Source organism: Erythrobacter sp. SDW2 (assembly GCF_021431965.1).
Lineage (GTDB): Bacteria > Pseudomonadota > Alphaproteobacteria > Sphingomonadales > Sphingomonadaceae > Parerythrobacter.
Genome location: NZ_CP090370.1, coordinates 1,300,031 through 1,354,217 on the forward strand (window position 1 = coordinate 1,300,031; position 54,187 = coordinate 1,354,217).

Annotated in this window: 58 protein-coding genes and 1 tRNA gene (2 of these 59 cut by a window edge); 34 read left to right on the plus strand and 25 right to left on the minus strand. The window is 64.6% G+C overall.

What is annotated here, in order from left to right; translation table 11 throughout:
• Positions 1-86 carry the start of a malonic semialdehyde reductase gene (locus tag LY632_RS06335; protein WP_234092954.1) on the minus strand. Its footprint begins 523 nt before the window's first position, so only the first 86 of its 609 coding nucleotides appear in the window; its start codon is at positions 84-86; its stop codon lies off the left edge, out of view.
• Positions 87-109: 23 nt separating this feature from the next.
• Positions 110-688, minus strand: a complete 579-nt coding sequence (locus tag LY632_RS06340) for a NifU family protein (RefSeq protein ID WP_234092955.1) — start codon at positions 686-688, stop codon at positions 110-112.
• Positions 689-767: 79 nt separating this feature from the next.
• On the opposite strand from LY632_RS06340, the gene LY632_RS06345 reads away from it, so the two are divergent.
• The 6 genes from LY632_RS06345 (at position 768) to LY632_RS06370 (ending at position 9,263) form a co-directional block, all read left to right on the plus strand.
• Complete coding sequence (locus tag LY632_RS06345) at positions 768-3,782, plus strand: pitrilysin family protein (protein ID WP_234092956.1); 3,015 nt, start codon at positions 768-770, stop codon at positions 3,780-3,782.
• A 106-nt stretch (positions 3,783-3,888) separates the two neighbouring features.
• Positions 3,889-5,262 carry a class II 3-deoxy-7-phosphoheptulonate synthase gene (locus LY632_RS06350; protein WP_234092957.1) on the plus strand — a complete coding sequence of 458 codons (1,374 nt, stop codon included), beginning with the start codon at positions 3,889-3,891 and terminating at the stop codon, positions 5,260-5,262.
• Between the two features lie 108 nt (positions 5,263-5,370).
• The gene (gene egtB / locus LY632_RS06355; protein WP_370636563.1) at positions 5,371-6,603 is read left to right on the plus strand and encodes an ergothioneine biosynthesis protein EgtB; all 1,233 of its coding nucleotides are present in this window, start codon (positions 5,371-5,373) and stop codon (positions 6,601-6,603) included.
• Positions 6,603-7,592 carry an L-histidine N(alpha)-methyltransferase gene (egtD, locus tag LY632_RS06360; RefSeq protein ID WP_234092958.1) on the plus strand — a complete coding sequence of 330 codons (990 nt, stop codon included), beginning with the start codon at positions 6,603-6,605 and terminating at the stop codon, positions 7,590-7,592. The genes egtB and egtD overlap by 1 nt, the downstream gene beginning before the upstream one ends.
• 9 nt (positions 7,593-7,601) lie before the next feature.
• Positions 7,602-8,540, plus strand: a complete 939-nt coding sequence (locus tag LY632_RS06365) for an NAD(P)/FAD-dependent oxidoreductase (RefSeq protein ID WP_234092959.1) — start codon at positions 7,602-7,604, stop codon at positions 8,538-8,540.
• A gap of 39 nt (positions 8,541-8,579) precedes the next feature.
• Positions 8,580-9,263: a TIGR02281 family clan AA aspartic protease gene (locus LY632_RS06370; RefSeq protein ID WP_234092960.1), complete on the plus strand. Its 684-nt coding sequence runs from the start codon at positions 8,580-8,582 to the stop codon at positions 9,261-9,263.
• Between the two features lie 185 nt (positions 9,264-9,448).
• On the opposite strand, the gene LY632_RS06375 is transcribed toward LY632_RS06370, so the two are convergent.
• The 3 genes from LY632_RS06375 to yghU form a co-directional block, all read right to left on the minus strand.
• A tRNA-Gln gene (locus LY632_RS06375) sits at positions 9,449-9,523 on the minus strand.
• Between the two features lie 68 nt (positions 9,524-9,591).
• Complete coding sequence (locus LY632_RS06380) at positions 9,592-10,977, minus strand: MFS transporter (protein ID WP_234092961.1); 1,386 nt, start codon at positions 10,975-10,977, stop codon at positions 9,592-9,594.
• Between the two features lie 33 nt (positions 10,978-11,010).
• Positions 11,011-11,865 (minus strand): glutathione-dependent disulfide-bond oxidoreductase, encoded by an 855-nt coding sequence (yghU, locus tag LY632_RS06385; protein WP_234092962.1) that lies wholly within the window; start codon positions 11,863-11,865, stop codon positions 11,011-11,013.
• Positions 11,866-12,074: 209 nt separating this feature from the next.
• On the opposite strand from yghU, the gene LY632_RS06390 reads away from it, so the two are divergent.
• From LY632_RS06390 to LY632_RS06410, 5 genes are all read left to right on the plus strand, one after another.
• Positions 12,075-13,088: a DNA topoisomerase IB gene (locus LY632_RS06390; RefSeq protein ID WP_234092963.1), complete on the plus strand. Its 1,014-nt coding sequence runs from the start codon at positions 12,075-12,077 to the stop codon at positions 13,086-13,088.
• Between the two features lie 24 nt (positions 13,089-13,112).
• Positions 13,113-15,428 (plus strand): NAD(+) synthase, encoded by a 2,316-nt coding sequence (locus LY632_RS06395; protein WP_370636564.1) that lies wholly within the window; start codon positions 13,113-13,115, stop codon positions 15,426-15,428.
• On the plus strand, positions 15,428-16,132 hold the full coding sequence (locus LY632_RS06400) for a hypothetical protein (RefSeq protein WP_234092964.1): 705 nt from the start codon (positions 15,428-15,430) through the stop codon (positions 16,130-16,132). The genes LY632_RS06395 and LY632_RS06400 overlap by 1 nt, the downstream gene beginning before the upstream one ends.
• A gap of 110 nt (positions 16,133-16,242) precedes the next feature.
• Positions 16,243-16,509, plus strand: coding sequence for a hypothetical protein (locus tag LY632_RS06405; protein ID WP_234092965.1), 267 nt, complete (start codon positions 16,243-16,245; stop codon positions 16,507-16,509).
• Between the two features lie 102 nt (positions 16,510-16,611).
• Positions 16,612-17,499: a DMT family transporter gene (locus LY632_RS06410; RefSeq protein ID WP_234092966.1), complete on the plus strand. Its 888-nt coding sequence runs from the start codon at positions 16,612-16,614 to the stop codon at positions 17,497-17,499.
• A 21-nt stretch (positions 17,500-17,520) separates the two neighbouring features.
• Here LY632_RS06410 and LY632_RS06415 read toward each other — a convergent pair whose 3' ends face one another.
• Both LY632_RS06415 and LY632_RS06420 read right to left on the minus strand, forming a co-directional pair.
• Positions 17,521-18,114: an FMN-dependent NADH-azoreductase gene (locus LY632_RS06415; protein ID WP_234092967.1), complete on the minus strand. Its 594-nt coding sequence runs from the start codon at positions 18,112-18,114 to the stop codon at positions 17,521-17,523.
• A gap of 140 nt (positions 18,115-18,254) precedes the next feature.
• Positions 18,255-18,956, minus strand: a complete 702-nt coding sequence (locus tag LY632_RS06420) for a pirin family protein (RefSeq protein WP_234092968.1) — start codon at positions 18,954-18,956, stop codon at positions 18,255-18,257.
• A gap of 108 nt (positions 18,957-19,064) precedes the next feature.
• Between LY632_RS06420 and LY632_RS06425 the strand changes: the two genes are divergently transcribed.
• Positions 19,065-19,967, plus strand: a complete 903-nt coding sequence (locus LY632_RS06425) for a LysR family transcriptional regulator (protein WP_234092969.1) — start codon at positions 19,065-19,067, stop codon at positions 19,965-19,967.
• Here the strand turns inward: LY632_RS06425 and LY632_RS06430 are convergent.
• From LY632_RS06430 to LY632_RS06445, 4 genes are all read right to left on the minus strand, one after another.
• Entirely contained in the window at positions 19,964-20,605 is a 642-nt protein-coding gene (locus tag LY632_RS06430) for a glutathione S-transferase (protein WP_234092970.1), read from the minus strand. The genes LY632_RS06425 and LY632_RS06430 overlap by 4 nt on opposite strands.
• Positions 20,602-21,546, minus strand: a complete 945-nt coding sequence (locus tag LY632_RS06435) for a rhodanese-related sulfurtransferase (protein ID WP_234092971.1) — start codon at positions 21,544-21,546, stop codon at positions 20,602-20,604. The genes LY632_RS06430 and LY632_RS06435 overlap by 4 nt, the downstream gene beginning before the upstream one ends.
• A gap of 5 nt (positions 21,547-21,551) precedes the next feature.
• Complete coding sequence (locus LY632_RS06440; protein WP_234092972.1) at positions 21,552-22,628, minus strand: branched-chain amino acid aminotransferase; 1,077 nt, start codon at positions 22,626-22,628, stop codon at positions 21,552-21,554.
• Between the two features lie 563 nt (positions 22,629-23,191).
• Positions 23,192-23,743, minus strand: coding sequence for a hypothetical protein (locus LY632_RS06445; RefSeq protein WP_234092973.1), 552 nt, complete (start codon positions 23,741-23,743; stop codon positions 23,192-23,194).
• A gap of 34 nt (positions 23,744-23,777) precedes the next feature.
• Here LY632_RS06445 and LY632_RS06450 point away from each other — a divergent pair, with 34 nt between their 5' ends.
• The 7 genes from LY632_RS06450 to LY632_RS06480 all read left to right on the plus strand — a co-directional run bounded on the left by LY632_RS06450 (position 23,778) and on the right by LY632_RS06480 (position 28,564).
• A complete protein-coding gene (locus tag LY632_RS06450; RefSeq protein WP_234092974.1) occupies positions 23,778-24,518 on the plus strand; it encodes a TlyA family RNA methyltransferase in 741 nt (246 codons plus the stop codon).
• A gap of 99 nt (positions 24,519-24,617) precedes the next feature.
• Complete coding sequence (locus tag LY632_RS06455; RefSeq protein ID WP_234092975.1) at positions 24,618-25,175, plus strand: TspO/MBR family protein; 558 nt, start codon at positions 24,618-24,620, stop codon at positions 25,173-25,175.
• Positions 25,176-25,215: 40 nt separating this feature from the next.
• Entirely contained in the window at positions 25,216-25,461 is a 246-nt protein-coding gene (locus LY632_RS06460) for an accessory factor UbiK family protein (RefSeq protein WP_234092976.1), read from the plus strand.
• A 69-nt stretch (positions 25,462-25,530) separates the two neighbouring features.
• Positions 25,531-25,767, plus strand: a complete 237-nt coding sequence (locus tag LY632_RS06465; RefSeq protein WP_234092977.1) for a hypothetical protein — start codon at positions 25,531-25,533, stop codon at positions 25,765-25,767.
• A gap of 22 nt (positions 25,768-25,789) precedes the next feature.
• A complete protein-coding gene (locus LY632_RS06470; protein ID WP_234092978.1) occupies positions 25,790-26,386 on the plus strand; it encodes a DNA repair protein RecO in 597 nt (198 codons plus the stop codon).
• Between the two features lie 18 nt (positions 26,387-26,404).
• On the plus strand, positions 26,405-27,463 hold the full coding sequence (gene leuB, locus LY632_RS06475) for a 3-isopropylmalate dehydrogenase (RefSeq protein WP_234092979.1): 1,059 nt from the start codon (positions 26,405-26,407) through the stop codon (positions 27,461-27,463).
• A 12-nt stretch (positions 27,464-27,475) separates the two neighbouring features.
• Positions 27,476-28,564 carry a glycosyltransferase family 2 protein gene (locus tag LY632_RS06480; protein ID WP_234092980.1) on the plus strand — a complete coding sequence of 363 codons (1,089 nt, stop codon included), beginning with the start codon at positions 27,476-27,478 and terminating at the stop codon, positions 28,562-28,564.
• Positions 28,565-28,696: 132 nt separating this feature from the next.
• Here LY632_RS06480 and LY632_RS06485 read toward each other — a convergent pair whose 3' ends face one another.
• Complete coding sequence (locus LY632_RS06485) at positions 28,697-29,971, minus strand: phospholipid carrier-dependent glycosyltransferase (RefSeq protein WP_234092981.1); 1,275 nt, start codon at positions 29,969-29,971, stop codon at positions 28,697-28,699.
• A 174-nt stretch (positions 29,972-30,145) separates the two neighbouring features.
• On the opposite strand from LY632_RS06485, the gene LY632_RS06490 reads away from it, so the two are divergent.
• On the plus strand, positions 30,146-30,364 hold the full coding sequence (locus LY632_RS06490; RefSeq protein WP_234092982.1) for a hypothetical protein: 219 nt from the start codon (positions 30,146-30,148) through the stop codon (positions 30,362-30,364).
• A gap of 67 nt (positions 30,365-30,431) precedes the next feature.
• Here the strand turns inward: LY632_RS06490 and LY632_RS06495 are convergent, their stop codons facing one another.
• Complete coding sequence (locus LY632_RS06495; protein ID WP_234092983.1) at positions 30,432-30,848, minus strand: hypothetical protein; 417 nt, start codon at positions 30,846-30,848, stop codon at positions 30,432-30,434.
• A gap of 282 nt (positions 30,849-31,130) precedes the next feature.
• Between LY632_RS06495 and LY632_RS06500 the strand changes: the two genes are divergently transcribed.
• Complete coding sequence (locus LY632_RS06500) at positions 31,131-31,349, plus strand: hypothetical protein (RefSeq protein ID WP_234092984.1); 219 nt, start codon at positions 31,131-31,133, stop codon at positions 31,347-31,349.
• Positions 31,350-31,449: 100 nt separating this feature from the next.
• Here the strand turns inward: LY632_RS06500 and LY632_RS06505 are convergent, their stop codons facing one another.
• Positions 31,450-32,082, minus strand: coding sequence for a hypothetical protein (locus tag LY632_RS06505; RefSeq protein WP_234092985.1), 633 nt, complete (start codon positions 32,080-32,082; stop codon positions 31,450-31,452).
• 184 nt (positions 32,083-32,266) lie between these two features.
• Between LY632_RS06505 and LY632_RS06510 the strand changes: the two genes are divergently transcribed.
• Positions 32,267-33,472 (plus strand): PLP-dependent aspartate aminotransferase family protein, encoded by a 1,206-nt coding sequence (locus LY632_RS06510; RefSeq protein ID WP_234092986.1) that lies wholly within the window; start codon positions 32,267-32,269, stop codon positions 33,470-33,472.
• Here the strand turns inward: LY632_RS06510 and LY632_RS06515 are convergent.
• Positions 33,467-33,952: an MgtC/SapB family protein gene (locus tag LY632_RS06515; RefSeq protein ID WP_234092987.1), complete on the minus strand. Its 486-nt coding sequence runs from the start codon at positions 33,950-33,952 to the stop codon at positions 33,467-33,469. The two genes, LY632_RS06510 and LY632_RS06515, sit on opposite strands and share 6 nt — an antisense overlap.
• Positions 33,953-34,015: 63 nt before the next feature.
• Between LY632_RS06515 and LY632_RS06520 the strand changes: the two genes are divergently transcribed.
• On the plus strand, positions 34,016-34,612 hold the full coding sequence (locus LY632_RS06520; RefSeq protein ID WP_234092988.1) for a 2-hydroxychromene-2-carboxylate isomerase: 597 nt from the start codon (positions 34,016-34,018) through the stop codon (positions 34,610-34,612).
• Here LY632_RS06520 and LY632_RS06525 read toward each other — a convergent pair.
• The 5 genes from LY632_RS06525 to LY632_RS06545 all read right to left on the minus strand — a co-directional run bounded on the left by LY632_RS06525 (position 34,609) and on the right by LY632_RS06545 (position 38,651).
• The gene (locus LY632_RS06525; protein WP_234092989.1) at positions 34,609-34,881 is read right to left on the minus strand and encodes a TadE/TadG family type IV pilus assembly protein; all 273 of its coding nucleotides are present in this window, start codon (positions 34,879-34,881) and stop codon (positions 34,609-34,611) included. The genes LY632_RS06520 and LY632_RS06525 overlap by 4 nt on opposite strands.
• Before the next feature lie 239 nt (positions 34,882-35,120).
• The gene (locus tag LY632_RS06530) at positions 35,121-35,543 is read right to left on the minus strand and encodes a hypothetical protein (RefSeq protein ID WP_234092990.1); all 423 of its coding nucleotides are present in this window, start codon (positions 35,541-35,543) and stop codon (positions 35,121-35,123) included.
• Positions 35,544-35,554: 11 nt separating this feature from the next.
• Positions 35,555-36,247, minus strand: coding sequence for a TadE/TadG family type IV pilus assembly protein (locus LY632_RS06535; RefSeq protein WP_234092991.1), 693 nt, complete (start codon positions 36,245-36,247; stop codon positions 35,555-35,557).
• The gene (locus LY632_RS06540; protein ID WP_234092992.1) at positions 36,244-36,846 is read right to left on the minus strand and encodes a TadE/TadG family type IV pilus assembly protein; all 603 of its coding nucleotides are present in this window, start codon (positions 36,844-36,846) and stop codon (positions 36,244-36,246) included. The genes LY632_RS06535 and LY632_RS06540 overlap by 4 nt, the downstream gene beginning before the upstream one ends.
• Positions 36,846-38,651 carry a TadE/TadG family type IV pilus assembly protein gene (locus tag LY632_RS06545; RefSeq protein WP_234092993.1) on the minus strand — a complete coding sequence of 602 codons (1,806 nt, stop codon included), beginning with the start codon at positions 38,649-38,651 and terminating at the stop codon, positions 36,846-36,848. The genes LY632_RS06540 and LY632_RS06545 overlap by 1 nt, the downstream gene beginning before the upstream one ends.
• A gap of 185 nt (positions 38,652-38,836) precedes the next feature.
• On the opposite strand from LY632_RS06545, the gene LY632_RS06550 reads away from it, so the two are divergent.
• Genes LY632_RS06550 through LY632_RS06560 form a run of 3 tightly spaced genes read left to right on the plus strand, consistent with a single transcriptional unit; the run spans position 38,837 to position 42,258 of the window.
• Positions 38,837-40,948: a S9 family peptidase gene (locus tag LY632_RS06550; RefSeq protein ID WP_234092994.1), complete on the plus strand. Its 2,112-nt coding sequence runs from the start codon at positions 38,837-38,839 to the stop codon at positions 40,946-40,948.
• A 54-nt stretch (positions 40,949-41,002) separates the two neighbouring features.
• A complete protein-coding gene (apaG, locus tag LY632_RS06555; RefSeq protein ID WP_234092995.1) occupies positions 41,003-41,404 on the plus strand; it encodes a Co2+/Mg2+ efflux protein ApaG in 402 nt (133 codons plus the stop codon).
• A 59-nt stretch (positions 41,405-41,463) separates the two neighbouring features.
• Positions 41,464-42,258, plus strand: a complete 795-nt coding sequence (locus LY632_RS06560) for a LysR family transcriptional regulator (RefSeq protein WP_234092996.1) — start codon at positions 41,464-41,466, stop codon at positions 42,256-42,258.
• 283 nt (positions 42,259-42,541) lie between these two features.
• Here LY632_RS06560 and LY632_RS06565 read toward each other — a convergent pair whose 3' ends face one another.
• From LY632_RS06565 to LY632_RS06585, 5 genes are all read right to left on the minus strand, one after another.
• Complete coding sequence (locus LY632_RS06565; RefSeq protein ID WP_234092997.1) at positions 42,542-43,204, minus strand: hypothetical protein; 663 nt, start codon at positions 43,202-43,204, stop codon at positions 42,542-42,544.
• A gap of 40 nt (positions 43,205-43,244) precedes the next feature.
• Positions 43,245-43,736 (minus strand): RES family NAD+ phosphorylase, encoded by a 492-nt coding sequence (locus tag LY632_RS06570; protein WP_370636565.1) that lies wholly within the window; start codon positions 43,734-43,736, stop codon positions 43,245-43,247.
• A gap of 77 nt (positions 43,737-43,813) precedes the next feature.
• A complete protein-coding gene (locus LY632_RS06575) occupies positions 43,814-44,152 on the minus strand; it encodes a hypothetical protein (protein ID WP_234092998.1) in 339 nt (112 codons plus the stop codon).
• 2 nt (positions 44,153-44,154) lie between these two features.
• A complete protein-coding gene (locus LY632_RS06580) occupies positions 44,155-45,498 on the minus strand; it encodes a hypothetical protein (RefSeq protein WP_234092999.1) in 1,344 nt (447 codons plus the stop codon).
• Positions 45,499-45,573: 75 nt separating this feature from the next.
• Positions 45,574-46,191: a GNAT family N-acetyltransferase gene (locus tag LY632_RS06585; protein ID WP_234093000.1), complete on the minus strand. Its 618-nt coding sequence runs from the start codon at positions 46,189-46,191 to the stop codon at positions 45,574-45,576.
• Positions 46,192-46,843: 652 nt separating this feature from the next.
• On the opposite strand from LY632_RS06585, the gene rpsL reads away from it, so the two are divergent.
• From rpsL to rplD, 8 genes are all read left to right on the plus strand, one after another.
• Positions 46,844-47,215 (plus strand): 30S ribosomal protein S12, encoded by a 372-nt coding sequence (rpsL, locus tag LY632_RS06590; RefSeq protein WP_006831873.1) that lies wholly within the window; start codon positions 46,844-46,846, stop codon positions 47,213-47,215.
• A gap of 179 nt (positions 47,216-47,394) precedes the next feature.
• On the plus strand, positions 47,395-47,865 hold the full coding sequence (rpsG, locus tag LY632_RS06595; protein ID WP_234093001.1) for a 30S ribosomal protein S7: 471 nt from the start codon (positions 47,395-47,397) through the stop codon (positions 47,863-47,865).
• A gap of 128 nt (positions 47,866-47,993) precedes the next feature.
• Complete coding sequence (gene fusA, locus LY632_RS06600) at positions 47,994-50,126, plus strand: elongation factor G (RefSeq protein WP_234093002.1); 2,133 nt, start codon at positions 47,994-47,996, stop codon at positions 50,124-50,126.
• Between the two features lie 92 nt (positions 50,127-50,218).
• Positions 50,219-51,409, plus strand: coding sequence for an elongation factor Tu (gene tuf, locus LY632_RS06605; protein ID WP_234093003.1), 1,191 nt, complete (start codon positions 50,219-50,221; stop codon positions 51,407-51,409).
• A gap of 90 nt (positions 51,410-51,499) precedes the next feature.
• Positions 51,500-52,231: an FkbM family methyltransferase gene (locus LY632_RS06610; protein WP_234093004.1), complete on the plus strand. Its 732-nt coding sequence runs from the start codon at positions 51,500-51,502 to the stop codon at positions 52,229-52,231.
• Positions 52,232-52,473: 242 nt separating this feature from the next.
• A complete protein-coding gene (rpsJ, locus tag LY632_RS06615; protein ID WP_006831877.1) occupies positions 52,474-52,785 on the plus strand; it encodes a 30S ribosomal protein S10 in 312 nt (103 codons plus the stop codon).
• Positions 52,786-53,090: 305 nt separating this feature from the next.
• Positions 53,091-53,897, plus strand: coding sequence for a 50S ribosomal protein L3 (gene rplC / locus LY632_RS06620; RefSeq protein WP_234093005.1), 807 nt, complete (start codon positions 53,091-53,093; stop codon positions 53,895-53,897).
• Positions 53,898-53,900: 3 nt separating this feature from the next.
• Positions 53,901-54,187 carry the start of a 50S ribosomal protein L4 gene (rplD, locus tag LY632_RS06625; RefSeq protein WP_234093006.1) on the plus strand. The gene runs 337 nt beyond the window's last position, so 287 of the gene's 624 nt are visible here — the first part of the coding sequence; its start codon is at positions 53,901-53,903; the stop codon falls past the right edge of the window.

The window sequence follows — 54,187 nt, forward strand, 5'->3', positions numbered from 1 at the left end:
AGCCAGCCGTTGTAAGTCCGGGCTTCGTTGAAGATCTGGTCGAGCGCTGCGTCGGACAGCACAGGGTCGTGAAACTGCTGGGTCATGGAAATCCTCGATTGGTCGGAAATCAGGCTGCGCGGACTTCAACGACTTCGGGGACGTAATGTTTCAGCAGGCCCTCGATCCCCTGCTTGAGCGTCGCGGTGGAGGAGGGGCAGCCCGAACATGCACCCTGCAGTGTCAGATAGACCACGCCATCCTTGAACCCGCGATAGGCGATATCGCCGCCGTCGCCCGCCACCGCCGGGCGGACGCGCGTTTCGAGCAGCTCGTTGATCTGCTCGACAATGTCGGCGTCGGCCGGGTCCGCCTCGAACAACAGCGCATCTTCCGCCGGAACCGAGATCCCGGCTGCGCTGCCGCCTGCGAAAAGCGGTGCTTCGCTGACGAAGTGGTCGAGCAGGACCGAGACGATTTGCGGCTTGAGGCTGGGCCAGTCGACGCCCGGAGCCTTGGAGACGGACACGAAATCCCCGCCGAAGAACACATTGGTCACTTCGCCCGTGTCGAACAGAGCCTGCGCCAGCGGGCTGGCTTCGGCCTCCTCGGGTGTGGTGAATTCGCGCGTCCCGCCCGGCATCACCTGCCGCCCGGGCAGGAACTTGAGCGTGGCGGGGTTCGGGGTCGGTTCGGTCTCTATGAACATGACTAGGATGTAGGGACGGGGCGGCATCGCGGCAAGCTATTCACTGTCCCTTCACCTCAATCGTTCCTATAGCGCCGGTATGAGAATTCTTTCGCGTGTCGCACGGCCGCTTGCTTTCATCCTCCCGCTCGTTTTGGTGGCCGGTACCGTCCAGGCCGAGGAAGCCCCTGCACCCCGGAGCGAGGCGCAGCAGCCCGCCGAGGCCAGGAACGCGCCGCCCCCGGCAATGCCGCGCCCGGCCTCGCTGCAGGGCGACAAGGAAGTGCCCTGGCTCTACAAGGGCTCCAACGTCCCGGTCGACCGCGAATGGAAGTTCGGCGAACTCGACAACGGCCTGCGCTATTCCGTGCGCGAAAACGGTGTTCCGCCGCAGCAGGTTTCGATCCGCATCCGCATCGACGCCGGCTCGCTGCATGAACGCGACGAGGAGCGCGGCTATGCCCACCTGCTCGAACACCTGCTGTTCCGCGAGAGCAAGTACCTGGGGCCGGCACAGGCGATCCCGACCTGGCAAAAGCTGGGTGCGAGCTTTGGCAACGATACCAATGCCATGACCACCCCGACCCAGACGGTCTACCAGCTCGACCTGCCCGAAGCGTCGCCGGAAAAGCTGGAAGAGAGCTTCAAGCTGCTTTCCGGCATGATCCGCGAACCGGTGCTGAGCGATGCCAACGTCAAGGCCGAAGTGCCGATCGTGCTGGCGGAGAAACGGGAAAGCGGAGGGGCGGCCGAGCGTGTGGCCGATGCCAGCCGCGCAACGCTGTTCGCGGGCCAAAGGCTCGCCGACCGTTCCCCGATCGGCACCGAGGCGACACTCAACGCTGCGACCGGCGCGGCCGTAGCGGACTTCCACCGCCGCTGGTATCGCCCGGAAAAGACCGTGATTGCGGTGGCCGGCGATGTCGATCCGTTGGTGCTGGCCAGCCTGATCGAGAAGTATTTCGGCGACTGGAAGGGTGTGGGCAAGGGCGCTGTCGAGCCCGCGTTCGGCGACCCGCGTGCGCCCAGGGGCACAAAGAGGGCCAAGGGCGTGGTGCCGGTCGGCGATACCGCCGTGCTGGTCGAGCCCGACCTGCCGCGCAGCTTCCGCTACGGCATCATGCGTCCATGGCGCCCGGTGCAGGACACGATCGTCTACAACGAGGGCCTGCTGATGGACGGGCTGGCGATGGCGTTGATCAACCGGCGCCTGGAATCGCGGGCGCGGGCTGGGGGCAGCTATCTCTACGCCCAGGTCGAGCAGGAGGATGTCAGCCGTTCGTCCGACGTTACCTGGGTCAGCTTTGCACCGCTCAGCGAGGACTGGCAGACCGCGCTGGCCGATGTGCGCGGCGTGATTGCCGATGCGCTGGCCAATCCGCCGACGCAGGAAGAACTCGACCGCGAAATCGCCGAATTCGAAGTCGCGTTCGTCGCCAGTGTCGAGGAAGCTCCCGTCGCTCCGGGCGCCAAGCTGGCTGACAATATCGTCAACGCGGTCGACATCCGCGAGACCACCGCGTCGCCGCAGACCGTGCTCGACATATTCCGTGGCATGGCCGAACGGGCGACCCCCGAGGCGCTGCTGGCGCGCACGCAGATGCTGTTCAAGGGCGATGTGGTCCGCTCGGTCTACCTGACCCCTGCGACAGGTGAGGCCGATGCCGCGACCATCGCCGCAGCGCTGCGCGCCAAGGTCGAGCCCGATGCCAGCGCCCGTTTGGCAGCCAAGACGATTTCCTTCGAAGACCAGCCGGCGATCGGTACCCCGGGCACGGTGGCGGCCAGCGGTGGCCTGGGCATCCTCGGGATCGAGGCGCTCGCGCTCGACAATGGCGTACGGGTCCAGCTGTGGCCCAACGATGCCGAGCCGGGCCGGGTCGCGGTCAAGGTCCGCTTCGGGACCGGCTATCGCGGCTTCACCGCCGAGACCGCGCCCTATGCCTCGCTGGGATCCATGGCGCTGATCGGTTCCGGCCTCGCCGACCTTGACCAGGAAGACCTCGACCGCATTTCGACCGGGCGCAAGCTGGGGTTCGATTTCACCATTGGCGACGCAAGCTTTACCTTCGATGCGCAGACCCGCAACGAAGACCTGGCCGACCAGCTTTACCTGTTCGCGGCCAAGCTCGGCATGCCGAAGTGGGATCCCAACCCGGTGATCCGTGCGCAGGCAGCCGCGCGCCTGGCCTATGAATCCTATGCCGCCAGCCCGGCCGGGGTCATGACCCGCGACCTCGATTACCTGCTGACCGCGAAGGACCCGCGCTTTGCTACGCCTGACCCGGCCACCATTGCCGGGACCACGCCGGAAGGTTTCCGCGAGGTGTGGGAGCCGCTGTTGAAGCAGGGGCCGGTAGAAGTCATGATATATGGCGAATTCGACCGCGATGCGGCGATCGAAGCGCTCAAGAAAACCTTCGGCGCGCTACCGCCGCGCGATCCGATTCCGGAGACTGCAGCCGGGGCGGTCAAGGCCTTCCCGGCGCCCGGGGAGACGACGGTCCTGACCCATCGCGGCGATGCCAACCAGGCGGCAGCGGTGGTGGCCTGGCCGACAGGTGGCGGGATCGAGGACGTCCGCACCTCGCGCCAGCTCGAAGTGCTCTCGCGCCTGTTCAGCAACCGCCTGTTCGACTCGATACGCGAAAAGTCCGGCGCAAGCTATGCGCCCTTCGTCACCACCGACTGGCCGATCGACATGCCGCAGGGAGGGACCATCACCGCGATGGCGCAGGTCAGCCCGGACATCGTTCCGACCTTCTTTGCCGAAGCCGACGCGATCGCCGCCGACCTTGCTGCCAACCCGCCGAGCCAGGACGAGCTCGACCGTACCATCGAGCCGCTGCGCCAGCTGCTCAACCGGGCTTCGACCGGCAATGGTTTCTGGATGTGGCAACTCGAAGGCGCGACCTATGACGAGCGGCGGGTGAAGGTGGTCCGCAGCCTGCTCGATGACTATACCGTCATCACGCCCGCAGAGGTGCAGGCGCTGGCCCAGCGCTTCCTTGCCGCGCGGCCGGGATACCGCCTGGCGATCATTCCCGAAGGCCAGGAACTGGCCGAGGGCGGCGTGCCGGCATCGCAAGGAATGGAAGCCAACGCGGGCCGCTAGGTCGCTTCACTGAAGCGTTCTTGGGGGCGGCCAAGCTTTAATGTGCTTGGCACGCGGGCGCTCGACACCGTATCGAGGCCAGCCTGCATTGGGAAAGACTGGAAGTATGGCCCGTAACTGGACACCGGACAGCTGGAAGAGCTTCGAGGCACGGCACCTGCCGGCCTATGAGGACACCGCTGCGCTCGCGGCGGCAGAGAAGACGCTGGCCAACTATCCGCCGCTGGTGTTTGCCGGTGAGGCCCGCGCGCTGAAGCGCGACTTGGCCGAAGTGGCCGAGGGCCGAGCGTTCCTGCTCCAGGGCGGCGATTGCGCGGAAAGCTTCGCCGAGTTCCACCCCAACAACATCCGCGACACCTTCCGCGTCATCCTGCAGATGGCGGTGGTGCTGACCTTTGCCGGCAAGCTGCCGGTGGTGAAAGTCGGCCGCATGGCCGGCCAGTTCGCCAAGCCGCGCAGTTCGGACACCGAGACGCAGGACGGCGTGACCCTGCCGAGCTATTTCGGCGACAATGTCAACGGGATCGAGTTCGACCCGGCCATCCGCCGCAACGATCCCGAACGGATGGTGAAGGCCTATTCGCAAGCCGCCGCGACGCTCAACCTGCTGCGGGCCTTTGCCGGCGGTGGCTACGCCAATCTGCGGCAGGTGCACCAGTGGACGCTCGACTTCATGGGCCGCAGCCCGTGGGCCGACAAGTTCGCCGCGCTGTCCGACCGGATCAGCGAAGCGCTCGACTTCATGGAGGCCTGCGGGGTCGATCCGGCCACCGTGCCGCAGCTGCAGGGCACCAGCTTCTACACCAGCCATGAGGGACTCCTGCTCCCCTACGAGCAGGCGCTGACGCGGGAGGATTCGCTCACCGGCGACTGGGTCGACACCAGCGGCCACATGATCTGGATCGGCGACCGCACCCGCTTCGAAGGCAGCGCGCATGTCGAATTCGCGCGCGGTATCATCAACCCGCTGGGCGTGAAATGCGGGCCGAGCCTGGAGCCGGACGTGCTGCTGAAGCTGCTCGATGATCTGAACCCCGCGCGCGAGGCGGGGCGGATCACGCTGATCGCCCGGTTCGGGCATGACAAGGTCGAGGCCGGCCTGCCGCGCCTGCTGCGCGCCGTGACCCGCGAAGGGCATCCGGTGGTGTGGAGCTGCGACCCGATGCACGGCAACGTCATCAAGGCCGAAAGCGGCTACAAGACCCGCCCCTATGACCGGATCAAGGCCGAAGTGCGCGCGTTCTTCGATGTCCACCGCGCCGAAGGCACCCACCCGGGCGGCATCCACCTGGAGATGACCGGGCAGGATGTGACCGAGTGCGTCGGCGGTGCGGTGGCGATTGCCGACGAGGATCTGGGCGACCGGTACCACACCCATTGCGACCCGCGCCTCAATGCTGCGCAATCGATCGAGCTGGCGTTTGCGATTGCCGAAATGCTGCAGCTGGCGGCGAAGGGGCAGCACGCCGACGCGGCCTGATTTCAGCCCAAGTCGTCCTCACCACGGAACCGATCGGGGCCGAAACCTTTCATTTGTAACCGATACCCGTCATCATGCGGAACATCGGTCAGCAACTGGAGGCACATCTTGGCCCATGCCAAGCCGCACGAACCGGCCTTGTCCCACGGCGATCTCGCCGGGCGTTTTCGCGCGGCCCGCGCGCTGACCGAAGCGCTGGCTGCTCCGCTGTCCGAAGCCGATGCAACAATCCAGTCGATGGACGATGCTTCGCCGACGAAATGGCACCTGGCGCATGTGACCTGGTTCTGGGAGACCTTCCTGCTGCGCGACCATGTGGCGGGCTATCGGCTGTTCGACCAGCAATGGCCGTTCCTGTTCAACAGCTATTACGAGGCCGAGGGCAAACGCCATGCCCGCGCGCGGCGGGGAATGATCACCCGCCCGTCGCTGGCCGAGGTGCTGGCCTATCGGGCGCATGTGACCGAAGCGATGGAGCCAATGCTCGGGCGCGAGGAGCTGCGCTGCCTGATCGAACTCGGCATCGCGCATGAGCAGCAGCACCAGGAATTGCTGCTGACCGATATCAAGCATGCGCTTGTCCAGAACCCGTTGGGACCGGCGATGTGGGATGGCACATCGAACTCTTCGCAAGCGCGTGAGCGACATTGGCACGCCCACCCCGGCGGCATCGCTTTGGTCGGGCATGAGGGAGAGAGCTTTGCCTTCGACAACGAGGGCCCGCGCCACCGCGTGCTGCTCGAACCCTTCGCGCTGGCCGGCACGCTTGTGACCAATGCCGAGTGGCAGGCCTTCATCGACGATGGCGGCTACCGCACCGCATCGCTGTGGCTCTCTGACGGCTGGGCGTGGGTACAGGCGAACGGTATCGCTGCCCCCGATTATTGGGATGAGGACAAGCATTTCACACTGAAGGGCTGGCAACCGCGCGAACCCGATGCGCCCGTGACGCATATCTCGTTCTACGAGGCCGATGCCTTCGCCACATGGGCGGGCGCGCGGCTGCCGACCGAGTTCGAATGGGAAGCCATTGCGCAGTCCCATGACCCGGCTGGAGGCAACCAGCTCGATGCCGCCGGTCCAGTCGCGCCCTTGGGCTCCGACAGCCTGTTTGGCGATTGCTGGCAATTCACCCGCAGCGCCTATCTGCCCTATCCCCGCTACCAGCCCCCGGCGGGGGCGGTAGGCGAATACAACGGCAAGTTCATGAGCGGGCAGGTGGTGCTGAAGGGCGCCAGCTGCGCCACGTCGCGCGGCCACTCGCGGGCGAGCTATCGCAATTTCTTCTACCCCCACCAGCGCTGGCAGTTCACCGGCCTGCGCCTCGCCAAGGACGCCTGATGCCTGCTTCCAAGAACGACCTGCGTCTCGTCGATCTCGACGAGGAAGGCGTCGACAAGGCCTTTCGGGCCGATGTGCTTCAGGGCCTGTCGGAAGCCCAGAAGGCGATCCCCGCCCGCTGGCTCTACGACGATGCCGGATCGCAGCTGTTCGAGGACATTACGGGGCTCGGGGAATATTACCCGACCCGCGCCGAGACGGAGATACTGGCATCGCGCGGCGCGGAATTCGCGCAGGCGATCGGACCGGGCCGGGCGGTGGTCGAATTCGGCAGCGGCTCCTCCGTCAAGACGCCCCTGTTGCTGAGCCAGATCGATCCCGCAGCCTATGTCCCGCTCGATATCGCGGGCGACTTCCTGCGTGCTTCCGCGGAGGAACTCGGGGCGAAGTTCCCAGGGCTGCCGGTCTATCCGGTCGAGGCCGACTTCATGCGCCGGGTCGAACTGCCCGAAGCGGTGGCTGACCTGCCCAAGCTCGGCTTCTTCCCGGGTTCGACCATCGGCAACATGGTCGCGCGCACTGCGGTCGATCTCCTTCGCACCATGCGCGAGACCCTGGGCGAGAGCGCCAAGCTGCTGATCGGCATGGACCTGGTGAAGGACCCGGCGGTGCTCGTTGCCGCCTATGACGACGCCTGCGGGGTGACGGCCGAATTCAACCGCAACCTCGCCCGCCGCATCAACCGCGAGCTGGCCGGGACCATTCCGGTGGACGATCTGCGTCACGAAGCCCGCTGGATCGATGATTTCGCCCGGATCGAGATGCACCTGGTGGCGCAGCGCGATATCGCTTTCGAAGTGGCCGGTCGTCGTTTCACCATGGCCGCGGGCGAGAGCATCCATACCGAGAACAGCCACAAGTTCACTCGCCGCAGCGGCAATGCCATCCTGCTGGCGGGCGGCTGGACCCCGGTGCGCCGCTGGCTCGACGGCGAGCAAAGGTTCAGCCTGATCCTGGCAGAGGCTTCCATCCCGCGCAGCGCGCCCTAATAGGGCTGCATGAGCAAGAGCATCGCGATTATCGGCGCCGGCATGGCCGGCCTCGCCTGCGCCATGGAACTGGCGCGCCTCGGTCACCGGCCCATGCTGTTCGACAAGGGGCGCGGCCCCGGCGGTCGCATGGCGACCCGGCGGGTCGAGATCGACGGAGCAGAGACGCGCTTCGACCATGGCGCGCAATATTTCACCGCCCGCGACCCGCGCTTCCTGCATGCGATCGAGGGCTGGCATAGCGCGGGCTATGTCGCCCCTTGGCCCGCGGCAGGCGAAGGCGCCTTTGTCGGCACGCCCGGCATGAACGCTCCGCTCAGGCAGATGGCGCAGTTCTTCAATGTCCAGTGGGGCATGGAAATCGATGCCGTTCTGCACGACATCCATACCTGGCACCTGCGGACCGGGACCACCATCTTCCGTGCCCAGCAGCTTGTGTGCGCAATTCCGGCGGAGCAGGCGGCCAAGCTGCTGGCAAAGGAAGCGCCCGATTTCGCTGCCATCGCGGGCCAGGCGAAGTCGCAGCCGTGCTGGGCGCTGATGGTCCGCTTTGGCGCGAAGCTTGACCTTGCCGATTGCTTCCGGGGCGAGGACATCGCCTGGGCGGCGCGCAATTCGTCCAAACCGGGGCGGGGCGACGGCGAGGACTGGGTCCTCCACGCCTCGCCGGCGTGGTCGGCGCAGCATCTGGAACTGTCGCCGGAGGAGATCGTGCCGCTGCTGCTGGCGGCCTTCTTTGCCGAGACCGGCGCTGCGGCGGAGGAACCTGTCCATGCCGCTGCGCACCGCTGGCGCTACGCCATGGTCGAGCGTGCCGAGGGTTCGCCTGCCCTGTGGGACCCGGCGCTCGAGCTCGGCGTTTGCGGTGACTGGCTGGTGGGACCGCGGGTCGAGTCGGCCTTCCTCAGCGGTCTGGAACTGGCGCAATCGATGGTCGGGAACGCCTAGCCCAAGCCGTTCATGGAATTGCCAAGCGCAAGCGCCTATATGGGCGCTGTGAACACCGATGCCCTGATCGACGCCTTCGCGCATTTCGTTGCCACCACGCCGCGCAGCACGCTGCTTATCGCGGCGCTGTTCGCGCTGGTGATCGGCTGGGTCGGCAGCCTGATGATCCGCAACAAGGTCCCGCTCGGCTGGCTGGTGCGCGGCTCCAGCACCATGGCGATGGTCGGTATTTTGTCCATTGTAGTGTTGCAGTTTGCCCGCTTCGATCCGCGCTTCGACATCGCCATGGCCGATATGGGCCTGGCCGAGCAGGTTGTGGAGGGTCGCGAGACCCGTGTGCCGCTGTCGGCCGACGGGCATTATTGGCTCCGCGCCAGTGTCAACGGCACCGAGGCGCGCTTCATGATCGACACCGGGGCGACGCTGACCACGATTTCCGACAAGACCGCTGCACAGGCCGGGGTGACCCCGCGCGAAGGGCACCCGCCGATTACGCTGAGCACCGCCAACGGTACCATCCAGGCTCCCATCGGAGTGATAGAGGAATTGCGTTTCGGCAATGTCGCCGCGCGTGGGCTCGATACGGTCATCGCGCCCAATATCGGAGACATGAACGTAATCGGGATGAACCTCTTGAGCCGTCTTGCCGAATGGAAGGTGCAGAAAGGCGTGCTCGTTCTGGTGCCGAACAACCCGCAGCCTGAGGTGACTTTCGGGCAATAGGCGGAAGGTGCCAACGCCGGGCACTTTTGACATTCGGATGATGGCGTGCCGGAAGCGAAGCTGGCCATCGGCCAATATGGTGGATTTTCGTGACCCGGAGCGCAGCGTGCATACGGCACGTGAGCACCGGAAGCGCGGAAAGACGCCATTTGCAGGCCGCCAGGGCCGGATGTCGGAAATGCCCGTGGCTGGGGTGGCAGGATTCGAACCTGCGCATGGCGGTACCAAAAACCGCTGCCTTACCGCTTGGCTACACCCCAATGCCGGTGGCCTCGAACGGGCCGTGGGCGCGCTCTATAGCGGGGTTGGCGGGGATGTGAAGGGGGCTTTAGCCGGTAGGCGCGCGGCGCGCGGACAACTCTTCCTCGAGCTGGGCAATTGTCTTGCGGTCCAAGCGGTAGAACAGCATCGCTATCGCCGCCGGGACCAGGGCCGCTGCCGGGATCAAGGCAAAGGCTGCCTCGACGCCCCACAGCGCCGCGGGTGACTGTCCGAGGCCATCTGTCACGTCGAAGCCCGTCAGTCCCATGGCAAAGCCGGGCATGGCCGATCCCAGTCCGACCCCGACCTTGACAGCGAAGATCGAGGCCGAAACGACGAGACCCGTCATCTGCAGCCCGCTCTTCCAGTCGACATACTCGGCGATGTCGGTGAACATCGAGAAGGCGCATACCATCAGCACGCCGAACCCGATGCCGACGAAATACTGCACCAGCGTCTGCGGCCAGACGGCATCGAGCGGCATCAGGTAGAACAGCATGATCGCGGTCAGCTTGAGCAGGCCTGCCGCGATGATCAGGTCCCGTTTCTCGAACCGCTTTTGCAGCTGGTTGCCCAGGATGACCCCGGTAATCTGGCCCAGCGCCAGCGTCGTCAGGAACAGGCCGAGCCGGTCGAGGAACAGGAACACCGGCGTCCCGTCATCGCCCGCGACATATTTGAACCAGAACTTGGCGCTCGCCGCGCGACTGGCGATGGCGAGCACGGCCAGGATCGCCGCCGCGGCCACCGCCAACCACGGTCCGGTTCGCACCAGCACCCGTACATCGCCCCAGACGGTGCCGTTGACCGGGGCAGGGGGGATGCGCTCTTTCGTGGTGGCAAAGCTGGCGTAGATGCAGAGGGCCCCGAGAACCGCGATACACACCATGGTCAGCAGGATGCCGCGGGCCTCGTCCCCGCCGCCCAGTTCGCGCACCAGCGTGGTGCCGAGGACACCGAGCATGATCCCGGCGAGCGAGGAAAAAACCATGCGGAAGGCGGTGACGCTGGCCCGCTCGCTGGCGCTGGGCGAGATGACGCCGAGAAGCCCCGAATATGGGACATTGACCGCGGTATAGGCCAGCATGGCAAGGCCGTAGGTGACATAGGCCCAGGCCAACGCCGGCCCCGGTGCAAGGTCGGGCAAGGCGAAGACCAGAACCCCGGTCGCGCCAAAGGGGATGGCGCCGAACAGCAGGTAGGGGCGATAGCGACCCCAGCGCGTCCGGGTGCGGTCTGCGATCGCGCCCATCATCGGGTCGGTCACCGCGTCGATCAGCTTGGAGATCAGCAGCATCAGCACGATCGCCGCCGGGGCCACTCCGCCCAGCTCGACGAAGTAATAGAACAGGAACACCCCGAAGAAATTGAGATAGAGGCCGGAGGCGAGATCGCCCACGCCGTATCCCAGCTTCTCGGCGAGGCCGATTTTCTCGTGCTGCTGCTTTGCCAAGCGGGCTCCTCTCCCTGTCGGCCCTGTCCCCGCTTAGTAATCCTTGCCTTCGAAATCCGCTGCCGAATGGCGTTCGAGCAGCTTCTTGCTGTCGTCGCCCATCGAACGGTTGACGATCTGGCCACGCCGCACAGCGGGCCGCTCGGCAATCTCGTTGACCCACCGGTTGACGTGCTCGTATTCGTGGACCGAGAGGAACTTGCCGCCGCCATCATAGGCGAGGTTCTTCACGAAGATCGCGAACCACGGATAGGTCGCGATGTCGGCGATGGTGTAATCGTCACCGCCAAGGAAGCGCGTTTCCGCCAGCCGCCGGTTGGCGACATCGAACAGCCGCTTGGTCTCCATCGAATAGCGATCGATGGCATATTCGATCTTGATCGGGGCGTAGGCGTAGAAATGGCCGAAGCCACCGCCGATGAAGGGCGCGCTGCCGACTTGCCAGAAGAGCCAGCTGAGCACTTCGGCGCGAGCGGCGGGTTCGGTCGGCAGGAAAGCGCCGAACTTTTCCGCCAGGTGGACCAGGATCGCGCCCGATTCGAAAATGCGGAACGGGGTCGGCCCGCTGCGGTCTTCCAGCGCGGGAATCTTGGAATTGGGATTGAGATCGACAAAGCCGCTGGTGAATTGCGTGCCTTCGCCGATATTGATGATCCAGGCGTCGTATTCCGCGCCGCTGTGGCCGAGCTCGAGCAGTTCCTCGAACATGATCGTGACCTTGACCCCGTTGGGGGTGCCCAGCGAATAGAGCTGGAACGGATGCTCGCCGACCGGCAGCGCCTTGTCCTCGATCGGCCCGGCGATCGGCCGGTTGATCGCGGCAAAGCGGCCGCCCGATTCCTTGTTCCAGGTCCAGACCTCGGGCGGGGTGTATTCGGCATCGGCCATAATGTGCGGCTCCTCTGTCAGTGTCGTTCCTAATGGGTTGCAATCCGCAATGCCTCAAGGGAAGGTGACAGCAGATTTTCTACTAGGTCTGGTAACGAAGGGGCGCAGGTGCTGGATCTCGCCCTGGCCGGCCTGCGGCAATCGCTCGTCGCACCGGACCACGAAGGAATAGCGCGGAACCACTTCGCTTCTCGCGCAGTTTCGCCTTCATGGCCACTGCCCCCACCAAGCTCGTCTATGTCGATGACAGCCTGCCCGGCATTACCCGCAAACGAGCGGGCAAGGGGTGGGCCTATTACGATCCACAGGGCGGGTTGATCACCGGGTCGGCGGAACGCGCCCGGTTGAACGCTATCGCCTTGCCTCCCGCCTATCGCGACGCCTGGTTCTGCCCGGCGGCCAACGGTCACATCCTCGCCACCGGCTATGATGACAAGGGCCGCAAGCAGTACCGCTACCACCCCGATTTCAGGACCATGAAGGAAAGCGAGAAGTTCGACGCCTGCCTCGCCTTCGGCAAGCTGCTGCCGCTGGTGCGCAAGCGGGTCGAGGAAGACCTGGCCGAGCGCAAGCTGACCCGCGAGCGCGCCATCGCCAGCGTGGTGCGCCTGCTCGATCTCGGCGCGGTGCGGGTCGGCAACGAAGGATACGCCAAGGCCAACGCCAGCTTCGGCGCGACAACCCTGCGCCAGCGCCATGCCGAAGTGACCGCAAAGACCTTGCGGCTGCGCTACAAGGGCAAGGGCGGCAAACTGCAGGACGTGACCGTCACCGACAGCAGCCTCGCCCGCGTGGTGCGGCGGATGCAGGACCTGCCCGGCCAGCACGTGTTCCAGTATGTCGACGAGGACGGCGATCTCCAGCCGGTCGGCTCGGCGGACGTAAACGAATATCTGCGCGAGACCATGGGCGAGGATTTCACCGCGAAGAATTTCCGCACCTGGCATGCCAGCGTTGTCGGCCTGACCTGCCTGTACGAAGCGGACGGGAAGGTGCCGTTGAAGCACATGCTCGATTGCGTCGCCGGCAAGCTGGGCAATACCCCGGCGATCGCGCGCAAGAGCTACATCCATCCGGCCGTTATCGCTTTGGTCGAGAAGCAGGACAGCTGGCGTGAAGATACCGGCCTGCCTCGCGCGACACGGTGGTTGACCCGCGAGGAGAGGGCCCTGCTGGATTTGCTGGAAGAGGCCCCGGCGGCGCAAGAACTGCTTGCAGCCTAGTATCCTTTAAGGATACTGGAGGTCATGCACAAAGCCGGCCAGAAAATCCGCGCCTGGCGCGAAGCCCACAATCCGCCCCTTTCCGCCGAGGAATTCGGCGAACGCTACGGCGAACCCGAGCCTTGGGCCAGCCGCACGGTCTACGGATGGGAGGCGAAGGGCAAGATCGCCCGCCCGCTGGTGCAGAAGCGGCTCGCCGAGCTGGGCATTTGCGAACCGGCGGACTGGGTCGAATCTGTCGGGAATACCGGTGAGGCGCAGAAGGCGTCGAGCGCAGGCGGGGGCTATTACGACGGGGGCTTTTACGACATGCACCGCCATGGCTTCGTGCGGGTGGCGACGAGCACTCCGCAACTGCGCACGGCCGACGTCGCCTACAATCTCTCGGGAACGTTGGCCGAGGCGCGCAAGGCGCATGATAGCCATGTCGACCTGCTGCTCTATCCGGAACTGGGCCTCAGCGCATACGCCATCGACGACCTGCACCTGCAGCAGGCGCTGCTCGATGCGGTCGAGCGGGCGGTGGGCGAACTGGTCGAGGCCAGCCGCGACTTCACCCCGGTGCTGGTTGTCGGCGCGCCGCTGCGGCGGGGCGGCAAGCTCTACAATTGCGCGCTGGCGATTGCGGGCGGGCGGCTCTTGGGGGTGGTACCCAAGAGTTTCCTGCCGAACTACCGCGAATATTACGAGAAGCGCTGGTTCGCCCATGGGCGCGGCTGCACCGGGCTGGAGATCGAGGTAGCGGGGCATACGGTACCCTTCGGCACAGACGTCATCTTTGCGGCAGAGAACCTCAATGGCTTCACCTTCGGGATCGAGATTTGCGAGGACTATTGGTCGCCGCAACCGCCGGGCATCATGGCGGCGCTGGCCGGGGCGACGATCGTGCTCAATCTGAGCGCATCCAACATCACCGTCGGCAAGTCGGACGAACGGCACCTGCTCGCTCGCGCCTCCTCGGCGCGGGGGCTATGCGCCTATGCCTATTCCGCCAGCGGGCACGGCGAAAGCACCACCGACCTCAGCTGGGACGGGCAGGGCATGATCTACGAACTGGGCGATTTGCTGGTCGAGTCGAGTCGCTTCGATCTCGAGCCCGAGCTGTGCGTAAGCGATGTAGACACCCAGCGCATCCTCTCCGAACGCATCCGCAACGGCACCTTCACCGATGCTGCCGAACACGAAGGGCGGCCCGAGAACACCTATCGCACGATCCGCTTCACCCATGCGGCCAAGTCCGGCGATATCGGCCTCGTCCGTCCCGTCGCGCGCTTTCCCTTCGTTCCCGCGCGCCAGCACAGACTGGACGAGGATTGCTACGAAGCCTTCAACATCCAGGTCGACGCGCTGATGCGGCGGATCGAGGCGACCAAGCCGCAGAGCCTGGTGATCGGCATTTCTGGCGGGCTCGACAGCACCCATGCGCTGATTGTGGCCGCCAAGGCCTGCGACCGGCTCGGCCTGCCGCGTACCGCCATTCGCGGCTATACCATGCCCGGCTTCGCTACTTCGGAAGGCACCAAATCCAACGCCTGGAAACTGATGCGGGCGATGGAGATCACCGCCGACGAGATCGACATCAAGCCGACCGCGCTGACCATGTTGGAGAACATCGGCCACGCCTTTGCGGATGGCGAACCTGTGTACGACACAACCTTCGAGAATGTGCAAGCGGGGCTGCGGACCGATTACCTGTTCCGCCTCGCGGGCCAGCACAAGGGCTGGGTCGTCGGCACCGGCGATCTGAGCGAACTGGCGCTCGGCTGGTGCACCTATGGCGTGGGCGACCATATGAGCCATTACGGCGTCAACAGCGGCGTGCCCAAGACGCTGATCCAGTACCTCATCCGCTGGACCGTGCAGACCGGTCAGTTCTCCGATGAAGCGAGCGCGGTGCTGAGCGCGATCCTCGATCAGGAAATCTCGCCCGAACTGGTCCCCGCCGGGGCCGACGGCGCGATCCAGAGCACCGAAAGCATCATCGGGCCTTACGAGCTCAACGACTTCTTCCTCCACCACATCATCCGCTATGGCCAGAGCCCCAGCAAGGTGGCGTTTCTGGCGTGGCACGCGTGGAAGGATGCCGAGGCCGGGCTGTGGCCTGCCGGCTTCCCGGAGGAAGCCAAGGGGCAATACACGCTCGCCACCATCCGCCACTGGCTGGAGAAATTCCTGTGGCGGTTCTTCCAGTTCAGCCAGTTCAAGCGCAGCGCGCTGCCCAATGGGCCGAAGGTCAGCGCCGGCGGCGCGCTCAGCCCCCGCGGCGATTGGCGTGCGCCGAGCGATGCAGTGGCCGAGCTGTGGCTGGCCGAGCTGCGCGACAATGTGCCGGAGGGGTGATGATCACTCCGCGCGACCCCGAATATGCCGAAGCCAAGCTCTACAAGCTGGGCAAGCGGCGAATGGTCCCGCCCTTCTCCTCGCTCGCGGAGTGGATAGAACAGCAATATGGTGTCCTGCCGCTGCAGGTGAGGCTCGATCCGCCCGGTGATCGGCCCATGACGCGATACCGACTCGATGTGGTGCTCGATACGGAGGACGACCGGGCTCTGTTTCGCTCAGGCCTCAATTACGACCCGGCCAAGCAGGCGGCCATCGGCGAACAATTCCTCGCCCTGGTGCGAGAGGTTGAGGATTCTCGAGGCGCCCTGAGCAGGCTCATTCTTTTCGGCAGAACCCGAATCTCCATGCCGAGTGGGATGGAAGAGCTGTTCGTGGCCTTCAGCGCGTTCGAGGCTGTCGCGCGGATCGAAGCCAATTACGCTGTCACGGGCCTGGAGCGTGAGCAGTTGGCGCAGGAGCTCGGGCTCTGGAAAATCCATGCGCAGTTCGAAGGCGTAACCTTCATGTTCGAAACCGACCGCGAGGCGGAGCAGGCTCAAACCAACGGGCTCGCGGACGAATGCCGCAGTCGCTATGCCGAACTGCTGAAGCCGCACGATGCCTTCGGCTATTTCGCGCGCAAGCCGATCTGGTCAAAGTGCGACAGCCGCGAAACCTTCGAGCGCGACTACAAGGGCAACTGGTTCTTCTACACCCGCTGACAGCTAAATCGTCGGTTTCCTGAACGGCGGCTGCTAACACTTCTAACAGACCGTTCAGTCGCACAGTGCTGAAACCGTCCCCGGGTCGCGCGGATCAGGGGAACGCGTTTATGCACATCAGAGGGAAAGTCCTGGCGGTTTCGGGTGCAGCACTGCTGCTGTCGGGCTGCACCGCGGCGGAATGGGAAGCGCTGGCGGTGGGGTTGTCGGTAGCGGCGATTGCGGCGAGCGAGGTGGCTGCGCAAAGCGCCAACCAGTCGATCTCCTGCCCTTACGGCCAGCACATCGAATACGGCTATGACAGCTACGGCAACGAGGTGGCCTTCTGCATCGACGACCAACCTTGGTCGCAGGAGCAGTCGCAGCAGCAGAATTAGCGGGGGGCGCTCCCAACAGTTTTTCCGCCCGCTGCTGTTGGCGGCGGGCTACAGGCGCGATACCCCGGCTGGCAGACCGTAACGCGAGCGCCAGCCGATCCCATGAACCCCTCCAGCTTTGCCATCATCATGGCCTGCAATGTGGTGTGGGCGCTCAACGTCATTGTCAGCAAATGGGCGGTGGACGATTACGCCGTGCCGCCGCTGTTCTACGCCGCGCTGCGTTCGCTGGTGGTGGTGGCGGCGCTGGTGCCGTTCCTGCGGAAAATGCCGGCGGACCCGGTGCGGGTCATGCTGATCGGCCTTGCCATCAGCGGCGGTTCGTTCGGCCTGCTGTTCATCGGCCTTCAGACCGCCAGTCCGTCTGCCGCCGGGATCGTCAACCTCACCGGCGCGCCGCTGACGGTATTGTTCGCGATTGTCATCCTCAAGGAAGAAGTCCGCTGGCGGCGCATGCTGGGCATGGCGCTGGCCTTCGGCGGTGTCGCGCTGGCAGTCGCATCACCTGCGGGCATGGAGAGCGGAGTAGGGTTGCTCTATGTCTTTGCCGGGGTGGTGGTCGGTGCGCTGGGGGCGGTGTTCTTCAAGCGGATCACCATCGGCGCGGTCGAGATGCAGGCTTGGGCGGGGCTGGCCTCGGTTGCCTTCCTGTTCCCGATCTCGTTCGGGTTGGAGAGCGGGCAGTTTGCCGCCGTGACTGCCGCGCCATGGGAGGTACTGGGCTGCGTCGCCTTTGCCGGGCTGGTGGTCTCGGTCGGGGCGCACTCGGCCTACTACCACCTGCTCCAGCGCCATGACGCCAACCTGCTGGTACCGCTGACGCTGATGACGCCGCTGCTGACCATCGGCTTCGGCGCGTGGCTGACGGGTGATCCGATCGGGCCGCGTCTGTTGATCGGGGCGGGGCTGGCGATTGCCGGGGTGGCGATTATCGTGATCCGGCCGAGCCGGGCGATCTTCAAGCCGCTGCTGGTGCGGGTGCGGTTCTAGGGGCCGCACCCGCTCCGGGAGCTAGGCGACCAGCTGCTCGACCGCTTCATGCGCGGCGGCGATCTTCTCCTCGCCGCCTTCGCCCATGATGCCGTCGGCAGCGACGATTTCGACGTCCTCGATACCAAGGAAGCCGAGGAAGAACGTCAGCCAGGGGCTGAGGAAATCGATCTCGCTGCCCACGGTGGTCCCGCCGCTGGCGATGGCGATATAGGCCTTCTTGCCGGTCAGCAGGCCTTCGGGGCCGGTTGCGGTGTAGCGGAAAGTGGTGCCGGCGCGGGCGACGAGGTCGGCCCAGGCCTTGAGCGTCGAGGGCGCGCCGAAGTTGTAGATCGGCACGCCGAACACGATGGTATCGGCGGCCTGGAGTTCGTCGATCAGCGTGTCGGCGATCTTGGCGAGGTCGTGCTGCGCTTCGGTCCGATCGGCATGAGGCGCGAGGTTGGCAGCAAAGCGGTCGGCGTCGATGAAGGGCAAGTCGTTTTGGGCGAGATCGCGCGTGGTGACTGTCGCGCCATCGTCGGCGAGCCGCTCGACGAGCTTGCCCGAAAGGCTGCGGCTGACCGACTGGTCGCTGCCGCGAATGCTGGCGGTGATGTGGAGGATGTTGGTCATGGGGGAGGTCCTTTGTTTGAAAGATCGCTCAACCCTTCCACGTCATCCCGGCGAAGCCCGGGATCCAGATGACGGTGCAAATCCGTGAGATCATCTGGGCCCCGGCCTTCGCCGGGGCGAGGGGAAGTGGTGGACTGATTTTAAGCCGCGTCGACGAGGACGAGTTCGCTGTCTTCGAGCGCGGTGATGGTGACGCTGGCCTGCCGGGTGATGGCGACACCGTCGCGGGCTTTTGCCTCGACGTCCTCGACCGTCACGCGGCCGGTGGCCGGGACAAGGTAGAGGTGCCGCGAAGGATCGGCGGGGGTGTAGGTCACGCTTTCGCCGGCCTTGACCGTCGCGCCGAGCACGCGGGCATCGGTGCGGATTGGCAGGGCGTCATCGTCATTGGCAAAGCCGCTGGCGAGGGCCACGAACTGCCCGCTGCGCTCGTCCTTGGGGAACTTGCGCGCGCCCCAGCTCGGTGCGCCGCCGCGTTCGGAGGGGATGATCCACAGCTGGAATAGCGTGGTATCCTCGTCCTCTGCGTTCCATTCGGAGTGGCGCACGCCATTGCCCGCGCTCATCACCTGCACGTCGCCCGCTTCGGTGCGGCCTTCGTTGCCCATGCTGTCGCGGTGGGTGATGGCCCCGCTGCGGACATAGGTGATGATCTCCATGTCGTTGTGCGGGTGCGGCGGAAAGCCCGTGTTCGGCGCGATGGTATCGTCGTTCCAGATGCGCAGCGCGCCCCAGTTGACCCGCGCCGGATCGTGGTAGTTTGCGAAAGAAAAGTGGTGGTGAGCGTCGAGCCAGCCGTGGTTGGCTGCGCCGAGTGTTTCGAAGGGTCTCAGTTCGATCATTTTGTCTCTCCTCGTTCGAGGGTTCATCTCAATGACGCGGAGATAGGCCTTGGCGTTCCGCCGGATAAGTGCGATAAAACACGCCAAGATGTTCAGAAAATCCGAACAGTGATTATCGCCGAACCCACGCTCGACCAGCTCCGTATCTTCCTGGCGGTGGCCGAGGAGGGCAGCTTTGGCGGGGCCGCGCGGCGGATGGGGCGGGCGGTTTCCGCGATCAGCTATGGCGTGGCGCAGATGGAGGCGCAGCTTGGCGTGACGCTGTTCGCCCGCGAAGGCTCGCGCAAGCCCGAGCTGACCGAGGCGGGACGCGGACTGCTGCCCGAAGCGCGGGCCATCGCCGATCGCAGCGACGCCCTGCTGGCCAAGACCCGCAGTCTGCACGCCGGGCTGGAAAGCGATGTTTCGCTGGTGGTCGACGTCATGCTGCCGGGCCAGGCAACCGCGCTGGTGCTGCGTGATTTCCGGGCGATGTTCCCCACGGTGGCGCTTGAATTGCAGGCCGAGGGGCTGGGCGCGGTGGCCGCCTGCCTGCTGGAGAACGAGGCGGAGCTGGCCATCGGCGGCCCGGTGATCGGCGAGCATCCGCTGATCGAGCGGCAGGCCATCGGCGAGGTCGAACTGGTCCCGGTCGCCGCGCCGGACCATCCGCTGGCGCGATCGGGCGTGAAGCCGGGCGAAAGCCGCGAACACCTGCAACTGATCCTGACCGACCGCTCCTCGCTGACCGAGGGTCGCGATTTCTCGGTCCTCAGTCCGCTGCGCTGGAAGACCGGCGATATCGGGGCCAAGCACGCGCTGCTGCGCGAAGGGATCGGCTGGGGCAACATGCCGCGCCACATGGTCCGCGATGACCTGGCGAGCGGGGCGCTCGTGGAACTCGACCTGCCGGAAAAGCCCGGCGCGCAATACACGCTCAGCGCAATGTGGCGGCGCGATGCCCGCCCCGGCCCCGCGACCAGCTGGCTGATCGATGCCTTCCGGGACCGGCTGGCGACCTGTCCGGCCTAACCCGGCCAGATAACCGGAGCATCCCCCGGCTTCCATGGCGCGACCTTGTCCATCACGCCGAGGAACAGGTCCGAGGCGAGGTGGCCGTCGAGCCAGCGTTGCAGGTCGGGGATGGGCTGCGCATCGAACCAGTCGCGGTCGGTATTGGCGAACTGGCGGACGAAGGGGAACAGCGCGATATCGGCAAGGGTGCGCCTCTCACCCATCAGCTGGTGGCGGCCCGCGAGGCGAAAGCTCAGGTCGCTCAGGATGGCCAGGCCTTCGCCGCGATGATCGGTGCGGGCATGGCCCGCTTCGCCGGCATAGCGATCCGGGTATTTGTAGCGGTCGAGATGGTATTTGAAGGGTCCGTCGCACAGGTCGATCAGGCCGGAATCGTCGCCCGCGAGCCAGCCTTCCGGATCGTCTCGGCCGAGCGCCCAGCGCATGATGGCGAGGCTCTCGTCGATTACGTCTCCGCCGGGGAGGACCAGTACCGGCACGGTCCCTTTGGGCGAGGCGGCGAGCATCGCCTCCGGCTTGTCGGCCAGCTTGACTTCGCGAAGTTCGCATTCGGTGCCGCTGATCCGCAGCGCCATCCGCGCGCGCATGGCATAGGGGCAGCGGCGGAAGCTGTAGAGAACCGGCAGGCCGGTCACGCGTCCCGGTCCGCTGCGGGAAACTCCGCCCCCACATGCGCCGCGCCGCGCTGACGGGCCAGTTCCTCTTGCCGCTGGCGTTCGGCGTAGCGCGCGCGCTGGGCCTCGTCGCGTTCGTCGATGCAGGCGGGGCAGCTGACACCTTCCACATAGTCGGGCGATTGCTGGGCCTCGGGGCTGACCGGGCGGCGGCAGGCGCGGCACATCGCGTGGGTGCCGATCTCCAGCCCGTGCTTCACCGTCACCCGCTCGTCGAAGACGAAGCATTCGCCGTCCCACAGCGTCTGCTCCTCGGGCACCTCCTCGAGATATTTCAGGATGCCGCCCTTGAGGTGATAGACCTCCTCGATGCCTTCGGAGCGCAGGAAGCTGGTCGATTTCTCGCAGCGGATCCCGCCGGTGCAGAGCATGGCGATTTTCTTGCCCTCCAGCTCCTCGCGGTGGGCGCGGAACCATTGGGGAAATTCGCGGAAGCTCTTCGTCTTCGGATCGAGCGCGCCGCGGAAGGTTCCGGCGGCGACTTCGTAATCGTTGCGGGTGTCGATCACCACGGTGTCGGGGTCGCTGATCAGGGCGTTCCAGTCATGCGGATCGACATAGTGGCCGACGCTCAGCGTGGGGTCGATATCGGGCTCGCCCATGGTCACGATCTCGGCCTTGAGCCGCACCTTCATCCGGTGGAAGGGCGGAGCCTCGGCATGGCTGAACTTGACCTCCAGCCCGGCGCATCCCGGCAGCTTGCGGATATGGCCCAGCACCGCGCCGATGCCGTTGTGGCTCCCCGCGATGGTCCCGTTGATCCCCTCGCGCGCGAGTAACAGCGTGCCCTTGATCCCGGCTTCCTCGCACGCGGCGAGCAGTGGCACGCGCAGAGCCTCCGGGTGATCGAACCGCGTGAAATGGTAGAGCGCGGCGACGGTGATGGGGCTCCCGCCCGCCATGGCGGTCAGACCTTCATCACCCAGCCGTGACTATCCGCCACGGTGCCGGTCTGGATGCCGACCAGCTTCTCGCGCAGCTTGGCGGTGGTCTGGCCGATGCCGCCGGCGCCGATGGTGAACTCGCCATCCGGCCCGGCGACCTTGCCTACGGCCGTCACAACCGCAGCGGTGCCGCAGGCCATGACTTCGACCAGCCTGCCGCTCTCCGCATCGGCGCGCCACTGGTCGATCGAGTACATTTCCTCGGCCACATCCAGCCCTTCCTCGCGCAGCAGGGTGATCAGGCTGTTGCGGGTGATGCCGGGCAGGATCGTGCCGGTCAGCGGCGGGGTGATGACCCGCCCGTCTTCGAACACGAAGAACAGGTTCATGCCCCCCAGTTCCTCGATCCACTTGCGCTCGACCGCATCGAGAAACAGCACCTGGTCATGCCCCTTGGCAAAGGCCTGGCCGGTAGGGACGAGGCTGGCGGCATAATTGCCCCCGCACTTGGCCGCGCCGGTGCCGCCGGGCGCGGCGCGGGTGTAGTCGGAAATCCAGATGCTGACCGCCTTGGCGCCCGACTTGAAGTAATTGCCCGCCGGGCTGGCGATGACCATGAACTTGTACTTCCTGGCCGGGCGCACGCCCAGGAAGGCCTCGGTCGCGATCATGAAGGGGCGCAGATAAAGCGAGCCTCCTTCGACGGTCGGGAACCAGTGCTTGTCTGCCGCCAGCAATTGCCGGATCGCTTCGATGAACAGTTCTTCCGGCAGGTGCGGCATCGCCAGCCGGTCGGCGCTGGCGTTGAAGCGCGCCGCATTGGCCTCGGGCCGGAACAGCGCAACGCCGCCGTCAGGTTGCTTGTAGGCTTTCAGCCCCTCGAAGATTTCCTGCGCATAGTGCAGCACCGCCGCAGCCGGATCGAGCGCAATCGGACCGCGCGGGCCGACCACGCCATCCTGCCATCCGCCTGCTGCTTCGTCATAGTCGATAGTGACCATGTGATCGGAGAACAGTGTGCCGAAACCGGGATCGGCCAGCCGGGCATCGCGCTCGTCGGCGGGCATGGGGGCGGGGTGGGGAAGTGTCGTGAAGTGCATCTGCGGGCGGATAGTATCCGGCAAGGTGCAGGGCAAGGTATGAAAGCTTTCCTTCCCGGAACGGGGAGGGGGACCATCCGCAGGATGGTGGAGGGGCAGGTTCGCTTGCTCCGGCCCTCAAGCAATCGGACCGGCGGCCTGTGCCCCTCCACCCCGCCGATTTGCGTCGCGGTCCCGCTGACGCTTCGCGTCACCTACGGTTCCCCCGTTTCGGGGAGGATAAAAATGAGAAGGGCAGCGCCACCCTGGAGGTGTGCTGCCCTTCGCATGGTCAGCGGCGGGAAGTGCCGCTCACGAAGCCTCTAAAGGTAGTCTGTGATTACCTATAGTGCTCCGCGCGGAAACTTGCCGACCTCTCTGCTGAACCATGAGACATCGGATCACCTCCTTTCGCGCTTGTGAGCCAAGACCGCCGTTTCACCGGGGCCGAGAACCGCGTGTGCCGCTGGCCTCGATTGGCAATGTGAGTCATCCGACTCGCGAAAACAAGCCTTGAAAAAAAGTTTTCCAACGTCAGAATAGCGCGCCTTGGCCCGCGAGATTTCGGCGGGTTTTTCTGTGCCTCAGCGGCAATCCTCGACCACCCGCGTGACCTCGGCCCAGGCGGGGACGTAGAGCGTCTCCAGCCCGGCCGTTTCCACCGCAAAGCGTCCGCGACTGAGCGCCATGGCATCGAGCAGCGGATCGCTTGAGCGCAGCGAGGCGATCAGCCACTGGCTGCCGTCCTCGGCCGGATAGGCGGTGAGCAGGCGTTCCGCCGTTTCGGTGCGGATGCGGACCGGGATGCCCTGGCTGGCAACGCCGGGCCGGGCCACCTGCACTTCGCGCTGCGCCACATTGCAGGCCAGCGCCAGCATCGGCTGGTTGGCCTGGCGGTAGAACTGGGCGACACTGCCTGTCGAAGTCTGCTGGTAGCTCCAGTCCCCCGGGGTCTGCGGCGCATCGAGCCAGTTGTCGTACACCGGCTCCTGCACCACCGGCTGCGGGGCAGGGGTCGGCGTCGGGCTCGGCTGCACCACCGGCGGCGGCAGGGGCTGCGGCGGCGGCGGCGTACAGCAGGCAAGCGCCAGCACGCTGGTGAGGGCAAGAGAACGGGGGAGCGAAAAGCTTGGCATCACAGCTTCATGGCGGCTAACCGCTGAACAGTCCATGGCCAGGAAAACTCGTATCGACCAATTGCTTGTCGCCCGCGGCCTGGCGGAGAGCCGCACCCGTGCCCAGGCGCTGGTGATGGCGGGGATCGTGTTTTCGGGCGAGAGCAAGATCGCCAAGCCCGGCCAGCAGGTGGCGGAGGATGCCCCGCTCGAAGTGCGCGGGCGCGACCATCCCTGGGTCAGCCGTGGCGGGCTCAAGCTGGCCCATGCGATCGGGCATTTCGGACTCGACCCAAGTGGCGTCACCGCAATGGACGTCGGCAGCTCGACCGGCGGCTTCACCGACGTGCTGCTGACCAGGGGCGCGAGCCATGTCATTGCGGTGGACAGCGGCACCAACCAGCTGGCGTGGAAGTTGCGGCAGGATCCGCGCGTCACCGTGCTCGAACAGACCAGCGCGCGGGTGCTGACGCCGGAAATGATTCCTCAAGGCTATAGCTGGGTGGTATGCGACGCTTCGTTCATCTCACTCGCCAAGGTGCTGGAGGTGCCGCTGCGCCTCGCCCGGCCGCGCTGTCGCCTCGTCGCGCTGATCAAGCCGCAGTTCGAAGTCGGGCGCGAGGAAGTGGGCAAGGGCGGGGTGGTGCGCGATCCTGTGCTGCATGCCCGGGTTTGCGAGGAAGTGCGCGGCTGGCTGGAAGGGGGTGGTTGGGACGTGCAGGGGATTGTCGAGAGCCCGATCACCGGGCCGGAAGGCAATGTCGAGTTTCTCATTTCGGCACAGCGCGGCGCGTAACGTCGTGCTGGTGGCCGCCCCTCGCTTGCTAACGCGGGCAACCCTCGGCAAACACCCTCGGATAGGCCCCCGCGAGGATTCGCGCAGACGAGAGGACGGATGAGCACACTCGCTTCCAAGGCGCAGTTGCGCGCAAGTTTCCTGCGCTGGGCATTGTTCGCAGTGCCTGCGGTGCTGCTCGCCTCGTTCCTCGTCCAGACCTTCACGCCCGGCGGCCCCGGCAATTACTGGTATGACGCGCTGGAAAAGCCGGCCATCAACCCGCCGAGCTATCTGTTCGGGATCGTCTGGCCGATCCTTTATTTATTGATGGGACTGGCGCTGGCGCTGGTGCTGTCGGCCTGGGGCGCGAAGGGGCGGACGATCGCGATCGTGGCATTCGTGGTGCAGTTCATCGTCAACCTGGCATGGAGCCCGGTGTTCTTCACCCTGCAGCAGATCGACTGGGCGCTCTACGTGATCATCGCGCTCGACGTGCTGGTGGTAGGGACCATCGTCCTGTTCTGGCGGGTCCGGGCGCTGGCCGGGGTGCTGCTCCTGCCCTATCTGGCGTGGATCCTGTTTGCGACCATGCTCAACTTCCAGTTCCTCCAACTCAATCCCGACGCCAGCGGCGGGGCGGAGAGCGAGGGCGCGGTGCAAACGATCGAGTTCTAGAAGGCTTGCGTTCCGCCGCGCGTGGGACCAAATAGCCGCCATGCAGAGCCAGAACCCGCTGATCGCCGATTTCGTCAAGCTCGTGAACGGAGCCGCCGGCACTTTCGCCGGCATGGGCCGCGAAGCGCGCGAGAGCGCCCGCGAACGCGTCCGCGAGGCGATGGGCGGGATCGACTTCGTGAGCCGCGAGGAATTCGACACCGTCAAGGCCATGGCCGCCAAGGCCCGCGACGAGAACGAAGCGCTCAAGAAGCGGATCGAAGCGCTGGAAGCGAAGCTCAAGTAACCGGCGCTGCCTTCCCGCCCGTGAAACCATCTCCCTTCTCGTGGATTTCCTACGGGAAGGAGAGTTTCCATGTTTTCGCAGCTCAACCCGCCCATTCCGCTGCATGTGCTGGGCAAGGGCGACGGTCAGGCCATCGGCATGATCGACTACGGGCCGGAACACAATCTGCTCTGGATAACCGCGATCGACGCCACCGGCGAGATCTGGTGCGCGCCCAATCCCGATGTTCGCATGCTCCGCAACTGGAGCATGGGCCGACCCGAAAGCATGGCTGTCCGCGCATCGAAGGAAGCGCTGCGCAGCTGATCACTGCAATGCCGAGCGCCTTATGAACCTGCGCGCGCCTGCCATCCTTGTCGCGGCGCGTCCGCATGGCGAAACGGCGGTCATTGCCCGTCTTCTGACCGAGGAATTCGGGCTGGTTGCCGGCTATGTCGCCGGCGGGCGGGGGCGTGTGCTGCGGCCTGTCGTGATCCCCGGCAACCTCGTCGAGCTGGAATTGCGCGCCAAGTCCGACAGCCAGTTGCCATTCGCCAGGCTGGAACTGGTCGAGAGCCGCGGGCCGTGGCTGGGCGAGCCGCTGCCCGCCGCGGCGATCCAGTGGGCCACCGCGCTGACCGCCAGCGCGTTGCCCGAACGCAATCCCTATCCCAGTCTTTTCAGCGCTCTGGAAGCGCTTCTTCGCGCGGTGTGCCAGGCCCCCTCGGCGCGCGGCTGGGCCCCGGCGATGCTGGCTTACGAGGCGCTGCTGCTGCGCGAACTGGGCTATGGCGGGGCCAAGCCCGAGGCAGGCGAGTTACCCGAGGTTTTGTCGGCCATGGAAAAACTGGCTGACCCGCTGCAGCGCTATTTGCTAGCCGACCGGCGCGGCGACACGCTCGCGGCGCGGACGCTGCTGCTCGAGCGCTTGCGCAAGATGGTCTGAAGGAACGGCATTACCCCCATGAAAATAGCGGTTTTTCCCGGCGACGGCATCGGCCCCGAAGTGACCGCACAAGCGGTCCGCGTGCTCGAGGGGCTGGGCCTGCCGGGGCTGGTGCTGTTCGAAGGCGATGTCGGGGCGGGCGCGTATCGCCGCCACGGCCACCCGTTGCCGCAGGAAACCCTGACCATCGCGCGCGAGGCGGATGCGATCCTGTTCGGCGCGGTCGGCGATCCCGCATGCGACCATCTCGAACGCGCGCTGCGTCCCGAGCAGGCGGTGCTGGGCCTGCGGGCCGAGCTCGGGCTGTTCGCCAATCTGCGGCCCGCAACGCTGTTTCCCGGTCTGGAGGAACATTCCGCGCTCCGCCCCGAAGTCGCTCGCCAGATCGACCTCTTGATCGTGCGCGAGCTCAACGGCGATGTCTATTTCGGCGACAAGGGCCAGCGCACCACCGCCAGCGGGGAGCGCGAGGGGTGGGACATGATGTCCTATACCGAGTCCGAAGTGCGCCGCATCGCCCACACCGCTTTCCGCGCGGCGCAGGGCCGCAAGGGCAAGCTGACCAGCGTCGACAAGGCCAATGTGCTGGAAACCAGCCAGCTGTGGCGCGACGTGGTGATCGAGGTCGCGGCGGACTATCCCGACGTCGCGCTCGACCATCTCTATGTCGACAATGCCGCGATGCAGCTGGTGCGCGCGCCGGGGCAGTTCGACGTCATCGTCACTGGCAATTTGTTCGGTGATATCCTGTCCGACCAGGCCAGCATGTGCGTCGGCTCGATCGGTTTGCTGCCGAGTGCTTCGCTGGGCGAGCGGCAGACCGCATACGGCACTTTCGGCCTCTACGAGCCGATCCACGGCAGCGCGCCGGATATCGCCGGGCAGGGCAAGGCCAACCCGCTGGCGGCGATCCTCTCTGCCGCCATGATGCTGCGCCACAGCTTTGCGCTGGAAGCGGCGGCGGCGCGCATCGAGACGGCTGTCGGCGCAACCGTGCGCGACGCGATATTTGGCGCTGATCTCGGCGGGACCGCGACGACGCAGGAAGTGGGTGACGCGGTGCTTGCCCGCCTCTAAAGGCGCGGGCGCATGCTCGATCTTGCCATCATCCTGCCGACCCTCGACGAGCGTGACAATATCGCGCCGCTGGTGGCCCGTCTCGACGCTGCGCTGGCCGGCCTCGCCTGGGAAGCGATCTTCGTCGACGACAACAGCGCCGACGGCACCGCCGATGTCGCGCGCGAGCTGGCACGCACCGACCCGCGTATCCGCGTGATCCAGCGGATCGGGCGGCGCGGTCTCGCCAGCGCCGTGATCGAGGGGGCCTGCGCGACCGCTGCGCCCGTGGTCGCAGTGATGGATGCCGACCACCAGCATGATCCGGCGCTGCTGCCGCACATGCTTGGCAAGCTGCGCGATGGGGAGGCCGAGCTGGTCATCGCCAGCCGCTTTGCCGAAGGGGGCAGCGCGGCCGGGCTCGCCGATGCCAGGCGCGAGCAGGGCTCGCAGCTCGCCAACCGGCTGGCCCGCAAGCTGACCGGGGTCGAGCTGAGCGACCCGATGAGCGGCTATTTCATGCTCGAAGCGGCTCGGGTCCGTGCGCTCGCGCCGCGCCTTGCCGGGATCGGCTTCAAGATCCTGCTCGATATCCTCGCCGCCTCGCCCGCACCGCTGAAGGTGGCCGAGGTGCCGCTGCAGTTCGCCGAGCGTCGCGCTGGCGAGAGCAAGCTCGACCGGGCCGTGGCGTTCGAATTCATGGTCGGGCTCTACGAGCGCTATCTCGGCCAGCTGGTCCCGACCCGGTTTGCCATGTTCGCCACTGTCGGCGGTCTGGGCGTGGGGGTGCATTTCGGTGTCTTGAGCGTTCTCTTCCTCGCATTCGGCAGCGGTTTTGCGCTGGCGCAGGCTGCGGCGACCTTTGCCGCCATGACGTTCAACTTCTGGCTCAACAACTGGCTGACCTATCGCGACCAGCGGCTGAAGGGCGCGGGGCAAGTCCTGGCGGGCTGGGCCGGCTTCTGCCTGACCTGTTCGATCGGCGCGATCGCCAATGTCGCGCTGGCGACCTGGCTCAAGAGTGCGGGCGTGTTCTGGGCGCTGGCAGCGCTGGCCGGGATCGTGATCGGTGCGGTGTGGAATTACGCGCTGTCGAGCAGGTTCGTCTGGGGGCGCTACTGACGATCGACGATGTCGATCGTGATGGCGGCACCGGCCCACTCCCCCACCCGACCTCCCAAACAAGGTATCGGGTACGATTTGGGTGGTCGGGTGGGGGAGTGGGCCGGTGCCGAATGGCGTCAGCCAAGAACACTAGAGCCAGCCGTCGATCCAGGTCCAGGTGATGAAACTGCCCGAGGCGGTCAACTTCATCGCGGTCAGCACCGGGAAGAAGAACACGAAGAAGCCGGCGCTTGCCGCCAGTGCGGCATAGCTGACCATGCCCCAGCCGCGCTGTCGCAGCGCGTCGAGTGCCAATGCCAGCGCCGCCAGCAGGAAGCAGCTCGGCAGGAAATAATGGTAATAGAACTGGATCGGCTTGGCCGCCACGATCCAGAAGCCGAAGCTCGCGGCGAACAGCAGCACCACCGCCAGCGCGTCATGCCGCCGCTGCGTCGCCGCGACCCAGCCGCACCACAGCAGCGCCGGCAATCCCGCGAGCATGGTGAAGGGATTGCCGATCAGCAGTACGCCCCGGTAGGCACCGTCGACCTCCTCGTAGAGATACCAGATGCCGCGCAGGTTGAGGACCCACTGCCACCAGTTGCTCTGGTAATGATGCGGCTGCTTCACGCTTTCCTGCATCTCCAGCATCATCTGCTGGATGCCGACCAATCCGCGCTCGCCGAAGGGGGTCTTCTCAACCAGCAGCGAGGGCGCGAAGCTGAGCGCGTAAACCGCCAACGGCAATACGCCGAGCCAAAACGCCGCCTCAAGCAGTGAGACTCCCGGCACGGGTGCCCCACGGCGGCTCAGCAGCAAGCGGCGGCGACCGGCGCCGAGCCGGGCGGCGAGGAAGGCCAGACCCGGCAGCGGGGCGAGCGGGATCGCGTTCCACTTGGTCGCCAGCGCTGCGCCCAGCGCCAGCCCGGCGAGGAACAGCCGCAGGCGGCCTTCCTCCGGCGCGCGAACCGCGCGGGCACATTGCCACAGCGACAGCGCGACAAAGGCAACCATGAAGATATCGAGCATGGCGATGCGGCCATGGATGATGAGGAAGAAGCCCGTGCCCAGCAGCCAGCAATAGGCAAGCGTGGCAAAGCGGCTCCGGCTCGCCTCCCACAATGCCCGCGTAAAGGCATAGAGTGCGAGCGTGGCAAAGATCGCCGGGAAGATCCGCCAGCCGAACGGATTGTCGCCGAACAGCGCGATCCCGGCCGCAAGGATGATCTTGCCAAGCGGCGGATGCTCGGCATTGAGCCACTCGCTGCCGTCGAGCAGTGCCCGCGCGGCGGGGAGGTAATGCACCTCGTCGAAGAAGGGCTTCGACGGGATCTGGATGTGGAAAAGGCACAGAGCCAGGAACAGCCAGCACAGCGCCAGCACCGCGAGCTTGGGATCGGCGGATCGGTCGGGCGGCGGCTGCATCGCGGGGCGGAATACTTGGCTTGCCGAGCGACTTCAAGCGCTCGTGCCGCCGGATGGCACCGGCCCCGCCAGGGGCTCGCCTCGCCGCAATTTGCCGCTGCAACCGGAACGGCAAATCCGCCTCGGCCGTAGAATCAGAAGTTTGGACAAAAAAGCAGAACACGGAGCCAACCGATGGAACTTCTGAAACGCATGACCATGGCCGTCGCGGCCACCGGTATCGCCACCCTCCCGATTGCCGCCTACGCGGTCGAGCGCGACGCCGCGCCTGTGACCGAGGGCAATGAAATTGGCGGCGGTGCCAGCCCCGCCTTCGTCATCATTGCCCTCGCCGGCGCAGGGATGGCGGTGCTCTTGCTGACCGAGGACGACAACGAACCGGTCAGCGGCTGACCGATCGCAGCCGACTTCACGCTGCGGGCGGGGCTTGGCGACATGCTCCGCCCGTCTTTTGTGCCTGTCAGGAGAGGGGCTTGTCGCCCACGCCAGCGCGCTCAAGCCAGAACAGCCGGGCGGCCATCGCCAGCAGCCCGATCGAGGCGGTGAGCGCAACCAGCAGGATCCACGGCAGCACGTTCATCCCCACCGCCCGGGCGCGCGGCAGGATGAAGAACAGCGCAATGCTGACGGACAACAGCAGGTCATACCACACCTGGATGCCCCACAGGTTGAGCGTGTGGTTCTCGACCACCAGCCAAACCCCTTCGCTCCAGACGGTGACCGCCGTCAGCGCGGCAAAGCCGGCCGCGAGCGAGGCGGCAATCGCGGCGCTGCCGATCTTGTCCTTCGCCAGCGCGATGGTGACGATGGCGATGGTGACTGCCACCACGCCGGCGAGGAACAGGATCATGTGCGGGGTCAGGTCGGCGAGGGTCACGGCAGCAGCCTTTCGGAGAAATCCAGATAGATGATTCGCACTTACAGCCTGGGGGCCGGTCTGCAAGCGGCGATGGCAAGGCAATATCCAGGTGTAATTAAAACGGCCTGTCCCATAACGGACACGGCCTGCCCCCCAATGTCGTCGTTTCGTCGTTTTGATACAATTCGCGACACGCGACAGACAATAGACCGCTAAAAAGAGCGGGGGCCAGCTGCGCACCTCGCCAAAACGCGGTCCGCAATCACCTCGGTTCAGTCCGCAATAACTGGAGAATAGTGTATGAAGTTGAAATCCCTTGCCCTTGGCCTCGCAGCTATGGCCGCAGCGATCGCACCTCTCGGGGCCTCGTCCCTGAGCGCACAGCGGGCTTCGGCCCCGGTCGAAAGTGCCAACCAGCTTGAAGGCAATAGCGGCATCCTGATCGGCGTGGTTGCCGCGGCAGCCATCATCGCCGGCATCATCATCATTGCCGACGACGACGATCCGACCAGCCCGTAAGCGGGTGGATCGCCCAACACGGTTGGGCGTCTGAACGAGTTTTCAGCATAGGGGGCGGTACCGGCGAGGTGCCGCCCCCGAAGCGTTGCCAGAATTCGCTCTACCTCGTGAAGGGCGCTGTGCAGATCCCGCGCGGCCGCGAACCGAAGCTGGCGGTGCCCGCGACGAAGCTGTCACCTTCCAGCTCGATGGTTCCGCTCGCCGCATCGCCGGGGAGGGCGTTGCCGCCGGTAATGTCCAGCGTCAGCGTTCCGCTGTCCGGCTCGTAGCGGTAGGTCCCCCAATAGTCCTGGTAGGTTTCGAACGGGTACCAGGTCGCCGAGAAACTGCCGTCGGCGCGAAACTCCAGCTCGCGCAGCGGTTCGGCGCCGTCGCATTCCTCTGCCTTCTGGCTCCACCGCCCCACCAGCGGCTGCTCGTCGGGGCGGAAAGTGACAAAGCGGCTGCCGACTTTCCTGTCGCCATAGCTTGCCTCGACGACATATTCGGCCCCGTCGGCCACATCGTCAGGGATGGTCAGCCGCCAGACACCGTCCTTGCCTCGGGCGAGATCGGGTCCGGCGGGAACCACAGCCATGCCTTCGAGACAATCGGCATCGCCATTTTCGGCGGACGGCCCCCGCACGATCGTCAGCCGCAGTTCCACCACCTGCCCGGGCTTGAACGACGGCTTGTTCCACCAGAAGACCGGGAACCCCGCGACCGGCGCGGCGCAGTGTTCTGGGGTGGTCACGGCCACCTCCGGTGCCTCGTCACCATTGTGCTCGCAAGCGGTCGTGGCCGCCGCCAGGCCACATGCAACGATGCCCGCCCAGTATCTGGAATTCATGCTTCGCCCTCCACTCGATTGAACCTAGCGCCTGGCCATGCGCTGTAAACCCTTGGCCCGTGGCCGCGCCTCGCCTAAGCGCTCTGCCATGAAAAAGACCACCGGCATGGACCGTTCGATCACCCGCAGCTGGCGCCCGGCGACGCAGGCCGTGCGCGGCGGGACCTGGCGCAGCGAACACGGCGAGACGAGCGAGGCCTTGTTCCTCAGCTCGGGCTTCACCTACGACGATGCCCAGACGGTCGCCGACCGTTTCGCGGGCGAGGCTGTCGGGATGACCTACTCGCGCCTGCAGAACCCGACTGTCGCCATGCTGGAGGAACGCATCGCGCTGATGGAGGGGGCCGAGGCCTGCCGCGCCCAGGCGAGCGGCATGGCGGCAATGACCGCCGCCCTGCTGTGCCAGCTTTCGGCGGGCGACCATGTTGTGGGCGCGCGCGCGGCCTTCGGTTCGTGCCGCTGGCTGCTCGACCACCTGTGCCCCCGTTTCGGCATCGAAGTCAGCGTGATCGACGCCACCGACAACGCAGCGTGGGAAGCCGCAATCAGGCCCAACACCAGGGTGTTCTTCTTCGAAACGCCGGCCAACCCGACGCTCGACGTGGTGGACCTCAAGTTCGTCTGCGATCTCGCCAGGGCGCATGGCATCACAACCGTGGTGGACAATGCCTTCGCCACCAGCGCGCTGCAGCGCCCGCTCAATTTCGGCGCGGATGTGGTCGCTTACAGCGCAACCAAGCTGATGGACGGCCAAGGCCGCGTGCTGGCCGGGGCGGTCTGCGGCAGCGAGCAATGGATCAACGAAGTGCTGCTGCCGTTCCAGCGCAACACCGGGCCCAATATCTCGCCCTTCAACGCCTGGGTGGTGCTCAAGGGCCTCGAAACCCTTGAACTGCGCGCCGTGCGCCAGAGCGAAAGTGCCGTCGCGCTGGGTGCCTTCATCGAGAGCCGCGTTCCGAAAATGCTCCACCCCGGCCTGCCCAGCCACCCGCGCCATGCCATGGCGCTGGCGCAGATGAAGGCCACCGGCCCGATCTTCGCCTTCGATGTCGGCGACCGGGCGACGGCCTTCGCCGTGCTCGATGCGCTGCAGCTGGTCGACATCTCCAACAATATCGGCGACTCGCGCAGCCTGATGTGTCACCCCGCCAGCACTACCCACGCGGGGATGACGCAGGAGGCGCGCGACGAAATGGGCGTGACCGAAGGTTTGCTCAGGATCAATGTCGGGCTGGAGGATATCGAGGATCTGAAGGAAGACCTCGACCAGGCGCTGGCGGCGGCAGGGTTATAGCGCATCCTCGCTGTCGCGTTCGGACTGGACAGACGCCGGGTCCCAGTTTCCGGTGAATGGTCCGCTGATGAGCAGTAGCGCAAGAACGATGGCGGCAACGATGCCGGCCAGCCACACCTCGCCCATGCCGCACAGCAGGCCTATCGCTCCGGCGCACCAGATCGAGGCGGCCGATCCCGCCCCCTGGACAAACTTGCCCTGGCGGAACATCGCCCCGGCGCCGATGAAGCCGATCCCTGTGATGACACCCTCCATCACCCGCGTCGGATCGACCGGGTCGCGTCCCTCTGACATCAGCTCGAATGCGCCGAGGATCAGTGCGCAGGCGGCCACGGAAATGATGACGAAAGGCCGGAAATCGATCGGCTTCTTGTGCACGAACCGCTCCAGCCCGATGGCAAGCGGCAGGAGCGTTGCCGCCCCGATCCGCATCATCGCATCGAGCCAGCCGAGCGTTCCGGGGAGGAAAAGTTCGGTCATGCCAGCCGAAACGTTGCGCGGCAGGGAAGTTTCCAGCAAAACCCAGGGGCAGGGAGAGACGCCGTGACCAAGACCGTCGAATTCATCTTCGATATCGTCAGCCCCAATGGCTATCTCGCCTGGTATCCGCTGCGAGAAATCACCGCACGGCACGGGGCGGAACTGGCGGTGACGCCGGTGTTCCTCGGCGGGATGCACAAGCTTACCGGCAATGCCCCGCCGATGATCCGCGACGCCGATGTGAAGGGCAAGGTCGAATATTCGATGCTGGAGATGCGCCGCTTCATCGAGAAGCACGGCTTCGGCAAATACCGCCTCCACCCGCAGTTCCCGTTCAATTCGGTGACCTTCCAACGGATGCTGCTGGCGGTCGAGGGCGAGGACCGCATCCGCCTGGTCGAGACGCTGCTGCCGGCGATCTGGGAAGAGGGGATGCCGGTCGACGATCCGGCCGCCATTGGCGCGATGCTGGCTGCCGCAGGGTTCGACCCGCAAACCCTGCTCGCCGCGACGCAGGATCCGGCCATCAAGCAGCAGCTGATCGACAACACCGAAGCCGCCGTCGCGCGCGGGGCCTTCGGCATCCCGACCTTCTATGTCGGGGAGGAAATGTTCTTCGGCAAGGAACGGCTCGGCCAGGTCGAGGAACTGCTCGCCTAGCTCGGCTGATACACCGTCTTGCTTTCGGTGATCGTGACCGGGAAGCTGATCAGCTCAACACTGGCGCCCGCGACGGTCACCGCGCTGTCGAAGGCCTGGAAACCGAACAGGCTGGCGAGGCCCGACCAGTCGATCTTGGTCCCGATCAGCATCGAGGTATCGGCCATGCCCAGGTTCAGCAGGAACAGGAAGGGCGTGGCAAGGGCAAGCTCCATCGCCCCGTAGCCGGAGCAATCGCGCCACAGGCGGGAGAAAAAGAAGCAGATCATCGGGTTTACTCCACCACCCGCACATTGCCGCGCGCGTCCTTGCGCAAGGCCGCCAGGCGGTTTTTGAGCTTGCCGAATTGTGCTGCGATCTTGCCCATGACCGGCAGTACCCCGTTTGGTATATTTCGGCTGAATCCGCCGGAAAAACCTTAAGGGCGTTTGAGAATTCGCGGTTTACCGGAATGTAACCATGCAACGCGCGGAAAACGCGCAGGGACGCCGGGGCTGAGAAGCGGGGCTTAGCGCAGGCGCGGGTCGAAATCGGTGCGCACTTCGCCCGGTTTCATGCCGCTGGTATCCTGCAGCGGCAGCCAGGCGACCTTGCTGAGCGGGCCGATGGCGCGATCGCTGCGGGCCAGCCGGGTCGCTTCAGAGACTTCGGCCTGTGCCAGCGAGAACTCGCCGATCTCGGGCTGTTCTTGCATTGCCGCGAGCCGCTCGGCCTGCTGCAGGCTCTCGTCCAGCTCGTCGGGATCGGCCAGCGGCCCGACCTCGCTGTCATCGGCGAAGCCGTCAGGGTTGCCCGCCGCCTCCGCCAGTGCCTCTGGATCGACCTGTCCATTGGCCTTGGCGATGCGCGACACGTCGCCGTCCTTGCCGACCATGTTGCCGACGATCAGCAGCACGGCACAGACGAACAGGATGGCGATGCGGGGGCTCATGGCGCGATCCTTCAGATTTCCTCGTACTCGTCGCAACTTGCGACTTCGGACGGGTTCGGGCGCTGGAAGATGCCGGTCAAATCGCGCGTGTTGCGCACATTGAAGGCGGCGGTCGAGCGGATCGGGCCACTCGGCAGGAAGGGCTGGGTAAAGCCGTTGTCCATCAGCGGCCGGTATTGGTAGATCAGCTCGACATAGATCACCGCCTGGCCGGCCTCGGCGGTCACTTCCGCGCCGTCCTCCCCCATGCCGGCAAAGTCCGTCCCCGTCTCGCCGGTTCCTTCCGGCCCGTCGCTGGAGTCTACTTCCAGCTTGCCCATGCAGCGCTGCCAGTGGATCCACTGCCCGCCGTCGGCATTGCGCTCGAGACTGCTGACGATGACGCGACCGGTTTCATAAAGGTCGATCGACTCCCCCGCCTGCAACCGTACCCCGATAAACAGGTCGTTGATGTCGCTTTCATAGATGCGCTGGGCGCTCAGTGTGCCGCGCTCGCCGATGCGTGAGCCGTTGTCGGCGATATGCATCGCAGCCTGGCTGATGCGCAGCGAGGTCACGGCGTAGTTGGCCATTTCGATGCCGACCACGCCCATGAACAGGATCAGAGGTGCGATGAAGGCAAACTCCACCATCGCCACCCCGCGCGTGTCGCGCAGCGCGCGCAGCAGTCGGCGGCATTGAAGCAGGGCAGGGCGGATGGTCATGTGCAGGCCCCCGTCACCGGCGTGCGGGTCGCCTGCTCGTCATAGGGCTGGTTGCGCAGCACGGTCGAGCCGTCGACCGAGACCTGCTCCGACAGGCCGACGAAATTGTGGAACGGGAACACCCGCGGATAGGTGGCGGTGACGCTGTACAGCACCGCATCGCGCGCACCGCCGACACCGTCGCTGCCACGGTCTTCGTCCCACACGCCATTGCCGTTGATGTCCTCGAAGGCTTCGCCATTGTTGCAGAAGGTGTCGCCGTTGGTGTCGTCGAAATCCTCCGGCAGGCCGACATCCTCGAAATTGCTGTAGTTCCGGCGGCTGAAAGCGACCTGCGCCGCCGGGATGACATCGCGGAAATTGCGGGTGACCGAGGCATCGAGTGTCGGACTGTTGATCCCCCCGCTCTCCAGCGTCGAGGCGCGCGCGGCCTGTTGCACCGCGCCTTGCAGGACCGACTGCGCGTAGACCTGGAACCCGAGATCGAACAGCGCCATCAGCATCAGCGCCATCACCGGCATGGCGAAGGCGAATTCGATCACCGTGACACCGCGGTTGTCACGCGCAATCGCGCGCAGGAAAGCGAGCCCGCTGCGCATCAGTTGACCAGCCGCAGTTCGGCGATCGACGCGGCGATCTGCTTGAAGGCGTTGTTGAGCTGCGCATTGTTGGCCGCCGTGAAGGCGCGGGTCGCCCCGCCGGTGGCGCAATTCTGGGTATAGGTCGTATGCGGCAGACCGAAGGCGACCGTCCAGATGGTGATATTCTTGTTCTTGATCGCCTCGCACAGCAGCGCCATGCGGCCGTTGTGGTGGACCGCGATATCGGTGGTCGCCCAGGTCCCGTCGGCAGCGAAACCGGCGAGGCGGCCTTCCATGTCATAGTCGCCATAAGCGTGGTAGGCGCTCGGCCCCGGCTCCATCAGGCCGTCGGTCATGAAGATCAGGTGGCGCGAGATGGTGTCGCCGTTGGGCGCGGTGGCATTGTCGCCGGCAAAGATGCCATCGGGCGAGAGCAGCCGCGCCCCCCAGATCAGGCCGATGTCGTGCATGGTGTAGCCGCTGGCGACCATGGCATCGACGGCATTCTCGAAGGCGGCGTTGCGGTCGGCCCCGTCCAGCGGCCATTCCTGCAACCTGTAGGACTGCGCCGGGCAGTCGTAGTGATAGTTGTTGGGATACTCGCTGGTCGTGGTGACATTGGCCGGCACCGCGCGGTCGAAGGTCACGTCCGGCCAGAACGGCGCCCATTGCGTGTCCGGATCGCTGCTGTCGGGCACCATGTCGATGTCGAGATCATAGGCCTCTGACGGGATGCTGGAATAGTCGCTGATCTGGACCGTCTTGCGTTCTTCGATGCACCCGGCCCAGCTGCTGGAGACACTGGCTCCGCGCGTGCCGGTGGCGGTTGACACGGTGTTGCCGGCCTTGAAGTCGGACGTGTCGAACACGATCGGCTTGTAGACGTAGGTGAAGCTTTCTTTGTGGATGCTGGCGCTGCAGGCGGCTTTTTGATTGTTCGGCCAGTCGGCCCAATAGGCCGGCACCCAGGTCGCATTGGTGATGGTCCAAGTCTCGTTGCCGACCGTGTAGGTGCCGTTATAGGCCAGACAGTCGCGCCGGTGGACCGCTGCGTTGGCATTCCAGTGGTAATGCGAGCTGTTGGTCGAGCCGAGCTGGGTCGAGCTGCGCGGAAGCAATTCGGTGCTGTTGCCAAGATCGGTCGTCTGCGCCTCGCGCGACTGGTAGGTATGGCTGTCCTTGATGAAATCGGTGTCTGCGGCCATCAGCAGCGAGCCGACATTGACGGTGTTGGAATAGGGCACCAGCGCTATGCGCACGCGGGCCCCGTCATCCTTGGCCGCCATCACCTCGTCATAGAACGATTCCACCGCGGTCTTGAGACCGGCAATGCGGCTGTTGCGCATCGAGCCCGAGTTATCGAGCACCAGCGCGACGTCGATGTTGGGCAGGTTGAGGTCGGCGCTGCAGGTTACCGCGATGTCGAGCGAACTGTAACCGAACACCTTCATCAGCGTGGCCGGGACCTTGGCGGACGCGGCACCGTTCATCTGGGTTTCGCCGCCGGCGGTCAGCTCGTACTCCACATCGGTCGTGCCATACTGGCCGGCGGGGAAGTTGGCGGCAAAGAAATTGTCGGCCTGGGTTTCGATAGCGGAAGGGATCACGCCATCGGTGATGACCCCGCCGGCGAGTTTCTTGCGCGCGGCCAGCGTGGCGGCGTCGCAGGACTGCTGCAGGCGCGACTGGACCAGGTACATGCGGCTCGCATCGACGCCGCCGCCGACCACCCCGATCAGGGGAATGATGGCCGCAGCACCGATCGCCATCATGTTGGCGGTTGCGTCTTTGCGAAGACGCCGAAGCATGCCGAAAAAGGCCATGCCCATCCTCCAGAATTGCCCGAATGTGGCGCCGTTTTACAATTTGGTGGTTAAGAAAACGGCAATCGGAATTTAAGAACCGATCAACCATAGTCGATGACAAGCTGTCATTTTCTTCAAATACCCACTTGAACGCCAGATGCGGGGCGTTAGCATGTCTGCCATTGCTTGGGTCGGGGGCTGTAATGAATTCCGGATACGTCGATGCGGTAGCGCGCCAGGTGCTGCGCGTTTGCGGCAAAGTGTTGCCGGTCACACTGACAGGATTGGTCGCCACAATGCCTGTGGCCGCGCAGGATACGGTCGCTCCTGCGGGAGCTTCCGTTCCCGATGTCCAGGCCGCTCCGGATGTCGAGGTCGCTCCGGATGTCGAGGCCGATCCGCCGCCGCCTGATCCGCGGACCATCCCGCCCTCGGCCTTTGCGTCGCGCAGCAATCTGGGCGGGGCGAAACTGTCGCCCGACGGGTCGAAATTCGCCTTCCGCACGATCGTCGAGGACAAGCCGCTGCTCGCGATCATCGACGCAGATACGCTCCGGCCGCTTCGCTCGATCAGCCTGGACAGCACCGATGATGTCAACTGGTACCGCTGGGCCGGGCCTGACCGGATCCTGATCTCTGTCGGTGGCTTCGCCATCACCAATCGCTGGTACGGCTATTACTCGCGGCTGATGCTCTACGACATCAACGACCGGGCGATGCGGTATATCGGTTTCGAGGACCAGGGCCCCGAAGGCGACGATGTGCTGCACACCGATAGCGCCGGCAACTTCGTCATCCTGTCGGCGAGCAAGGACATCTACAACGTCCCCGATGTCTGGCGCTTCCCGCTCGACGGATCGGGCGAGAAGGCTGCGGTCAAGGTGCAACCGCGCCAGAAGGGGATCGAGGAATGGTGGGCGGACGATGCCGGCGTGGTCCGCCTGGGGATGGACTTCACCAGCGGCGGGGCCACCATCATCCACTATCGGTCCGGCCCTGACGAGGCTTTCCGCCGCATCAGCAAGATCAAGAAGAAAGAAGCCGACAAGCTCGAAAACTGGGGGAACCTGGCGCTGACTGCCGGCAGCGATATCGGCTTCGCCATGATCGAAGGCGAGGATGGCCGCCAGGTGCTGCAGCAAGTCGATTACACCACCGGCGAGCTGGTCGATGTGATCTACGAGCATCCCGACTGGAGCCTCGATACGGTCATCTCCGCGTCCGGCCGTGGAGCGATCGGGGTGGAATATACCGACGATACCCCGCGCACGCATTGGCTCGACCCCGAAATGGCGCGCCACCAGCGCAACCTCGAGCAAGTGCTGGGCGGCGGACAGGTCAAGATCTTCTCGGTGTCGGACGACCGGAGCCGGATGCTGGTGCAGCATGGCAGCGCGGCGGATCCGGGCGCGCTCTACGTCTATACGCCGGGGCAGAAGCGGCTCGACCTCTATGCCAATCTGCGTCCGGACATCGATTTCAGGGCCATGTCGGAGCCGCAGCCATTCAGCTTCGAAAGCCGCGACGGCCATGCCATGCATGGCTACCTGACCCTCCCGCGCGACCGTGCGGCCAGGGGGCTGCCGCTGATCGTCTATCCGCACGGGGGACCCTACGGGGTTCGCGATGCCATGGTCTATGACGATTGGGTGCAGCTGTTCGCCAGCCGCGGCTATGCCGTGTTGCAGGTCAATTTCCGCGGCTCGGGCGGGTATGGCAGCGCCTTCGAGGAACTGGGCGACGGACAGATCGGTCGCCGGATGCAGGACGATCTCGACGATGCGCTCGATTGGGCGGTCGCCGCCGGCTATGCCGATCCGGCGCGGGTCTGCATCGTCGGGGCCAGCTATGGCGGATATGCCGCGCTGTGGGGTGCGCTGCGCAATCCCGAACGCTACCGCTGCGCCGCCAGCTTCGCCGGTGTGACCGACTGGCGGGACATGCTCCGCTACGATCGCAACTATCTCGGCCGCAGCTATTACCGGCGGGTGTGGAAAGCCAAGGTGACAGGTGAGAAGGGCACCGACCTGACCGAGCTTTCCCCGGTCGACCAGATCGCCAGGCTGGAGCGGCCGGTGCTGCTGGTCCACGGCACCGAGGATCGCCGGGTCCCGTTCGCGCAGTTCGAGAAGCTCGTTGCCGCCGCCGAGAAGGCCGGCAAGTCCATGGAAACGCTCAAGCTCGAGGACGGCCACAGCCTGGTCAAGGAAGAGAACGAGCTGAAGTTCTACGAAACCCTGCTGGCGTTCCTGCACAGGCACAACCCGGCCGATGCCCCGCCCGCAGAGGCTGACCTTTCGGCAACAGGTGGATAAATAGACCAAAGCCCACTTGCGGGCGGCGCTGGGTAGGTTAACCTTCGACTCGCCATGAAAGAACTGTTCCAGCACGCCGCCACCACCGAAGGGATCACCGTCCGCGTCGCGGTCAACTTCCTGCCGGAACAGAGCCGGCCGGCGCAGGGCAAGTGGTTCTGGGTCTATCACATCCGGATCGAGAACCACTCGCACGAGCGGGTCCAGCTGATCAGCCGCCACTGGCGCATCACCGACGGGCACGAGATGGTGAGCCACGTCGATGGCGAGGGCGTGGTGGGCGAACAGCCGGTGCTCGCCCCGGGCCGCAGCCACGATTACGTCAGCGGCTGCCCGCTGGCGACGCCGTTCGGCTCGATGGAGGGGTTCTACACCTTCCACCGCGAGGACGGCACCGCGCTGGAAGTGCGCATCCCGTTCTTCCCGCTCGCCGCGCCTGCCACTGCCGAGCGCTAACTCGCGGGGATTCTTCGCAGTTGCGGTAACCCCGACTCGCCACTAAATCCCGCCGCACGATGAAGCGGACCCACCTCCCCTTGAATGCCCTGCGCGTCTACGACGCGGCGGCGCGCCACCTCAGCTTTACCCGCGCGGCGGACGAGCTGGCGGTGACCCCGGCGGCCGTCGGCCAGCAGATCCGCGCGCTCGAGGATCACCTCGGCACCGTGCTGTTCCGCCGCACCTCCAAGGGGCTGGAACTGACCGAGGAAGGCGCGGCCGGGCTCGAGCCCTTGCGCGAAGGCTTCCTCAAATTCGAGGAATCGGTCCAGAACATGCAGGCCGGGCAGGCCAGCGACCGCTACACCATCGCCGCCCCGCGCGAATTCTACGCCCAGTGGCTCGCCCCGCGCCTCGCCGCCTATCGCGCGGCCAACCCCGGCATCCGCTACGCCCTGGTCGAGAACGAGCACGCCGACTTCACCGAAGCCAATCTCGACGTCGCCATCCGCCTGGTCGACGGCCCGGGCGAGCTGGAGGGCGTCGAACTCGCCCCCGCGCGCCGCGTGGTTATCGCCGCGCCGCATTACGAGGGCGAGGAATGGATCGACTGGCCGGGCGCCCCGCTGCCCGAAGGGGCCGAGCCGACCGTCGCCGTCAGCAACGCCGGGCAAGCGCTGAGCAGCGCGGTCGCCGGGCTGGGCAAGGCGGTGCTGCCCTGGCTGCTGGTCGAGGATAGCGTCACCGCGGGCAAGGCCAGGGTGCTGGAAGGCCCCGACGAAGGCCGCCGCGCCTACTGGCTGGTCGCCCCGCTGCCGCAATGGCGCCAGAAGAAGGTGAAGAGTCTTGTCGCTTTCCTGACGGAAAGCTGATTTTCGCACGGCCTCCGCCGTGCGATATCCTCGCTCACACGACCTGAAGGTCGCGTCGCTGCGGGCGCCCGGTCGGGCTTGCGGCTTGCTGGTCGCACGCCGATCGTTACGAAAACCCTGGCTATTTCCTTATTCGTCATCCCGGCGCAGGCCGGGATCCAGATACGGCATCGAGCATTCGCAGCGTCAGCTGGGCCCCGGCCTTTGCCGGGGCGACGCAAGATTGAGGGCAGGCACACCTTCTCCCCGTCTCCCTTTCCTCTGCGCCCTCTGCGAGAAACCCCTAACCTCCAGCCCCGTAGTCATCGCTCACCGCCTCGCCCGCTTGCGCCAGCCGGTCGGCGAAGTGGCGGGAGAGGGTGCATTCGCGGGTGTCGGCCCCCTCCTCCACCGCGCCGCCGCGGACCGGGCGGACCGAGGCGAGCACCTCGGCGCGGATGCGTTCGTAGACCGGGTGGCCGGGGCGAATATGCTCGGAATAGCGTTCGGGCCGGCGGTTGCGCAGGAAGAACATCACCAGCGCCTCGTTGTGCTTCATGCCATAGGTGACGATGCCGCCGTCGCGGTCGGTCTTCCATACGGGCACGCCCTCGATCGCGCGGGCGAGCGCACCGTCCTCCAGCCGCTGCACCCCGCGCTCGAGCGCGGCATCCCACGCGGCGCAGAACCCCTCGGCCCCGGGCCGCTGGCGCAGCTTGTAGAGCGCCTCCATCGACTTGCCGATATGCCGCGCGGCCTGGGTGACGATGCCGGTGGCGGCGAGATGCGCGATAAAGGCGCGCTGCCTCGCCGCCGTGATCGAGTTGCGCCGCGCCTGCTTGTGCGGGACGGGGGTAAAGGCGAGCAGCGGATCGGAGTCGTCCGGCGGCGGCGCGACATGGGCGACGGCGGAGGTGGCCTGGCGGGGGGTCTGGCGGAGGCAGAGGGGTTTGGTGTCGTCGGGCATGGCCCGCGGGGAGATTGCAGATTTTTGGGGTGTAGGAAAACTATTTTCCAGTCTGTCTGACAGATTGCTTCCAATCGACGAGGTTGATTGTGTCGGTACGAACAACCTCTATTTGGCCAGGTCTGATGTTCTCAGTTAATATGACCGTATTGGTGGCGGGCCAACGTGCGTTTGGTACGATAATTGCCTCAAACCCAAAGAAAAAAGCAGCTTCCCCAATAATTTGCGTAGTCGGATACTCTGCATTCTTTCGCACATACGAAAGCCTCCCATAGACCTCGCGATCGATACCCGCCCTTTCGAGATCGTCCAAACTGAGGCTCAACACGTTTGTGAGGCTCGCGTCAATTTCGTGGAGTTCCCTCGACAAGCCCTTCGTTGGGGGAATTGGCTGTCCGGCCGTGCTATGAAACCAAGACTCTGCTAGAGCTCCATCTTTCGAGTTAGAGGTGTATAGTACGTCGAAAGAGCCGTCATCCCAGCGTCCGCCGGACCTGCTTGGGCGAAGTGGGTCATACTGTGAGCGCACCACGCGCCAAAGTCTCCCTCGAAACTTTGTCGGTTCGAAACTTTCGATGAAGTCAAGAACGTCTTTATCTCTAGGACTTCTCAAAGATACGCCTCAGAATCCATTCGATCAATAATCGCAATTACCTCTTTTGGATCACCATGAACAATGACGTCAATAGCACGCCGATCTTCGAGTTGTGGATGAGGCTGATAAAGCCAGATACGAACTTCCGAGGGGTTGTAATACTGATCCAAACGACCGACGATATAATGAAGAGTCGCCAAGAGAAGTTGAGTTTTAGGCTGAGGAGAATAATCTCCTGATTTCCAGCGATGGACAGTTGCAGAAGATACATCAGTAAAATTTGCAATATCAACGCCTTTTAGCCCCCCATGTTCTTGGAGGTTATCTATAAAGTTCGCGAAAGTTGATGCCATTTTCATCGCCCCCCGCGGCTGATTCTCTTGGTAAATGCCGCCTCTGGGGCACGGGCAACCACAAGTCCACGGACCTTGTTTAGATTTTCTAATGTAGAGCGCATCTTTTCCAATTTCTCTGAGTGCTTTTCTAGACGTGCCACGAGTGACTCGTGTGCTTGCTCAAGAGTTTGATCCTTCCTCGGCTTTAGGTGGTCGACCACGGGGTTTAGGCCTTTTACCTGACGGGCATGTCGATCCAAGTCAGCAAGCTCACCTTCAATAAAAGCTTGAGGGCGCATCAGATCTGGAATTGAATTAATTGCGTCTAACTTCTTCAGTTCCTGTCTAATTGAATGCCTCCGAGAATTTGCAATCATAGCATTGAGATCACGACAGCAGTTCGGGTCTCGGCATACGATCAAACTTCTTCCACCCTTTGCTTTCGCCAATGCTGTGAGTTCTGGTACTGTGAACGATCGGTCTAGATCAGAAATGTAGACCCGCTTTGTGTTTCCGCCGCGTTTCTCTCCATCGTCGTCACTTTTTGCGCGGAGCCATGCACCTCCATCGAAACGCGAGTGCTCATCAACTCCATGTGCGATTCCGCTGACCGAGCCGAAGGCGAGGAGCGCCCTGCTAACCATGCCACCAACATGATCGAGTATGACCGGATGTCCAAAGTTATGGAAACGATCTAGGACCCCAATCAAAGCTCGAACAGCAGTTGGTGTTGCGTCGGTTCCGAATCCGGATAAGCGAATGTGAATGTTATCAAAGGGAAGCTCTGCGATGTGAGAAATGAGAGCCTCGCGAACGGCTTCATCCCGCAACTTCGTTTGGTCGATGATCAAAAGATAGTCGATCGCTACGTGTTGTCCTCCAGCAATATCAAGCTCTTGGCGCAACATCGAGCAAAGCATTACATCGGTCTGAAGCCAGGGATCGAGAACCCCAGCTTTAAGATAGTGAGAAGGCGAGAGAACCCTATCGAAGCCATTCTCTATAGCTTCCTCAGCTATTTGACGCACGAATTGCCTCGAGAAATCAGATGTGAAATCAGAGGGTTTCATCAAATGACCCTTCGCCCAAGGCGTCCTAGATGCCCAGCCTTCAAATTTGCCTACTGCGCCCAATTCTCCAGTTTTCGTATCAAGTGTAAGCTCTACGTTATCGTCGCGTAGTGTTTTCGCAAATTCAACTTGGTGACGCAGCCTAGAAGCATCAAACACAGCTCTAGCTATTGGGAGCGCACCTTCAGCATACAGCTGCGCTACCTGCGCGTGGTTTGCTTCTCCTACCCTCAAAAATAGGTCTGCAGGAGTTTTTCGTCCGGTGGAGCCGGGCATCGGTATGACATTGCTCATGGCCCCTTATTGCATAAACTTTCCACAAATGCAATCTATGAAAATGTAATGCGAAAATGTTGGGTTGTCCGACCCTCACCCCCCAAACACATCCCGCAACCCCTCCGGGTCGCACTCCTCCCGCAGCCGCCGCAGGGCTTCCTCCACCTCCAGCGTGAAGCTCCGCGTCAGGCCGTCGCCGCCGGTCGGGCGGGCGCCCAGGCCTTGCGCGAAGGCGATGGCGGTGCGGTTTTCGCTCAGCGTGTCGACGTGGAATTCGGCGATGCCCTCGGCCTGCGCCTCCAGCAGCAGGGTGGCGGTGAGCAGGCGACCCACGCCCTTGTGGTGCCAGGCGTCGAGCACGGCGACGCTGAACTCGGCGCATTCCGGGTCGTCCTCGGTGCGGAAGGCGTGGACCGCGCCGATCGCCTGGCCCTGGCAGCGGGGCCGCTCCCCCGCCGCGTGGTCGCTGGCGATGGCCCCCCAGGCGAGGTGCGTGTCGCCGTCGACGTCGAGCAGCCGCTCGATCACCCAGTCGGGCGGGGTCTTCATGCCGCTGAAGAACCGCAGATAGCGCGACTGGGGCGACATCTGCGCAATCCCCTCGCGCATCAGCGCCCCGTCCTCCGGCGTGATCCGGCGCAGGCACACCGGCTGCCCGTCCGCCAGCGCGGTGTGGATGACCGGGGGGAGGGGCGGGGTGCTCGCGATCATACTGTGGGGTGGGGTATAGCATGGAGTTTGCCAGAAGGCGTTGCGCTTTTGGCTTGAGTTTTTGTGTTCCGCACGCCCTCCGGCGTGCGATTTCCTCGCTCAAGGGGCCTGCGGCCCAATCGCTGCGGGCGCCCGGTCGGGCTTGCGGTCGGCTGGTCGCCGACCGTGCTCCGCCACCCGGCCAAGTGTGTCGTTCGTGGCGGGCCTTGAGGTCTGTTGGAATGCTTGACCGCGCGCCGATTCTCCACTAAGGGCGCCGCCAACCGGGGCAGGCCTTGTGTCTTCGTCGGTCAATAGAGCTGAACATTGCCGGTCAGTCCCGGGGGCCAGTCGCTGTTGCGGCGTGGCTCTTTTCTATTGGGGTTCGACCTGGTCCGTGAGCGATCCCAGCTTTCGCTGGGATGACGGATTGGGGTGAAACTTTGGGGCAGCCGTCAAAGTAACCCGGTGGCCGTGTGGCGGTTGGGTGGAGTGATTCAGTTTGGCGTCATCCCGGCGAAAGCCGGGATCTCGTGCCGCAAGCACCGCGCTTGCGGAGAGCGGTCCCAGCTTTTCCCTGCCTTCGCAGGGACAGGCGCTGGGCCGACGGCGAACTTCTTCTCTCCTCCCTTCTGCCGCTAGTCGCCGCCACAACACGGTGAAGAGAGAACTCATGCCGACGATCAACCAGCTGGTCCGCAAGGGCCGCGTTCCGCAGAAGGCCAAGTCCAAGGTCCCTGCGATGGAGCAGAACCCGCAGAAGCGCGGCGTCTGCACCCGCGTCTACACCACGACGCCGAAGAAGCCGAACTCCGCTCTGCGCAAGGTCGCCAAGGTGCGCCTGACCAACCAGCGCGAAGTCATCTCCTACATCCCGGGCGAAGGCCACAACCTGCAGGAACACAGCGTCGTGCTGATCCGCGGCGGCCGTGTGCGCGACTTGCCGGGCGTGCGTTACCACGTCCTGCGCGGCGTGCTCGACACCCAGGGCGTCAAGGACCGCAAGCAGAGCCGCTCGAAGTACGGCGCCAAGCGTCCGAAGTGATTTCGCGCCGGCCTCGCCTTGCAGCACCCGTCATCCCAGCGAAAGCTGGGACCGCGTGCCCCCAGGTCGAACGCCGGATGGGAAGTTTTTGAGACCGAGCGCCAGTGGCCAACGATCCCAGCTTTTGCGGGGATGACGTTTCAAGAGGTCGCTACGCTCCCGAGTCTGGAGTTTTAAGAATGTCACGTCGTCGTCGTCCCGAGAAGCGGGAAATCCTGCCTGATCCCAAGTTCGGTGATCAGGTCCTGTCGAAGTTCATGAACAACCTGATGCTCGACGGCAAGAAAGCCGTCGCCGAAGGGATCGTCTACACCGCGCTCGACACGGTCGAAGCCAAGGCCAAGGCGAACCCGATCGAGCTGTTCCACACCGCGCTCGACAACATCAAGCCGCAGGTCGAGGTGCGCAGCCGCCGCGTCGGCGGTGCGACCTACCAGGTACCGGTCGAGGTCCGTCCCGAGCGTGCCCAGGCGCTGGCCATCCGCTGGATGATCACCGCCGCCCGTGCGCGCTCGGAAACCACCATGGCGGCCCGCCTCTCGGGCGAGCTCATGGATGCGGCCAACAACCGCGGCAACGCGGTCAAGAAGCGCGAAGACACGCACCGGATGGCCGAAGCCAACCGCGCCTTCTCGCATTATCGCTGGTAAGGGTGTGCAACTCCCCGTTCGTGCTGAGCTTGTCGAAGTATGAACGGGGCTGGGGCAGACTTTAAGTAGTCACACTCGTCACTATATGGGGCGCAACCCAGTCCGCCCCCACATTCGAGGAATTCCACATGGCCCGCGAGTATCCGCTGGAGCGTTACCGCAATATCGGCATCATGGCCCACATCGATGCCGGCAAGACCACCACCACCGAACGCATCCTCTACTACACCGGCAAGTCCTACAAGATCGGCGAAGTCCATGACGGCGCCGCCACCATGGACTGGATGGAGCAGGAGCAGGAGCGAGGGATTACAATCACTTCCGCCGCGACCACGACCTTCTGGACCGCCGAGGATCCGACCATGGATCCCCGCTCGAACCCGGAAGACCTGCGTGCGAACCAGCCCAAGCACCGCATCAACATCATCGACACCCCCGGCCACGTCGACTTCACCATCGAAGTCGAACGCTCGCTGCGCGTGCTCGACGGTGCCGTCGCCGTGTTTGACGGCGTCGCCGGCGTCGAACCGCAGTCCGAAACCGTGTGGCGCCAGGCCGACAAGTACGGCGTTCCGCGGATGTGCTTCATTAATAAACTGGATCGCACCGGAGCCGACTTCTACTACTGCGTCCAGTCGATCATCGACCGCCTCGGCGCGGTGCCGCTGGTGCTCTATCTCCCGATCGGCGCTGAAAGCGACCTCAAGGGCGTGGTCGACCTCGTCAACATGCGCGGCATCGTGTGGCAGGCCGAAGACCTGGGCGCGAAGTACGAGTTCATCGACATTCCCGCCGACCTCGCCGAGAAGGCTGCCGAATATCGCGAAAAGCTGGTCGAAACTGCCGTCGAGCAGGACGACGACGTGATGGAACAGTACCTCGAAGGCAACGAGCCTGACGCGGCGACGCTCAAGAAGCTGATCCGCAAGGGCACCATGGCGCGCGACTTCGTGCCCGTGGTGTGCGGTTCGGCGTTCAAGAACAAGGGTGTCCAGCCGCTGCTCGACGCCGTTGTCGACTACATGCCGAGCCCGCTCGACGTGCCGGCGATCAAGGGCGTTCTGCCCGACAGCGACGAGGAAGCCGAGCGCCCCTCGAGCGACGATGCCCCGTTCTCGGCGCTGGCGTTCAAGATCATGAACGATCCCTTCGTCGGCTCGCTGACCTTCACCCGCATCTATTCGGGCAAGCTCACCAAGGGCCAGGTCCTGAACTCGGTGAAGGACAAGAAGGAAAAGATCGGCCGCATGCTGCTGATGCACTCGAACAACCGCGAGGACATCGAAGAGGCATTCGCCGGCGACATCGTCGCGCTGGCAGGCATGAAGGACACCACCACCGGTGACACCCTGTGCGATCCGGCCAAGCCGATCATTCTCGAGCGGATGGAATTCCCCGAGCCGGTGATCGAACTGTCGGTGGAACCGAAGACCAAGGCCGACCAGGAAAAGATGGGCGTTGCGCTCAACCGCTTGGCTGCCGAGGATCCCTCGTTCCGCGTTTCGACCGACCACGAATCGGGCCAGACGATCATCAAGGGCATGGGCGAACTGCACCTCGACATCCTCGTCGATCGCATGAAGCGCGAGTTCAAGGTCGAAGCCAACGTCGGTGCGCCGCAGGTGGCCTACCGCGAGTATCTCGCGCGTCCGGTCGAAGTCGATTACACCCACAAGAAGCAGTCGGGCGGCTCGGGCCAGTTCGGCCGCGTCAAGGTCAAGGTCGCCCCGGGCGAGCGTGGCCAGGGCTTCGTCTTCGAAGACAACATCAAGGGCGGCAACATCCCCAAGGAGTACATCCCGGCGATCGAAAAGGGTTTCCGCGAGCAGGCCGAAAGCGGCTATCTCGTCGGCTTCCCGATCATCGACTTCACCGTGGAACTATATGACGGTGCCTACCATGACGTCGACTCGAGCGCGATTGCGTTCGAAATCGCCGGTCGCGGAGCGATGCGCGAAGTGGCCGAGAAATCAGGCATCAAGCTGCTTGAGCCGATCATGAAGGTCGAAGTGGTGACCCCCGAGGATTATCTCGGCGACGTCATCGGCGACATCAACAGCCGTCGCGGCCAGATCCAGGGCACCGACACGCGCGGTAACGCCCAGGCCGTCGAGGCCATGGTGCCGCTCGCCAACATGTTCGGCTACGTCAACGAACTGCGCTCGTTCACCCAGGGCCGCGCCCAGTACACGATGCAGTTCAGCCATTACGACGAAGTCCCGGCAAACGTCGCGGCCGAAGTCAAGGAGAAGCTTGCCTAAGGCGAGCGATACGTCTAGGGGCGGCGCCTGTTTCGGCGGGTGCCGCACCTCTCCCGCACAGATTCAATTTTCAAGCAGAGGTTATTTGAAAAATGGCTAAGGAAAAATTCGAGCGGAACAAGCCGCACTGCAACGTCGGCACCATCGGTCACGTTGACCACGGCAAGACCACGCTGACCGCGGCGATCACCAAGGTGATGGCTGAAACCTACGGCGGTTCGGCCGTTGATTTCGCCAACATCGACAAGGCTCCGGAAGAGCGCGAGCGCGGCATCACCATCTCGACCGCACACGTCGAGTACGAAACCGAAGCGCGCCACTACGCCCACGTCGACTGCCCGGGTCACGCTGACTACGTCAAGAACATGATCACCGGTGCCGCCCAGATGGACGGCGCGATCCTGGTCGTGAACGCTGCCGACGGCCCGATGCCGCAGACCCGCGAGCACATCCTGCTGTCGCGTCAGGTCGGCGTGCCGGCGCTGGTCGTGTACCTGAACAAGGTCGACCAGGTCGACGACGAAGAGCTGATCGAGCTCGTCGAAATGGAAATCCGCGAACTGCTCAGCGACTACGACTTCGATGGCGACAACATTCCGATCGTCAAGGGTTCGGCTCTGGCCGCTCTTGAAGGTCGCGACGACAACATCGGCAAGGACTCGATCATCGAGCTGATGAAGGCCGTTGACGCCCACATCCCGCAGCCGGAACGTCCGGTCGACAAGCCGTTCCTGATGCCGATCGAAGACGTGTTCTCGATCTCGGGTCGTGGCACCGTGGTCACCGGTCGCGTCGAATCGGGTATCGTGAACGTTGGCGACGAAGTCGAAATCGTCGGCATCAAGGACACCCAGAAGACCGTCGTCACCGGCGTCGAGATGTTCCGCAAGCTGCTTGATCGCGGCGAAGCTGGCGACAACATCGGTGCCCTGATCCGCGGCGTCGCCCGTGAAGCGGTCGAGCGTGGCCAGGTCCTCTGCAAGCCCGGTTCGGTCAAGCCGCACACCGAGTTCAGCGCCGAAGTCTACGTGCTGTCGAAGGACGAAGGCGGCCGTCACACGCCGTTCTTCGCCAACTACCGCCCGCAGTTCTACTTCCGCACCACCGACGTGACCGGCGAAGTGATCCTTCCCGAAGGCACCGAAATGGTGATGCCGGGCGATAACGTGTCGATCGGCGTCAAGCTGATCGCCCCGATCGCCATGGACGAAGGCCTTCGCTTCGCTATTCGCGAAGGCGGCCGCACCGTCGGCTCGGGCGTCGTTGCCAAGATCACCGTGTGATCTGACAACACACGCGCAAGCGATAGAAGCACCCTCTCCCGGCAAAGGGAGGGGGTGTTTTCTTATGGACGCGGGTGGTAGCTGGCAGCCATGAACCTGCTCACCCGCATTTCCGGTCGTCTACAGACCCGTGCCAGCCAGCTTCTGGTCGGGGCAGGGCAGGCGATTTCGGGCAAGCATCACGGCGATGGCTGGTGCGGCATGACCGCGCTGGGAGCCCGAACCGTGCTCGACATCGGTGCCTGTGGCGGGGAACTGGCAGAACGCGAATTGCTCGCGGCGTTTCCGCAGGCGCGGATCCATTGTTTCGAACCTCACCCGGTCAGCTTCGCCCGGCTAGAGAAGGTCGCCGCCCGCAACCTTCGCATCCATGCTCACCATATTGCGCTGGGGGATAGCGAAGGGATGGTGGACATGCAGTTCAACCCGAACTCGCCTTCCTCATCCTCATTGCTGACGCAAACCGAAGAGAGCGTTGCCCTGTTCCCGGCGCTGGCAGAAACCGTCACGACCCCGGTCCGTCAGCGCAGGCTGGATGAATGGGCGGCAGAGCAGGGTGTGCCACTACCGGGTCCTTTGGTGATCAAGATGGATGTCCAGGGGTTCGAGGCGCATTTGATCACCGGTGGCCGGGAGACGCTCAGCCAGTCTGCGGGGATCGTTCTCGAAGTCTGTGTGAGCCCGCTTTACCAGGGGCAGGCCAGTTTCGCAGAGCTTCACGGGCTCCTGACGGACCTCGGTTTTCGCTTTGCCGGGACTCGCGACCAGTTCTTCGGGCAGCAAGGCGAAGTGATCTATCTGGATGCCTGTTTTCTGCGCTGATCGCGCTGACGCAAAAATGTAGGAATAGGGGCTTGCCCAGAATCGGTGTTGCCCGTATAGGCGCGCCCAAGCCCGCTCCCGAGCGGGCAAAATTTTTTCCAATCCGTCGGTTCGGTTTGGCCCCTCGACAAGAGATCAGGTCAGGCGGAAGCTATGGATTGGGTGAGATAATTGAAACCGCCGGAACGGCAGGGTGACCTGACGTGCCGGTGATTTTTGGCTCTTTCGCATCGGTGCAGGTTATGGAAGCTCAGAATATCCGCATTCGCCTCAAGGCGTTCGACCACCGCGTTCTCGACCAGGCCACTGGTGAGATCGCCGACACGGCCCGCCGGACCGGCGCGCTTATTCGCGGCCCCATTCCCATGCCGACGCGCATCGAGAAGTTCACCGTGAACCGCGGCCCGCACATCGACAAGAAGTCGCGCGAGCAGTTCGAGGTGCGTACGTACAAGCGGTTGCTCGACATCGTGCAGCCCAACGCCCAGACGGTCGATGCTCTGATGAAGCTCGATCTGGCCGCTGGCGTGAACGTCGAAATCAAATTGGCCTGAGCCAATTTGCCGAAGCCCCCGCGAAAGCGGGGTCTCTGTCCTCCTGGTGGGACGCTAAATATGACCAGAGACTTTCAGGGGCTCCAACGGCCCCGCTGATCCAGCAGGATCGGCAAGACATTGGGATACCGCCGGACTTGTCCGGGTCTGCGTCCCCCGTCTCGCTCAACCGGCCCGGTGGCCGTGCGAGCACTCAGCCCGGACGGGGCGATGCATCAAATTCGGGTTGAATGGATCTGTCCACCTTGGGCGGGTCCGCAAGCACCAGGGGATGGGCCTCTGGTGCCTCTGTTAGGAGTTTGACGATGCGCACTGGCGTGATCGCAAAGAAAGTCGGGATGACCCGCCTGTTCCAGGAGGATGGACGTCACGTTCCCGTGACCGTTCTGGCCCTGGAAGATTGCCAGGTCGTGTCCCACCGCACCGCAGACCGTGACGGCTACGTCGCGCTGCAGGTCGGTTCGGGTGTGGCCAAGCAGAAGAATGTCAACAAGCCGCAGCGCGAGCATTTTGCCAAGGCCGAAGTCGGCCTGAAGCAGAAGGTTGCCGAGTTCCGGCTCGAGAGCGAAGACGCGCTGCTGCCGGTCGGTTCGACCATCAGCGCAGAGCACTTCGTTGCCGGCCAGATGGTCGACGTCACCGGCCACACGCAGGGCAAGGGTTTTGCCGGTGCGATGAAGCGCTGGGGCTTCGGCGGTATGCGCGCGACGCACGGCGTCTCGATCAGTCACCGTGCTCACGGTTCGACCGGTAACCGCCAGGATCCGGGCCGCGTGTTCAAGGGCAAGAAGATGGCCGGCCACATGGGCGACCGTCAGCGCACCCAGCAGAACCTCGAAATCGTTCGTACCGATGCCGAGCGTGGCCTTCTGTTCGTCAAGGGTTCGGTTCCGGGTGCCAAGAACAGCTGGATGCTGGTTCGTGACGCCGTGAAGCTGCCGCTTCCCGCCGACGTGCCGTTCCCCGGTGTCGTCCTCGACAAGAACGCGCCGAAACCGGAAGCCGACGAGCCCAAGCTCGCCGACCAGGTCGAAGCAGCGGACACCGTCGCTGAAGAAACCGCTGCTGCCGAGGCCGAAGCGCCCGCCAGCGATGAAAACAAGGAGGGCTGATCCGTGAAGGTGAAGGTCCAGAAAATCGACGGCAAGGCTGCCGGTGATGTCGAGCTCAACGATGCCGTGTTCGGTGTCGAGCCGCGCGCCGACATCCTCCACCGCGTCGTGACGTGGCAGCTCGAAAGCCGCCGCGCCACTGCCCGCCCGACCCGTGAGCGTGCAGACGTTGCCCGCACCGGCAAGAAGTTCGGTCGCCAGAAGGGCGGCGGTACGGCTCGTCACGGTGACCGTGCAGCTCCGATCTTCATCGGCGGCGGCAAGGCCCACGGTGCGCGCAAGCGCGACTT

What these genes read in the sequence shown, in the direction of transcription:
- LY632_RS06340 (WP_234092955.1), bottom strand. Translation starts at nt 688, where the DNA reads ATGTTCATAGAGACCGAACCGACCCCGAACCCCGCCACGCTCAAGTTC.
- LY632_RS06345 (WP_234092956.1), top strand. Translation starts at nt 768, where the DNA reads ATGAGAATTCTTTCGCGTGTCGCACGGCCGCTTGCTTTCATCCTCCCG.
- LY632_RS06350 (WP_234092957.1), top strand. Translation starts at nt 3,889, where the DNA reads ATGGCCCGTAACTGGACACCGGACAGCTGGAAGAGCTTCGAGGCACGG.
- egtD (WP_234092958.1), top strand. Translation starts at nt 6,603, where the DNA reads ATGCCTGCTTCCAAGAACGACCTGCGTCTCGTCGATCTCGACGAGGAA.
- LY632_RS06365 (WP_234092959.1), top strand. Translation starts at nt 7,602, where the DNA reads ATGAGCAAGAGCATCGCGATTATCGGCGCCGGCATGGCCGGCCTCGCC.
- LY632_RS06370 (WP_234092960.1), top strand. Translation starts at nt 8,580, where the DNA reads ATGGGCGCTGTGAACACCGATGCCCTGATCGACGCCTTCGCGCATTTC.
- yghU (WP_234092962.1), bottom strand. Translation starts at nt 11,865, where the DNA reads ATGGCCGATGCCGAATACACCCCGCCCGAGGTCTGGACCTGGAACAAG.
- LY632_RS06390 (WP_234092963.1), top strand. Translation starts at nt 12,075, where the DNA reads ATGGCCACTGCCCCCACCAAGCTCGTCTATGTCGATGACAGCCTGCCC.
- LY632_RS06395 (WP_370636564.1), top strand. Translation starts at nt 13,113, where the DNA reads ATGCACAAAGCCGGCCAGAAAATCCGCGCCTGGCGCGAAGCCCACAAT.
- LY632_RS06400 (WP_234092964.1), top strand. Translation starts at nt 15,428, where the DNA reads ATGATCACTCCGCGCGACCCCGAATATGCCGAAGCCAAGCTCTACAAG.
- LY632_RS06405 (WP_234092965.1), top strand. Translation starts at nt 16,243, where the DNA reads ATGCACATCAGAGGGAAAGTCCTGGCGGTTTCGGGTGCAGCACTGCTG.
- LY632_RS06410 (WP_234092966.1), top strand. Translation starts at nt 16,612, where the DNA reads ATGAACCCCTCCAGCTTTGCCATCATCATGGCCTGCAATGTGGTGTGG.
- LY632_RS06415 (WP_234092967.1), bottom strand. Translation starts at nt 18,114, where the DNA reads ATGACCAACATCCTCCACATCACCGCCAGCATTCGCGGCAGCGACCAG.
- LY632_RS06420 (WP_234092968.1), bottom strand. Translation starts at nt 18,956, where the DNA reads ATGATCGAACTGAGACCCTTCGAAACACTCGGCGCAGCCAACCACGGC.
- LY632_RS06435 (WP_234092971.1), bottom strand. Translation starts at nt 21,546, where the DNA reads ATGGCGGGCGGGAGCCCCATCACCGTCGCCGCGCTCTACCATTTCACG.
- LY632_RS06440 (WP_234092972.1), bottom strand. Translation starts at nt 22,628, where the DNA reads ATGCACTTCACGACACTTCCCCACCCCGCCCCCATGCCCGCCGACGAG.
- LY632_RS06445 (WP_234092973.1), bottom strand. Translation starts at nt 23,743, where the DNA reads ATGCCAAGCTTTTCGCTCCCCCGTTCTCTTGCCCTCACCAGCGTGCTG.
- LY632_RS06450 (WP_234092974.1), top strand. Translation starts at nt 23,778, where the DNA reads ATGGCCAGGAAAACTCGTATCGACCAATTGCTTGTCGCCCGCGGCCTG.
- LY632_RS06455 (WP_234092975.1), top strand. Translation starts at nt 24,618, where the DNA reads ATGAGCACACTCGCTTCCAAGGCGCAGTTGCGCGCAAGTTTCCTGCGC.
- LY632_RS06460 (WP_234092976.1), top strand. Translation starts at nt 25,216, where the DNA reads ATGCAGAGCCAGAACCCGCTGATCGCCGATTTCGTCAAGCTCGTGAAC.
- LY632_RS06465 (WP_234092977.1), top strand. Translation starts at nt 25,531, where the DNA reads ATGTTTTCGCAGCTCAACCCGCCCATTCCGCTGCATGTGCTGGGCAAG.
- LY632_RS06470 (WP_234092978.1), top strand. Translation starts at nt 25,790, where the DNA reads ATGAACCTGCGCGCGCCTGCCATCCTTGTCGCGGCGCGTCCGCATGGC.
- leuB (WP_234092979.1), top strand. Translation starts at nt 26,405, where the DNA reads ATGAAAATAGCGGTTTTTCCCGGCGACGGCATCGGCCCCGAAGTGACC.
- LY632_RS06480 (WP_234092980.1), top strand. Translation starts at nt 27,476, where the DNA reads ATGCTCGATCTTGCCATCATCCTGCCGACCCTCGACGAGCGTGACAAT.
- LY632_RS06485 (WP_234092981.1), bottom strand. Translation starts at nt 29,971, where the DNA reads ATGCAGCCGCCGCCCGACCGATCCGCCGATCCCAAGCTCGCGGTGCTG.
- LY632_RS06490 (WP_234092982.1), top strand. Translation starts at nt 30,146, where the DNA reads ATGGAACTTCTGAAACGCATGACCATGGCCGTCGCGGCCACCGGTATC.
- LY632_RS06500 (WP_234092984.1), top strand. Translation starts at nt 31,131, where the DNA reads ATGAAGTTGAAATCCCTTGCCCTTGGCCTCGCAGCTATGGCCGCAGCG.
- LY632_RS06510 (WP_234092986.1), top strand. Translation starts at nt 32,267, where the DNA reads ATGAAAAAGACCACCGGCATGGACCGTTCGATCACCCGCAGCTGGCGC.
- LY632_RS06515 (WP_234092987.1), bottom strand. Translation starts at nt 33,952, where the DNA reads ATGACCGAACTTTTCCTCCCCGGAACGCTCGGCTGGCTCGATGCGATG.
- LY632_RS06525 (WP_234092989.1), bottom strand. Translation starts at nt 34,881, where the DNA reads ATGATCTGCTTCTTTTTCTCCCGCCTGTGGCGCGATTGCTCCGGCTAC.
- LY632_RS06530 (WP_234092990.1), bottom strand. Translation starts at nt 35,543, where the DNA reads ATGAGCCCCCGCATCGCCATCCTGTTCGTCTGTGCCGTGCTGCTGATC.
- LY632_RS06535 (WP_234092991.1), bottom strand. Translation starts at nt 36,247, where the DNA reads ATGACCATCCGCCCTGCCCTGCTTCAATGCCGCCGACTGCTGCGCGCG.
- LY632_RS06540 (WP_234092992.1), bottom strand. Translation starts at nt 36,846, where the DNA reads ATGCGCAGCGGGCTCGCTTTCCTGCGCGCGATTGCGCGTGACAACCGC.
- LY632_RS06545 (WP_234092993.1), bottom strand. Translation starts at nt 38,651, where the DNA reads ATGGCCTTTTTCGGCATGCTTCGGCGTCTTCGCAAAGACGCAACCGCC.
- LY632_RS06550 (WP_234092994.1), top strand. Translation starts at nt 38,837, where the DNA reads ATGAATTCCGGATACGTCGATGCGGTAGCGCGCCAGGTGCTGCGCGTT.
- apaG (WP_234092995.1), top strand. Translation starts at nt 41,003, where the DNA reads ATGAAAGAACTGTTCCAGCACGCCGCCACCACCGAAGGGATCACCGTC.
- LY632_RS06560 (WP_234092996.1), top strand. Translation starts at nt 41,464, where the DNA reads ATGAAGCGGACCCACCTCCCCTTGAATGCCCTGCGCGTCTACGACGCG.
- LY632_RS06565 (WP_234092997.1), bottom strand. Translation starts at nt 43,204, where the DNA reads ATGCCCGACGACACCAAACCCCTCTGCCTCCGCCAGACCCCCCGCCAG.
- LY632_RS06575 (WP_234092998.1), bottom strand. Translation starts at nt 44,152, where the DNA reads ATGGCATCAACTTTCGCGAACTTTATAGATAACCTCCAAGAACATGGG.
- LY632_RS06580 (WP_234092999.1), bottom strand. Translation starts at nt 45,498, where the DNA reads ATGAGCAATGTCATACCGATGCCCGGCTCCACCGGACGAAAAACTCCT.
- LY632_RS06585 (WP_234093000.1), bottom strand. Translation starts at nt 46,191, where the DNA reads ATGATCGCGAGCACCCCGCCCCTCCCCCCGGTCATCCACACCGCGCTG.
- rpsL (WP_006831873.1), top strand. Translation starts at nt 46,844, where the DNA reads ATGCCGACGATCAACCAGCTGGTCCGCAAGGGCCGCGTTCCGCAGAAG.
- rpsG (WP_234093001.1), top strand. Translation starts at nt 47,395, where the DNA reads ATGTCACGTCGTCGTCGTCCCGAGAAGCGGGAAATCCTGCCTGATCCC.
- fusA (WP_234093002.1), top strand. Translation starts at nt 47,994, where the DNA reads ATGGCCCGCGAGTATCCGCTGGAGCGTTACCGCAATATCGGCATCATG.
- tuf (WP_234093003.1), top strand. Translation starts at nt 50,219, where the DNA reads ATGGCTAAGGAAAAATTCGAGCGGAACAAGCCGCACTGCAACGTCGGC.
- LY632_RS06610 (WP_234093004.1), top strand. Translation starts at nt 51,500, where the DNA reads ATGAACCTGCTCACCCGCATTTCCGGTCGTCTACAGACCCGTGCCAGC.
- rpsJ (WP_006831877.1), top strand. Translation starts at nt 52,474, where the DNA reads ATGGAAGCTCAGAATATCCGCATTCGCCTCAAGGCGTTCGACCACCGC.
- rplC (WP_234093005.1), top strand. Translation starts at nt 53,091, where the DNA reads ATGCGCACTGGCGTGATCGCAAAGAAAGTCGGGATGACCCGCCTGTTC.